General features: G+C 42.5%; 33 protein-coding genes (2 of these 33 running past the window's edge). 21 read left to right on the top strand and 12 right to left on the bottom strand.

Annotated features, from left to right (window positions below; genetic code table 11):
- The 3 genes from M2419_RS13935 to M2419_RS13925 form a co-directional block, all read left to right on the top strand.
- Positions 1-411, top strand: partial view of a TonB-dependent receptor gene (locus M2419_RS13935; RefSeq protein WP_153847993.1) — the final stretch only. 2,685 nt of this gene lie to the left of the window's left edge; only the last 411 of its 3,096 coding nucleotides appear in the window; its start codon lies off the left edge, out of view; the stop codon is at positions 409-411.
- Positions 412-445: 34 nt separating this feature from the next.
- Positions 446-2,056 (top strand): RagB/SusD family nutrient uptake outer membrane protein, encoded by a 1,611-nt coding sequence (locus M2419_RS13930; RefSeq protein WP_227550325.1) that lies wholly within the window; start codon positions 446-448, stop codon positions 2,054-2,056.
- Positions 2,057-2,129: 73 nt separating this feature from the next.
- A complete protein-coding gene (locus M2419_RS13925; protein WP_259255270.1) occupies positions 2,130-3,464 on the top strand; it encodes a sulfatase-like hydrolase/transferase in 1,335 nt (444 codons plus the stop codon).
- Between the two features lie 84 nt (positions 3,465-3,548).
- Here M2419_RS13925 and bglX read toward each other — a convergent pair whose 3' ends face one another.
- The 5 genes from bglX to M2419_RS13900 all read right to left on the bottom strand — a co-directional run bounded on the left by bglX (position 3,549) and on the right by M2419_RS13900 (position 15,156).
- Positions 3,549-5,825 (bottom strand): beta-glucosidase BglX, encoded by a 2,277-nt coding sequence (gene bglX, locus M2419_RS13920; RefSeq protein ID WP_259255269.1) that lies wholly within the window; start codon positions 5,823-5,825, stop codon positions 3,549-3,551.
- 164 nt (positions 5,826-5,989) lie between these two features.
- Entirely contained in the window at positions 5,990-7,375 is a 1,386-nt protein-coding gene (locus M2419_RS13915) for a glucoamylase family protein (protein ID WP_159728853.1), read from the bottom strand.
- 76 nt (positions 7,376-7,451) lie between these two features.
- A complete protein-coding gene (locus M2419_RS13910) occupies positions 7,452-8,882 on the bottom strand; it encodes a RagB/SusD family nutrient uptake outer membrane protein (RefSeq protein ID WP_159728851.1) in 1,431 nt (476 codons plus the stop codon).
- 20 nt (positions 8,883-8,902) lie between these two features.
- Positions 8,903-12,004, bottom strand: a complete 3,102-nt coding sequence (locus tag M2419_RS13905) for a TonB-dependent receptor (RefSeq protein ID WP_259255268.1) — start codon at positions 12,002-12,004, stop codon at positions 8,903-8,905.
- A gap of 266 nt (positions 12,005-12,270) precedes the next feature.
- Entirely contained in the window at positions 12,271-15,156 is a 2,886-nt protein-coding gene (locus M2419_RS13900) for a triple tyrosine motif-containing protein (RefSeq protein ID WP_259255267.1), read from the bottom strand.
- Between the two features lie 327 nt (positions 15,157-15,483).
- On the opposite strand from M2419_RS13900, the gene M2419_RS13895 reads away from it, so the two are divergent.
- From M2419_RS13895 to M2419_RS13860, 8 genes are all read left to right on the top strand, one after another.
- Positions 15,484-18,573: a TonB-dependent receptor gene (locus M2419_RS13895; protein ID WP_259255266.1), complete on the top strand. Its 3,090-nt coding sequence runs from the start codon at positions 15,484-15,486 to the stop codon at positions 18,571-18,573.
- Between the two features lie 27 nt (positions 18,574-18,600).
- Positions 18,601-20,169: a RagB/SusD family nutrient uptake outer membrane protein gene (locus tag M2419_RS13890; RefSeq protein WP_159728845.1), complete on the top strand. Its 1,569-nt coding sequence runs from the start codon at positions 18,601-18,603 to the stop codon at positions 20,167-20,169.
- A 25-nt stretch (positions 20,170-20,194) separates the two neighbouring features.
- Positions 20,195-21,640: an alpha-L-fucosidase gene (locus M2419_RS13885; RefSeq protein ID WP_310441868.1), complete on the top strand. Its 1,446-nt coding sequence runs from the start codon at positions 20,195-20,197 to the stop codon at positions 21,638-21,640.
- 35 nt (positions 21,641-21,675) lie between these two features.
- Complete coding sequence (locus M2419_RS13880) at positions 21,676-24,147, top strand: glycoside hydrolase family 2 TIM barrel-domain containing protein (RefSeq protein WP_159728843.1); 2,472 nt, start codon at positions 21,676-21,678, stop codon at positions 24,145-24,147.
- Positions 24,148-24,153: 6 nt separating this feature from the next.
- Positions 24,154-26,724 (top strand): glycoside hydrolase family 95 protein, encoded by a 2,571-nt coding sequence (locus tag M2419_RS13875; RefSeq protein ID WP_259255265.1) that lies wholly within the window; start codon positions 24,154-24,156, stop codon positions 26,722-26,724.
- A 17-nt stretch (positions 26,725-26,741) separates the two neighbouring features.
- Positions 26,742-27,929 (top strand): alginate lyase family protein, encoded by a 1,188-nt coding sequence (locus M2419_RS13870; protein ID WP_259255264.1) that lies wholly within the window; start codon positions 26,742-26,744, stop codon positions 27,927-27,929.
- Positions 27,930-27,988: 59 nt separating this feature from the next.
- Positions 27,989-30,688, top strand: coding sequence for a glycoside hydrolase family 88 protein (locus M2419_RS27390; RefSeq protein ID WP_310441863.1), 2,700 nt, complete (start codon positions 27,989-27,991; stop codon positions 30,686-30,688).
- 62 nt (positions 30,689-30,750) lie between these two features.
- Complete coding sequence (locus tag M2419_RS13860; protein WP_259255263.1) at positions 30,751-34,926, top strand: two-component regulator propeller domain-containing protein; 4,176 nt, start codon at positions 30,751-30,753, stop codon at positions 34,924-34,926.
- Positions 34,927-35,189: 263 nt separating this feature from the next.
- Here the strand turns inward: M2419_RS13860 and M2419_RS13855 are convergent, their stop codons facing one another.
- From M2419_RS13855 to M2419_RS13830, 6 genes are all read right to left on the bottom strand, one after another.
- Complete coding sequence (locus M2419_RS13855; protein ID WP_159728833.1) at positions 35,190-36,383, bottom strand: MFS transporter; 1,194 nt, start codon at positions 36,381-36,383, stop codon at positions 35,190-35,192.
- A gap of 146 nt (positions 36,384-36,529) precedes the next feature.
- The gene (locus M2419_RS13850) at positions 36,530-37,438 is read right to left on the bottom strand and encodes an AraC family transcriptional regulator (protein ID WP_159728831.1); all 909 of its coding nucleotides are present in this window, start codon (positions 37,436-37,438) and stop codon (positions 36,530-36,532) included.
- A 172-nt stretch (positions 37,439-37,610) separates the two neighbouring features.
- Positions 37,611-38,672, bottom strand: a complete 1,062-nt coding sequence (locus M2419_RS13845) for a dihydrodipicolinate synthase family protein (RefSeq protein ID WP_159728829.1) — start codon at positions 38,670-38,672, stop codon at positions 37,611-37,613.
- Positions 38,672-39,694 carry an NAD(P)-dependent oxidoreductase gene (locus M2419_RS13840; RefSeq protein ID WP_088160970.1) on the bottom strand — a complete coding sequence of 341 codons (1,023 nt, stop codon included), beginning with the start codon at positions 39,692-39,694 and terminating at the stop codon, positions 38,672-38,674. Before M2419_RS13840 ends, M2419_RS13845 begins: the two co-directional genes overlap by 1 nt.
- A 7-nt stretch (positions 39,695-39,701) precedes the next feature.
- On the bottom strand, positions 39,702-40,934 hold the full coding sequence (locus M2419_RS13835; protein WP_153848009.1) for an Nramp family divalent metal transporter: 1,233 nt from the start codon (positions 40,932-40,934) through the stop codon (positions 39,702-39,704).
- A 5-nt stretch (positions 40,935-40,939) separates the two neighbouring features.
- Positions 40,940-42,460: a PQQ-dependent sugar dehydrogenase gene (locus M2419_RS13830; protein ID WP_259255262.1), complete on the bottom strand. Its 1,521-nt coding sequence runs from the start codon at positions 42,458-42,460 to the stop codon at positions 40,940-40,942.
- A 376-nt stretch (positions 42,461-42,836) separates the two neighbouring features.
- Here M2419_RS13830 and M2419_RS13825 point away from each other — a divergent pair, with 376 nt between their 5' ends.
- Genes M2419_RS13825 through M2419_RS13800 form a run of 6 tightly spaced genes read left to right on the top strand, consistent with a single transcriptional unit; the run spans position 42,837 to position 52,646 of the window.
- Positions 42,837-46,022, top strand: a complete 3,186-nt coding sequence (locus M2419_RS13825; protein WP_259255261.1) for a TonB-dependent receptor — start codon at positions 42,837-42,839, stop codon at positions 46,020-46,022.
- Between the two features lie 11 nt (positions 46,023-46,033).
- Entirely contained in the window at positions 46,034-47,866 is a 1,833-nt protein-coding gene (locus M2419_RS13820; RefSeq protein ID WP_153848012.1) for a RagB/SusD family nutrient uptake outer membrane protein, read from the top strand.
- 25 nt (positions 47,867-47,891) lie between these two features.
- Positions 47,892-48,287 carry a hypothetical protein gene (locus M2419_RS13815; protein WP_046676362.1) on the top strand — a complete coding sequence of 132 codons (396 nt, stop codon included), beginning with the start codon at positions 47,892-47,894 and terminating at the stop codon, positions 48,285-48,287.
- A gap of 8 nt (positions 48,288-48,295) precedes the next feature.
- Positions 48,296-49,288 (top strand): DUF4466 family protein, encoded by a 993-nt coding sequence (locus M2419_RS13810; RefSeq protein WP_153848013.1) that lies wholly within the window; start codon positions 48,296-48,298, stop codon positions 49,286-49,288.
- A 4-nt stretch (positions 49,289-49,292) separates the two neighbouring features.
- Positions 49,293-51,941, top strand: coding sequence for a hypothetical protein (locus tag M2419_RS13805; RefSeq protein WP_259255260.1), 2,649 nt, complete (start codon positions 49,293-49,295; stop codon positions 51,939-51,941).
- Between the two features lie 45 nt (positions 51,942-51,986).
- Positions 51,987-52,646, top strand: coding sequence for a GntR family transcriptional regulator (locus M2419_RS13800; protein ID WP_227550329.1), 660 nt, complete (start codon positions 51,987-51,989; stop codon positions 52,644-52,646).
- A gap of 33 nt (positions 52,647-52,679) precedes the next feature.
- Here M2419_RS13800 and M2419_RS13795 read toward each other — a convergent pair whose 3' ends face one another.
- Entirely contained in the window at positions 52,680-53,477 is a 798-nt protein-coding gene (locus M2419_RS13795; RefSeq protein ID WP_153848015.1) for an SMP-30/gluconolactonase/LRE family protein, read from the bottom strand.
- Between the two features lie 160 nt (positions 53,478-53,637).
- Between M2419_RS13795 and M2419_RS13790 the strand changes: the two genes are divergently transcribed.
- The 4 genes in view from M2419_RS13790 to M2419_RS13775 are tightly spaced (at most 16 nt apart) and all read left to right on the top strand, a layout consistent with a single transcriptional unit that may run on beyond the window.
- Entirely contained in the window at positions 53,638-54,960 is a 1,323-nt protein-coding gene (locus M2419_RS13790; protein ID WP_153847381.1) for an aspartate aminotransferase family protein, read from the top strand.
- A 9-nt stretch (positions 54,961-54,969) separates the two neighbouring features.
- Entirely contained in the window at positions 54,970-56,148 is a 1,179-nt protein-coding gene (gene dgoD, locus M2419_RS13785; RefSeq protein ID WP_075991901.1) for a galactonate dehydratase, read from the top strand.
- Positions 56,149-56,164: 16 nt separating this feature from the next.
- On the top strand, positions 56,165-56,932 hold the full coding sequence (locus tag M2419_RS13780; RefSeq protein ID WP_259255259.1) for an SDR family NAD(P)-dependent oxidoreductase: 768 nt from the start codon (positions 56,165-56,167) through the stop codon (positions 56,930-56,932).
- A gap of 3 nt (positions 56,933-56,935) precedes the next feature.
- Positions 56,936-57,671: the 5' portion of a hypothetical protein gene (locus tag M2419_RS13775; RefSeq protein WP_153847383.1), read on the top strand. 656 nt of this gene lie beyond the right edge of the window; only the first 736 of its 1,392 coding nucleotides appear in the window; its start codon is at positions 56,936-56,938; its stop codon lies off the right edge, out of view.

The raw sequence follows: 57,671 nt of genomic DNA, 5'->3' as shown, positions 1-57,671 counted from the left end.
CAAGGGGCGGCGAAAGTCGATACGCGATTGTCAGGTGCTTTGGCGGAGATGGGAAATCAGGAAGGGTTTACACATGAAATATTTACAGGCAATTATTGGACACCGACACATACCGATGCACGCTTTCCGCGTGTGGTCAAATATGATTTGCGTAATGTCGCAACGTCGGACCGTTTAGTGGTCAATGGTTCTTATCTGCGTTTGAAAAATATACAGGTTGGGTATACAATACCCCTAAATGCAATCGGAAAGACAGCAATCAACAAACTACGGGTATACCTATCCGCGACAAATTTATGGACAATTTCAAAATTGAACGAATGGAATTTGGATCCCGAAGCGGAATCTGGTCGAGCAGTATATTATCCGCAAACTGGACTTTATACACTGGGAGTGAATTTGACCCTGTAGTGTGATTGTTACTATACTATTTAATTGAGAACTCATGAATTTTTACAAATATCTATATCAAAAAGGAAACTGGATTTTCAGTTTCGGACTGTTTTCGCTTATGCTGATGGGCTGTGATAAGAATCTGTTGGATGCCGTACCAACTGATCGTCTGTCAGAAAATATATTTTGGAAGAGCCAAGCCGATGCGGAGCTTGCTGTAAATGCGCTCTACAATGATCTTGATGGAGCGGAAATCTTCTATTCAGATGCATTGACGGACATAGCGCATGTCAATCAGCCTTTCGCTGTGGATGCGTATATTGAGCTTGGTACTTATGACGCTTCAAGCTCCCGATTGTACAATATCTGGAGTAGTGCCTATAAAGGAATCGGTGCGGCCAATTACTTTTTGGCGAATGTTGGTAAAATCGAGGGCAGCCGGGATGAAGCACTAATCGCCAGATTTATCGGCGAAGCTCGTGTGTTAAGAGCCTATCAATATATCAAATTGGCCTATTTATTTGGCGGCGTACCTTTGGTAAAAGCGCCGCTGACCCTGGAAGAGGGAAGGGTGGTACAACGCGCTGACCTTAAAGAAATTTACGATTTTATTGACACCGAATTGGAACTGGCTGCGGCAAGTTTGCCTGAAAGCTATTCCAGTAACGATATCGGGCGCATAACCCGTTGGGCCGCATTGGGCCTGAAAGCACGGTCAGATTTATATGCAGGACGATTTGCAGCAGCAGCAAAAGCCGCAAAAACGATTATCGATAGCAAACGATTTGAGCTTTACCCCCTGTATGCAAATCTGTTTACGTATGCGGCTGAAAATAACAAAGAGGTGCTGTTGGATAAGCAATTTCTGGAAAATATATACACGCAAAGTGTTTTTAACCTCTTAGCCCCCTATAGCCAGCAAAATGGGCAGAGTACCTATGTGCCTACCAAAGCTTTGGTAGATAGTTACGAGACTTCCAGTGGGTTGGTAATTACGGATGCCAATAGTGGTTACGATCCCAAAAATCCCAATAAAAATCGCGACCCGCGGCTTGCTTTTTCAATTTTTTTGGATGGCGATCCGCTTCCCAATGGAGCTATTTTTCATCCGGCACCCAATAGTGGGACTGCTGATGCTGTGGGGAGTACCTATATTGCTTCCACAACAGGTTTCAATATAAAGAAATATATCGATAAAAAGGATTTGGCAAACCCCTCAAAAAGTGGGTTGAATATCATGCTACTGCGTTATGCCGAGATATTATTGACCTATGCTGAAGCAAAGATTGAGCTTGGCGAAATTGATGGCAGTGTTTACGATGCCATCAACCAAATTAGAAATTCACGCACTGATGTAAAACTTCCTATAATAAGTAATCAAGTAAATCAAGAGCAACTCCGCCAGTTGGTTCGTCGCGAGCGTACGGTTGAACTGGCATTTGAGGGTTTGCATCTCGCGGATATAAGACGATGGAAAACGGCCGAAAAGGTTGTTCCTGGTAAAGTGTATGGCATCACGTATCAAAATAATAACGGAGAGGCAGTTGTCGTTGAAGCAGCCTCCGAAAGCCGTGTTTTTGATTCTAAAAAGCATTATCTCTGGCCCATTCCACAACGGGAAATTAACCTCAATCCGAATCTAAAACAGAATCCAAATTGGTAAAATTTGTTATCTTGTGACACGATTCCAATTAACTCATACAAATATGATGCGATACACTAAACTTATGACCTCTATGGCTTTATTTTTACTGGTGGCTTTTGCCAATGCCCAGCAAAAAAAGCCTAATATTATCTTGATTCTGACCGATGATCTTGGTTATAGCGACATTGGTTGTTATGGAAGTCCGAATATCTCAACCCCTTTTTTGGACTCGATCGCAAGTAAGGGCGTGAGAGCAACAAATTTTATGGTTTCTACGCCCTCGTGTACACCGTCAAGAGCTTCTTTATTAACCGGAAGATATGCTTCCCTTTATAATCTTCCTGCACCGATCGGTCCAGGCTCCAATTTAGGCTTGCCTGACGATGAGGAAACGATTGCCGAATTATTAAAAAAGGTAGGCTATAGAACTGCGTTAATCGGGAAATGGCATTTAGGGGATAAACAGACTTACCATCATCCTAATCAACAAGGCTTCGATTCTTTTTATGGCATGCTGTATAGCCATGATTATCGCGATCCTTATGTAAAAACAGACTCTGTCATTAAGATCTTTAGGAATCGGAAACCCGAAGTCGTTGCGCCCGATGATTCGGACCTGAGCTCACTTTATCACAAAGAAACAGTGAAGTTTATAGAAGATCAAGATAAAGATCATCCGTTCTTTTTGTACTATGCGCACAATTTTCCGCATCTTCCTTTGGCGTTTGCCAACAAAAAGAACCGATTTGCAGATCAGCAAAATGCAGGCCCACTTGGTGCGGTGATGCAGGAGTTGGATCATAATTTTTCGGAGCTCTGGAAAGCGGTTGAGCGAAAAGGCCTCGCTGATAATACCATTTTGATTTTTTCAAGTGATAATGGCCCTTGGATATCTTATCCATCGCGGATGTCTGACGATCATGCCACAAAAAATTGGCATGTGGGTACTGCAGGTGTCTTCAAAGGTTCGAAAGCCGAAACAACAGAAGGTGGTGTCCGCGTACCTTTCATTGTATATGGCAAAGGCTATGCCCAAGAAGGAAAAGTTATTCGACAGGCAATAAGCAACTTGGATGTGTTACCTACTATCGCCAAATGGACTGGTGCATCATTACCGAAGAAATCGATTGATGGCCAAGCTATCGATTCTTTGTTGAATGGGAAATCGGAAGATTTAAAAACAGCACACAGACCGATTTTTTTGGTGAATTATGGACATGTTGAGGCTGTTCGGTCAGGTGACTGGAAGTATAGGCGGATAGCAGCCGGAGTCAATCAAATTTCGGGCAAACCCTATGATGCTATTGAAGAATTACATAACATTGCCTGGGATCCGAGTGAAAGAACCAATATTTTAAAGGATTATCCAGAAAAAGCGGCGGAATTGCGCGTATTGTTTGAAAGCTTTGATGGGAATATGAAATAGGTAGACATAACGACAGCCTAACATAAACAAGGCGGCCCTTATTTCCTAAGGGCCGCCTTGTTTTTTTATACAGATTCAATAGATTTAAAGCAATTCAAATTCTTTTTCTTTTACATCGCGACTGTTCGGACCAATATAGACTTTGAAATTCCCTGGTTCGGCAACATAATTGAGGTTGTTGTCGAAGAATTTAAGATCGTCTACTTTGATATTAAAGTTTACGGTTTTTTGTTCTCCTTTTTTGAGGAATATTTTTTGAAACCCTTTTAATTCTTTTACGGGGCGAGTAACAGAGCCAACTAAGTCCTGGATATAGAGTTGCACCGCTTCTTCCGCATCATAATTTCCGGTATTACTGATGTCGACACTTGCTTGAAGAGTGCCTTTTTCATCGATTGTGTTGCGGTCAAGACGAATATCACCGTAGGTAAAAGTCGTATAACTTAATCCATAACCAAAAGGGTAGAGCGGGGAATTGCTTACATCCAGGTAATTTGATTTGAATTTTTCAAAATCACCCGAGTTTCCATAAGGTCTACCCGTGTTTTTGTGTGCATAATAGATCGGAATCTGACCAACATTGCGTGGGAAGGTGGCCGTAATCTTACCTGAAGGAACGACGTCCCCAAATAAAACATCGGCTACTGCTTTTCCTGTTTCCGTTCCACCAAACCAAACGTTTAATATCGCGGGCACGTGAGCGTCTTCCCAGGTGAGCGTTAGCGGCCTACCTGTAAACAATACCAGTACAACTGGTTTTCCTGTTGCTAATAGTGCTTTTAACAGATTTTGTTGATTTTTCGGAATATCCAGTTCTGAGCGACTGGAGCTTTCACCTGACATTTCAGACGCTTCACCAAGTGCGGCCACAACGACGTCGGATTGTTGGGCAACTTTCAGGGCATCTGCAATGATCTCTTCTTCTTTTCGGGAATCGCGTGCTATGGTGCGGCCGAACATGGTTGCGTGGTTTTGGTAAATCGGATCCTCCAACAGATTACTTCCGAGATGGGTAAGTATATTTACTTTATTGCCTAACACGACCTTCATTCCCTCCACTAAAGAGGCTGTTTTGTCCAATTCAGCACTGACACTCCAGGTTCCGGGCATATTTGGACCTGAATTGGCTAATGGGCCAATGACAGCAACTGTTCCTGTTTTTTTTAATGGAAGCACTTGGTTTTCGTTTTTCAACAAAACAAATGACTTTGCTGCAATTTCTCTGGCTTTGGCATGATTGGCAGCCGATCCGATCACAGTTTTTGCACGTTTTTCGTCACAATAGCGATAAGGGTCGTCAAATAAGCCTAATTTATACTTGGCTTCCAAAACAAAACGGCAAGCCCTGTCAATATCCGCAATTTTGACTCTTCCAGCATCCAAAGATTTTTTTAGCGTCGTCAGAAATCCTTCACCGACCATATCCATATCAACGCCAGCATTCAGGCTTAAAGCAGAGACCTGCTGGAGATCACCAAGACCGTGTGCCGTTAATTCGTTTACAGCAGTGTAATCGGTTACGACCAATCCTTTAAAGCCCCATTGCTTGCGTAAGACATCAGTCATTAACCATTTGTTTGCCGAGGCAGGGACTCCATTGATATCGTTAAAAGAAGTCATAATACTTCCCGCTCCAGCATCTAAAGCCGCTTTGTAAGGTGGTAAGTATTCATTGTACATGCGATGGAGGCTCATATCGGTGCTGTTGTAGTCACGGCCACCTTCAGCGGCACCATATAAGGCGAAATGTTTGACACAGGCTATCATGGTGTTGTGTGCTGCCAGGTTATCCCCTTGGAAGCCATGGACGATGGCTTCGGCAACCCGAGAGCTTAGATAGGTATCTTCACCTGCACCTTCGGAAATACGGCCCCAGCGTGGATCGCGCGAGATATCTACCATGGGCGAAAATGCCCAATTAATTCCATCGGCGGTCGCTTCTTCGGCTGCTATACGTGCAGATTGTTGAATCAAGTTCATGTCCCAGGTAGCGGCAAGACCTAAAGGAATTGGGAACACCGTACGATACCCGTGAATAACATCCATCCCAAAAATGATGGGTATTTTTAACCGGGATTGCTTGATCGCTATTTCCTGTGTTTTGCGGATTTTCGCAGGTGTACTCATGCTGAAAATCCCACCGATTTGACCATTTTTAATTTTCGCTTCTACACCGGTGGATACTGTGGTTCCAGTTGTCGCTTCACCACCGGTTACCAAGTTAAGTTGACCAATCTTTTCGTCGACAGTCATCTTAGCCATAAGCTGATCAATGAACGTGTCCATTTTCTGATTGGATTGCGCTGGACTTGTATGCCAGGCGAGCAATGCAAGAAGGAAAGTACTTACTACTTTTTTCATCGTATTATTTTTTTGTGCGCATGGATTTTGCTTCCCTCGCTACATGGTAAGTTTATATAAAGCGCTCAAGATGACTCTTGAACCTCTTTGATGGGATGTCCTGTTGTTTTCGTGGAAGGAACCATTCTCAACGTGTGACGGATTGAAAATGATTCCACAGACCACTATTTTAAATAAGGACTTGTAAAACCGAGTTTCTTTAGCCCTTGTTGAATTTCTGGGGCCTGCATAAATAGCTCCCAGATTTTACCTGTTCTATAGTTTTCGATCATGACAATAATAGGCCCCTGATCGATGGCTAGATAACGTTGTGGATACCAATTTGCCGTTTCACTGTAGGCATCATAGTAGCCATATTTACCCCAGACTTTATTGCCGAGTTGTTTGTCTAGGTATTGTGCAAACTGAATGCTTTCATGTGGGGTGTAAGGCATGGATGACAAAGCTGCTGTCGGCGAGATCACGCCAGGGTCGTTGTCTGGGTGATGTGCATCGTAGCCGTTGATGGAATAGCTGGCCGTCCAGCCCCAGCCTTTATCCGAACCATAACCTTTATAACCTTTTGGGTTCAGATCTGCATAGGCCAAATTTATCTTGGCATGGTTGCTTGTCGCTTCCCAATAATCTGCATATTGGTCTTTTAATCCTTTGGGACTCAATCCTAAATAGGAGTAATGTTCCCAGAATAGCGGGCCCACTTCACCTTCTTTGGCATTGTGCTTCAGCACGAGCGGAATATCGTATTTTTTAGCGGAACTTTTAATGGCCCCAGATCTTGCCCAGCCCTCATGATACACTTGGGGGGCAATAGGGTAAGTAGGAGAGGAGGCTGCTAAAATATAGGTAATAAGACATTCGTCGTATCCTCTGACGGGATGATTTTGCTGGAAGTTAAATTTTGGACTCCAATGCCAATAAATAACATTTTGTCCATTTGTGTAATGATTCCAATTGATTTCTTTCCATAGTTTATCTGCCTTTTGAGAAACCAAATGGGCGGAATCACCTTTATCTTTTAGATATTCCCGAATGGCGATTAGGCCTTGGGCTAAGAATGCAGTTTCAACAATGTCGCCGCCATTATCTTTTTCACTGAAGGGTTTCGCTGTACCCAGTTCTCCATCGTACCAATGTGCCCAGGCTCCTTTAAACCGTTCGATTTTGCCTAGATAATCCATGATGTGATCCAGCTTTTGAACACCTTGTTCCTGACTGATAAACCCACGTTCCATGGCGACAATCATACCCATGAGCCCGAAGCCACTACCACCTATGGTCACGACATTGCGATCATTTTGCGGATAAACACCATCCATATGGATGCGTTCCCTGGCGAGACCGGAAGTAGGTTCGGCACCTTCCCAAAAATATTGAAATGTATGTTGCTGAATAGTTGTTAATAGCGAATCTTCATTGATTTTGCTTCCATCGGTTGAATCAATCTTTGAGGGACTGTCTGGACTGCTATTAGTAGCGTTTTGGCACGAACTGCTGAGAATAAGCGCCAAAGCGATACCGCTAAGTGCTGGATATGCTATTCGTTTTCTCATGGATATGTTGTTTAATTCTTGAAAAAATGTTCAAACGACCATAGGTCGTTTGAACGGAGTTATTTTGTATAAATGATTACCAACCGGTATTTTGAGGCATTTCTGGCGTTTGGATACGTTGATTCTCCGGAATTGGAAAAAGCATCATTTTATCCTGGAACGTTTTTCCATTGGCTGCCATGGCAGTTTTTCCCTGTTTTGTACGAATTAAATCAAACCAACGGTCGTGCTCAAAAGCTAATTCAAGGCGTCTTTCTTTCCAGATCAACTGACGGAGCTGTGCTTGGTCGGTTGTCGTTACATTGGCTAATTTTACGCGTGTCCGTACCATATTCAATGCATTCAGCGCTTCGTTGCTATTGCCAGCCTCATTAGCAGCTTCGGCCAGGATAAGATAAATTTCACCCAGACGGAGGTAACGTACGTTCTTATCACCATCTGCAGCTCCTCCATTTGCAGACGAATACGCTTTTTCATTGTACATGGGATTTTCTACACCATTGTCAATAAGACGGCCATCGTACAGGGTTTCACCCCTGAAAATAATCGTTGCATCGCGACGGATATTGTCTTTTTCGGCATTGAAGGCATCCAATAAGTTTTGACTTGGGATATTAAAACCCCAGCCTAAGTTGACCGCTCCTCCACGAGGTGCCTGTACTTGACTATATTGTTGGATACCATGTGCGATAGAGGTACCCCTTGCTTGAAATTCAAATAATGATTCGGGGCCATTTTCCCCCGCTAAACGCCAAATTGTTGCGTAATCCGGTTCGAGACTGTATCCTCCAGATGTGATGACAGTTTTCGCCATATCAGCAGCTTGTTGCCATTTGCTTTGATACAAATAGACTTTTGACATTAATCCTTGTGCAGCACCTTTGGTTGCTCTACCTAAATCTTTTGCAGCATAAGCAGATTTGAGTGGAAGATTGTCGATAGCAAATTGTAAATCAGCTTCAATATAAGCGTAAACTTCAGCTGCGGGTTCTCTTTTTATTAAATCACGTTCTTGAATAGGAACATCGCCCCATCCACGCACAAGATAGAAGTAGTTCAATGCACGTAGAAAACGGGCTTCGGCAATCAATCTGTTTTTATAAGCTTCGTCTGTCAATCCAAATTTTTCTGTGTATGCAATAGCTTGCGTAGCCCGCCCAATAGATTTATACCAACGTGTCCACATGGAAAGAAAGGAACCTGTTGTTGAAGTGTAAGTCAACTCGTCTAAACTTAGTTTATCACCACCGGCATCTGTAGCTGAGCTACCTTTATCCGCATTATCGGAAATCATGTCCGTGATACCGATGTAAGAGAAAGAATAATCCCAATCAGTAAACATTCCATATACACCATTGACAAATTGCTCGGGTGTGTAGATTTCTTCACTGTCTTCGGCTTCAACATATTCTTTAGAAGGTACATCTAAGAAGTTGTTGTCTTTACAGCCTTGCAATGCAATGCCCCCACTAAGAAGAATTGCTATATAAAGTTTGTTAATTTTCATTGTCTTCAAAACTAAGGTGATTAAAATTGCATGTTAAGTCCAAATAAGAAATTACGTGTCGTTGGATAAGCTGAAAGCTCAATACCAGAAGTTAAATTTGGACTACCGTCGCCTGCAAGTTCAGGAGAGAAACCACTATAATTCGTAAATATAAATGGATTCTGTGCAGTAACATATAATCTTAGTTTAGATCTCGAGCTATATAAGTTGTTGAAAGTGTATCCTACGGTGATATTATTGATACGGAAATAAGCGCCCGATTCAAGGAAATAACTGGAAGCCCAATATGCTCTTTCTGCACCAGGATGCTCATTGGTTGAACCTGCGCCAGTCCAGCGATTTTCAAAAGTTGACAACGCGATATTCTCACCCGCATTGGAACGAACACTATTTAAACCATTGTAAACCTTATTGCCTGCAACACCATATCCGGAGACATTAAAATCAATAGCTTTGTAATTAACACCAACATTGATACCATATGTTGAAGTCGGTAAAAATGATCCAAAGAAAACCTTGTCGCGGGAATCGATGACACCATCTTCATTTTGATCCTTGTACTTCAGATAGCCAGGTTTTGCAGCGCCAAACGATGGGTAATTTTTTACATCTTCAGCGTCTTGGAAGACACCATTTGCTTCAAACATCCACCAGCCATAGATCGGTTGTCCGACACGAAGTTGTTTGGTAATCTCCCCATTATTTAAACTACCTCCAGTAGCACGGTCATAGGCAGGAACCACTTCTGTTACTTTGTTTTTGTTGTAGGCATAATTGACGCCAACGGTATAACTGAATTCAGGATTAATGCTTTTGTTCCAATTTAAAGCTACTTCAACTCCTTGATTCAGCACTTTGGCACCATGCGCATAGAAATTTTTCTCTGAAGGAGAAGTGTAAGTTGGCGTTACATCAAGAATAGTATTGGTATTTAGCTTATGATAGTAGTCAATGGATCCTGAAAGCTGATTGTTTAGAAACGCAAAGTCTACGCCAGCGCCTGTTTCTCTGGTTACTTCCCAGGTTAGATTCACGGCAGGAGTACCATAAGCACTACCATAGACCATATTCTGTTCAGGACCGAAAACGTAGTTGTAATTTGAACTTTCTGGATTTGTTAAAATTGTGGATACATTTAACGGGATATCTTGGTTACCTAATTTACCCCAGTTTCCGCGCACTTTCAATAAATTAATCCAGCTGGCATCTTTCATAAAGCTTTCGTTGGTTACCGTCCAGCCCAATCCAACGGAAGGGAAAGTACCCCAATATTTTCCTGTATTACGGAATACGCTTGATCCGTCACGGCGCAAGGTAGCCGTTAAGTAGTATTTGCTATCGTAATTGTATTGTAGTCGACCAAAATAAGACGCTAATGCCCTTGGTGTGTAATAGGTTTGTAAAGAGACAATACCATAATCATTAGTGCCCTTGGCTAAGTTAATATTCCAATACTGCTCTTGTTCAGGCACATTATAGCCAGTTTGGCTATTCATGCTATTAATGTCGTATTTCTCACGTGACATCCCCACAACCGCCTCAATATGATGCTTGTCAAAATTCTTGTTGAAGGTCAAGAAATTCTCGATAGACCAACGGAATTGTTCCAAATTTTCATATTTCAGACTATTGTCTACATAGTCAAGGGCTTTTGGATTGTTTTCCTTTAATTTGATGAAATCAGATTCATTCAATAACGTATTTGCATTTAACCATTGATCTTTTACATTATTAAAAATCCGTTGTTTCGAATAAAATTTATTCCCGCCAATACGCGAATTGATTTTCAGATAATCCGTAATCTTGAATTCTCCCTCAAAACTTCCCTGTAGACGGAGCGTATTTGTTCTTTCATTTTGACGTAAAACCTCATACACTGGATTTCCAATTGAATTTAAGTTTCCGATGGCTTGCCCAGGAGCTGCCTCAATACCGGCAACACCAGTTGTTGTATTTACACGACCTAAACCGTAACGGCCATTATCAAACATCACGGGAGCCAGCGGTGACTGACGATAAGCCGTGGTGAAAGCACTATAGGGCTTGGGGGTTGCGTTTGTTAATGTAAGATTTAAATTTTGGCTGAACTTTAGGCGATTGTTTAAAAATTTATATACGTTGTTATTGCGTATGGTATTTCTTACAAATTTGGAGCCATCAAGAATACCATTTTCGGTATAATTGTTTGCTGATACGAAGTAATCAACTTTCTCAGTTCCGCCAGAAATATTAACGGAATTATTAAATACAGAACCTGTATTTAATAATTCGTCATACCAATCTGTATTATATTTTTGATTCTCTGCTAAACGGTACGATCCATTGGTCGAGGTTAGGTATTCATTGGCAAATGTTCTAAACTGATCAGCATTTGCCATTTTCACACGATTGAGGACATTTTTTATGCCTGCAAAGCTTTCATAATTGATGTTTGTCGTCCCCGTTTTACCTTTCTTCGTGGTCACGATAATAACACCATTTGCAGCCCGAAGACCGTAAATAGATGCAGAGGATGCATCCTTCAAAACATCCATAGATTCAATATCTGATGGGTTGATATTATTAATATCTGTTTGTGCAATTCCGTCGACAATATAGAGTGGATTCCGTCCTGATAATGCCGTTCCTAAGCCCCTGATAATTACATTTGGTGAGGAACCGGGTGCTTCATTTGCAATAATATTGATACCTGCAGCTTTACCTTGGATGGATTGCATTGCCGACATAGCAGGTTGCTTTGTGATATCGGATGATTTCAAGGAGCTGATCGATCCTGTCAGATCCGCTTTCTTTTGTGTACCATAACCGATAACCACAACCTCTTCCAATGCTTGATTTTGATTTTCTAGGAATACATTGAGTTGCGTTTGATTACCAATGTATACGGTTTGTGTGCGATAACCCAGAAAGTTAAAGACCAATGAGTCGGTAGGAGAGGCGTTGATTTGAAATTTCCCCGTTGCGTCGGTTTTTGTAGATACTGCTTTCCCTTTGATACTAATGGTGACGCCAGGCATGGAGATCATGCTTGTGCCATCTTTGACCACTCCTTGTACCGAAGTTTGTCCATAGGCAACCGATACGACCATGGATGTCAAAAATAATGCGGATAGATTCCTCATATCGTTAATTTTTGGTGTTTGTTTAAAATACAGTTGGTTATTTCCCTGAGGCAAATATGTTGATGTAGTACAACTTTGCCAAAGTTTAACATTTTCACATCACTACTACATGAAATTTCAGCTTGCTCAGTCTACCTTTTATTTTATTTTATATTTTTGATAGTCAGTTTTTTAGATTGTTTTTTTTAACGAAATAACACGAGCTTTAGTGTGTTTTATACACTAAAGCTCGTGTGTGGTAATGATGTAGTGTCTGTGATGAGAATTTAACGTTCCATCAGGAATTCAGAGAGGTTTTTGTCTGTTGGAATGCCCAACTTTTTGCGTAATCGATAGCGTCTAATCTCGACACCGCGTGTACTAATGTTAAGTAATGAGGCAATTTCCTTACTCGACATATTGAGCCTTAAGTAGGCGCATAGTTTAAGATCATTGGGGACTAGATCAGGAAACTCTTGTTTCAATTTCTTGAAAAAATTCTCATGTGATTCGTTAAAGCTTCTTTCAAAAATATGCCAGTCACGATCGTCATTATGGGCATCATCGATGAGCTTGTTTATTTTTTTCAATTCATCCGAACTTAGTTTGTTGCCATCTGCATCTTTAAGTTGTTTGAGCTCGTCGTGTAAATTGTTCAACATCTCATTTTTGTAAACGATATTGAGTGCCGCATTGGCCAGTTCTTTATTTTTTAATTGAAGCTGATCTTCTAATTGCTGGTTTTTAAGTTTGATCCAGTCCTTTTCCTTTTGCTCGGTTTCGCGTTCCAAGGCAATCTTTTTCTCTTCTAACCATTTTCGCCGTATTTGAAACTGACGCTTACGCTCCCGCTGAAGACTAAATATATATGCTAAATAGATGAGCGTTATCAGGACTAGTGTATAAAATACCTTTGCCCACCAAGAAAGGTACCATGGATACCGAATAGTAAAGGAAAAAGCTTGAATTTCCGAAACCAAGCCCATATTGTCCTTCGCCCTTATTTTAATTTGAAATTTTCCATAAGGTAGATTCGTGAAATCTTGATAGGCAGTTTCACTCCATTCGGACCAATTGTCCGAGTAACCTTCGAGATAATATTGGTATTGAATCGGTGATGACGAATAAAATGGACTTGAAAAGCTAATTCTAAGATTATTGTCAGATGATGATAGTTTAAACGCTGAATCTGGAATAATAGCCTGTCCTGTTGTCAAGTTGATGAGTTGCGCTATTTGTGGAAGTGGCAACCTATATTTTTGTGATTTATCGGAATGACGATAGATCGCAAATCCATCATCTAAACCGATGAGATAGTATTGGTTTTCAATAGGGAGGATGTTTTCATAGTTATTCATCATTCGATCCTGTAAGGGACTGAGCAGATTGGAGTCAATATGAAGTTTGCCCTTACTGTCAAAATCTACTTTAGCAATTTTTGTCTTCTGAATAAACCAGTAGCTGTTTGTATTGATCGGTATGACCTTATTTGAATTTTTATAGGTGCCTAATGCTGTGTTTAATTCATCGGCATAGCTGAATCTTTTTACAATATTGTCGAATTGGAGAAATCCGCTGTCCGTCGCAAATACAAGATTATTTTCTAATGTGTAAATCCCCGTAAATTGCCTCTTTGAAGCGATACTGTCCTGTTTGGAGGAAAATAAAATATTTGCCTGTTGGAAATTCGCATCAAATCCGAGTAGTTGTATCTGTCCCCAATCGCCAATCCAAAAGGTATGGTTATCTTTTTGCGCCAAAAATCGAACTGGTTCTTTAACGCCCGCGAATTGCTGGACGAACTGAAGGTGTATACCATCGAAGCTAAATTTCGATAGGCCCGTATAGTTGCCTTGAAGAATATTTTTTGTTCCAAAAATAGGCTTGAATATCCAGCCGCCAGTGATCTGTGAAATCTTCTCGAGTCGCCCATTAACCAATTTGAAGGTTCCATCATTATGTCCACAAATCAACTCATCACCAAATAGCGCTAATGTCCAAACCTGACCGTTTGAATTGGGAATCTGGGAGAAATTCAATGAATTGTAATTGGTCAATCCTTTCCATTCACTTGAAAATAATCCCTTATTCGTTCCAAGATAGATTTTCCCCTGATAGATAATTGATGTATAAACCGTACCAATTTTTCCGACAAAATCTGTGTAAAATGATAATGGAGAATTGATTTCAATGCGGTCTATACCATTATCCAGTCCCACCCAGATATTCTTCTGATTGTCCTTGACAATACTAAGTACAGTATTGTTTTGGAGACCATTGTTTTTATTGATATGCTGAATGACCTGGCCATTTTTATTGATGACAATAACACCGTTTTGGATGGTGCCAAAAGCATATTGTCCGTCATAGAGGTATAAGCCATTGTTTATCTGTGATTGGCTCAAGAGCTGGTTTGCCGGAACAGACCAGGGTAAGATGGAACCATCGGCTTTCATCAGGTAAAGGCCATTCCGCGAGGTGGCAATAAGCGAGGTCGTTGCGTCGAAAGGTAAGATAGCAAGTACATTTTTGTCTTTCAAGACGTCTTTTCCTTTTACAGGGATTAATTTATCCTGTTTAAATTCATGCAGACCACTTGGCAGCTGTTCGAAAAATAGCATGTTATTGAGCTGATGTGGAAATAAAAAAGGTTCACCTTTAGCCGTTAGTTGCCGTATACGATTGTTTTCCCAAATATAGGATTTGGAAAATGTATGAAAAAATACCCGTTGGTTCTCAACAATGATTTTCCAGATTTCTTCGTTTGGAAAATAGGTCTTGTCCTGCACAAGTTTAGAGAGACTGTGATAGGTCAAGTTTCCGAAAGGTTTGGAAGTCCAATAGCCAAATTCACCTCTTCCACCTGTGTAAATCTTTCCGTCTTTACCTATTGCAACACTTCGGACTGTTGAGTGATTTGGTAGTGGAAAGATACGCCAGTATTGTCCGTCAAATTGTAACAGCCCCTCGGTATTTGCACTATAAATGCGACCATCTTTATCGACTGCCAAAGACCAGTTCTGATTTCCAGCCTTGTATTGGTCTTTTTTGTATTGTTTTACAAAAGGTGTTCCTGTAGGTATGATTGTCTGGCAATAGCCAGGGTGCATTAAAAAAAATAAAATGCTGCAAAACCAAAAGATATAGACGTTACTATATTTTTTTGTTGTCATCGACTCCCTCACTTTAAACTGATTTTGGGGACAATATATCGATTTTATCGCAGAATTGATAATCTCCCTCGTCGTACGGAGCGCTGGTAGCTCCGGCAGATCTCCATCTTATTTTGGAGCTGAACCGACGGATTGATGGAAGAAAAATTAGAAGAAGCCAGGAGCTTTATTTTTATTTTTTTTAAAAAACCATTTAATCGTGTTGAAAATCAGGAATGAAGCTATTTATTCCACCTATTTGAACAAAAAATACTCCTTTTGCTGTGAACGATTTTTGATATTTGAGTTCATTTACTTCGTTAAATAACCAAATAAACCAAAACAACTATGATAACACCGATAACCAAAACGGTAGGGAAGGGGTTACTTTTATTTTCATTGATGAGCATGTCTGCACCGGTGGTGCTTGCCCAATCGCAAATAAAGATATCCGGAAAAGTAAGCTCCTCAACAGGCGAGCCTCTTGTGGGGGTTACAGTACAGATAAAGGGGGTGAAAAACGGCACTGTAACCGATGGGGCCGGCAATTATCAGATTCTTGCGCGAGATATTGATGTCCTGATATTTTCGCTGGTAGGCAAAGAGAAGGCCGAAGTCCAGGTCAATAAGAAAGATCACATTAATCTCGTTCTCCAGGAGTCCAGTAGTCTGATTGACGAAGTGGTTGTTGTAGGCTATGGTACCCAGAAAAAAAGTAATTTAACCGGTGCTGTTGCTGCTGTCGATGGAAAGGTGCTTAACAAACGTATCGCTACAAATCCAACGCAATTACTTCAAGGTCGCATGCCCGGACTTCGTGTTACCCAAGGATCAGGAGAAGCAGGGAATGAAAATGTGAATCTCCAGGTTCGCGGATTGGGGTCGTATGGGGCTTCTTCTGCGCCATTGGTTATCGTAGATGGTATCCCCGGGAGTTTGGAAAATTTAAATCCTCAAGCAATCGAGAATATCACCTTATTGAAAGATGCTGCCTCAGCCGCTATCTATGGGGCAAGAGCAGCAAATGGTGTTATTCTGGTAACGACAAAACAGGGTAAAGCTGGAAAAACACAACTGAGCTACGATTACAATGTCGGAATTACCAAAGCCTCAGCTCTTCCAGACCTCGTGTATAATTCCGTTGATTACATGAACCTATATAATCAGGCAAATAAAAACTCCGGTGTCACAAATCCAAATGCTTCTTTTAGCCAGGAGATGATTGATGCCTACAAAAATGCAACAGATAAAAAATTATATCCCGATTTTAACTGGTTGGATGCTGTCTTTGGAACAGTCCCGGTACAGACGCACAATTTAAGCTTAAGCGGTGGTGCCGGAGGAACAAATTACAACGTCATACTGGGCTACGTCAATCAGCCTGATATTATGATCGGGACTTCTTTTAAAAAGTATAATCTACAGCTTAACCTAGGCTCTAAAATCAATGAACGGATAAGTTTTGGTTCAAGCATTACCTTGAATTATGGCGATCGGAAATACCCTAGAAATGGTAGTGAAGATCAGTTTTTGTCTACCATTAGTCAATCACCACTTTATGGACCTGTATTACCAGATGGTAGTGGTCGTTATACGTCCAGGGCATATCCTTTTCAGTCCCCAAATAAAAACCCTGTTGCAGTTGCTGAAAATGCATTTACAAGACTGAACAATTATTTTATGCAAGGCAATATTTTTTTAAATGTGAAAATATTGGATGGGCTGGATTGGAAGACTAGCGGCGGATTGACGTATGGCTTTACAAAAAACTATACCAACAAACCTGTGATTAATCAATACATGTGGTTCGCCAAACCCGATGACCTACCCGCCAGACAGCTTGATGTAGGTGGTCAAGGATTAGAAGTAACGGACGACAACAATGTGTACCCGGTGGGCTATACACAACTGACTTACGATAAGTCTTTTGGAAATCATAACATGAAAGTGCTGGCAGGAACCCAGGCAGAATATAATAAAACACAAAAATTGTTCGGAAGTAGGTTGCAGTTTCCCAACAATGATTTGCTTGAGCTTGATGGTGGCGGAGCCGGTCAACAGTCTAATAACGGTGTAACCAATGAATGGTCATTAAGGTCTTACTATGGTCGATTAAACTACGACTACAAAGGCAAGTATCTACTCGAAGGTAATGCACGTTATGATGCGTCTTCACGTTTCCCTGAAAATAGAAAATGGGCATTTTTCCCTTCAATATCCGGAGGTTGGAAAGTTTCGGATGAGACCTTTTATGGGCCGAAATTGAAGACGGTCGTTAATGAACTAAAATTAAGAGCCTCCATTGGAACACTGGGTAATCAGAATATTGGTAACTACCCTTATCAGATTGTTTACAATTCTTCTTTTGCTTATCCTTTTGATGAAACACTCCAACAGGGGGCTCGCCAGGTAGCCATGGCGAATGACCGGATCAAATGGGAGAGTACCAAAGTCCTGGATTTCGGTGTGGACTTCGGGCTATGGAACAACAAATTGACCGCTTCTTTCGATTGGTATAACAAAGTAACATCAGATATTTTATCTGCATCTACGGCTTTCCCTTCTTATATTGGGCTGACTGCACCGACCGTAAATTATGGTGAATTGCGTAACAGAGGTATAGAGCTCGGTCTTCAGTACCGTGATAAAATTGGAGAGGTATCGCTGACCCTCAATGGAAATATTCAGGCCAATCGCAATAAGGTGATGAAATATGGAGCCGAACATATCTCGGGCAATACCATTATCCGGGAAGGTTTACCTTATGGTAGTTTTTATCTTTTGGAGAACACGGGGATATTCCGTTCGAAGGAAGAGGTGGCAGCCTCTCCGGTGCAACAGATTCCAGCACAACCAGGTTATCTGAAATTTGCCGACGTAAATGGCGATAAAGTTGTGGACAATAATGATCGTATTGTCGTGCCGGGCGCTTATCCAGATTTCGATTATTCCTTTAATGCGACGGCTGTATGGAAGAATTTTGATTTTACAGCCTTTTTCTTCGGTTCTCAGGGACAAAAAATATTTGTAAGTGAGTGGGGAATAGTCCCTTTCAGGCAAGGTGGTACATTCACCCGCGACTGGATGGACGCTTGGACTCCAGAAAACCCCAATGCATCGCTTCCAATAGTTGGTGCTGAAAATACCCCTGCTGCAAATAATGTACGGACCGCATCGACTTTCTTTTTAAAAGATGGATCGTTCCTGCGTCTTAAAAATATTCAGGTAGGCTATTCTATTCCACAGAGCACCTTGTCCAAAGCTGGTATTTCTGGCCTTCGCATCTATTTTGCGGCGGATAACCTGGTCACATTCTCCAAGTTCCCCGGTTTAGATCCCGAACGCGGCGTTTCATCAAGCGGTGGTGCAACATCAGGGCGTTATGTGACTCATCCTCAGAATAAAGTATTCGCATTTGGAGCGAGCATCACATTCTAATCTAGTGGTAACTAAAAAAAATTAAAGATGAAAAATAGCGTAAAAAAAACATATCTATACCTAAGCTTAGCTGCCCTAGCTTCACTAGGCAGTTGTACAAAAGATTTTTTAAATAAAAATCCAACGGATAAAATTTCGGAATCAACCTTCTGGAAAACGCAGACTGATGCTGATTTGGCACTATCGGGCTGTTATGAATTTCTTTGCCGAGGATACAATTCGACGTCTTCATCCAATGCACGCGGTGGTTGGGGGGGAGCAAGTATGTTTTGGGATGGGCTTTCAGACGATGCCTTTGTGTCCAGTACCTCCAATAACTTCAATATTATTTCGCGATCCGGAATCTCCTCGACAACCGGCGGAATGCAATCTGAGGGGTATGAGATTTCGTATCAGGCCATTGCGGCATGTAATAAATTGATTGCCAATATTGACCGCATTACAAGCATGAGCCAGCAGGACCGTGACCGATATAAAGCAGAGGCCCGTTTTATCCGCGCCCATTACTACTTTTTGTTGACCAATCTGTACGGTGATGTGCCATTGACTTTAGAGCCTCTGGGTATGGACGATGCGAGTATTCGGCTGGGTAGAACACCTAAAACCAACGTTATCGAAGCGATTTTAGCAGATTTAGATTACGCGAGTGAAAAACTGCCAAATACAGGATATAAGGGACACGCTGTGAGGGGAGCTGCATTAGGCTACAAAACAAAGGTATTATTGACTTCAAAAAAATGGGCCGAGGCAGCTGCAACAGCGAAGATTGTTATGGATGAAAACAAGTTTTCGATCTATCAGGGTGGTTATCGCGATCTGTTCCGAAAACCTGGACAAAATAATAATCCCGAAATCATGTTCTCCGCTCGATTTTTACCCCCCAATATGTATAGCCCAGCAGATATGATGTATTCTTATCTGAAGACAATACAACCGTTGGGGTATCTGGTGGATTCTTATTATGCCATCGATGGAAAAGATATTAAGGAATCGACGGTTTACGATGCTAAAAATCCTTACGAAAATAGAGATCCACGGTTGAAGTCGACAATTATGTACCGCGGTGTATGGCGAGGTACCACAGCATCTTCTGCTTTTGATCCGGTTGCCGAGGGAGTTTTGGGTGGTTTTTTACCGCGAAAGTATATCAACGAATCGAAATGGCCAACAAGTTACGCGACACAAAGCGATCAGGATTGGGTATTCTTACGCTATGCAGATATTTTATTGATGTACGCAGAAGCGAAAAATGAAAGTGCAGGGCCTGATCAGACAGCCGTAGACGCATTGAATAAGGTAAGATCCAGGGCTGATGTGAAAATGCCGCTCGTACAGTTTAGCGGTTCCTTGACAAAAAATGAATTCCGCGATATTATCCGTCATGAACGGAGGATTGAATTGGCTTTGGAAGGTCAACGTTATTTTGACTTGAAACGCTGGGGGATGATTAAAGAGGTGATGGATAAAACCAAGGATCCAGATGGAGCTCCACGATTATTTATGGCAAGAGATACCCTATGGCCTGTGCCTCAATCTGAGGTAGATATGGCCAAAAGTTTAGGTAATGACAATTTTAAACAAACCCCAGGTTTCTAAATTAAGAACTGTGAAAAATTAAGGTATGAAAGCTCTATATAAAATGTTGCTGGCACTTATCCTCATCATGGGAATGAGTAAGGGATTATTGTATGCGCAAGTAAACCGCTTGCCCGATAGTGTGCGCATGAAATGGTGGGAGGAAGCCCGGTTTGGCATGTTTATCCATTGGGGAGTATATGCGCAGTTTGGCGGCGTTTATAAGGGGCACGAACAGGCACGTGGTGGAGCAGAATGGATTATGAACCGCTCTAAAATTCCAGTTGATGAATATCAGGCGATGGCAAAGCAATTTAACCCCACGCAGTATAATGCAGACGAATGGGTACGCATGGCGAAAGATGCCGGGATGAAATACTTGATTATCACGGCCAAACACCACGATGGTTTTGCGCTCTTTGAAACAAAAGCGAGTAAGTGGAATATGGTGGACGCGACGCCCTACGGTAAAGATGTTTTGAAACCTTTGGCCGAAGCCTGCCGAAAATATGGCCTGAAACTTGGCTTTTATTACTCACAGGCACAGGATTGGAATAACCCTGGTGGATCGGCTGCTCGTAAATTAATGCGAGAAGGCTGGCCTAATCCAGATTCAACCCGTATAGATGACTACACACTAGCACATCATGGCCATTGGGATCCCAAACAAGAAACAGCGAGTTTTAGTGACTATATCAAAAATGTATCTGTACCTCAGGTCAAAGAATTGTTGAGTAACTATGGGGATATTGCTGTGCTATGGTGGGATACACCAACCAATATGACCGACGAAGCCGCAAATATGCTTCAGGAGCAATTGGCATTACAACCCAATATTATCACAAATGATCGATTGAAACGGCCTAATTTTCCCGGCGATACCAAAACGCCGGAGCAAAAAATTCCAGATTGGAGTGAACTCGAAGGTAAACATTGGGAAACTTGTATGACCATGAATGGCACTTGGGGCTACCGCACATCCGATCATAAATGGAAATCCGCCGAAACCTTGATCCGCAATCTCGTTGATATTGCTTCCAAAGGTGGAAATTACCTGTTGAACGTTGGTCCAAAACCCGATGGATCCTTTCCACAGGAGAGTATAGAACGTTTGGCTGTAATTGGCAAATGGATGAAAGCCAATAGTGAAGCAGTCTACACGACCAAGAGTAGTCCTTTACAGCCATTTGAATGGGGGAGATGTACCATGAAGGAAGATGGAAAGCGGACTTATTTGTATGTCTCTGTATTTGACTGGCCAAAAAATGGCCTAGTCGAACTTCCGATTGAAAATAAAGTTTTAAAAGCTAGTCTTTTAGCCAATAATCAAGTGTTAAAGGTAAAATCGAATTCCAATGGTATTCAGATTGGCGTACCTGAGCAGGCCATTGATCCTGTTGCTACGGTGATTAAGATCGAAGTAGCAGGAAAATTTAAGCGCGAAAAAGGGCCCGGAGCAAAGAACATGAAAACTGGAGCTTTGGACGAGTAAGGCCGAAGATGAAAAGCAGATACTAAAATAGCATAATGAAGAAAAGTAGATTGAATAGAATAGTTGCGTTGTTGTTGACTTTTGGAGTTGCTCAGCTCCACGCTCAGGAAGTTAAGCGGATTGATCAAGGCTGGGATTTCTTAAAGAGCGATCTGGGAGGAATCTGGGAAGCTGTAAGACCGGTGGGTACCGGTAATCCTGAGTCTGTTCCACTTTGGGAGCAGATAAATCTGCCGCACTGTTATAATGCGCTGGACGCTGTTGATCCAGCTATAAATTATTATCAGGGGCCAAGCTGGTATAGAAAATCGCTGGAGATCGATAATCCCTATTTAAATGGTCACACCCTTCTTCATTTTGAAGGAGCCGGACAAAAGACAGCTGTTTATATCCATACGATTAAAGTTGGGGAGCACGTTGGCGGATACGACGAATGGACTGTGGACATTACAGATGCGGTTGAAAAGTTTAAAGAAACAGCTGCTTTTAAAAAACAGTTTAAGGGCAAAATACCGCTTTCAATTCGTGTGGATAATTCGCGTGATCTCGAAATGATCCCTTCTGATCTGTCTGATTTTAACGTCTATGGAGGTATTTACAGACATCTAAACCTGAAATATGTTCCACAGACAGCTTTGGAGCGTGTGTTTGTTGAGGCGTCAGTAGGGGGCGATGGTAAGCAGGGAGTGGTCAACGTTCGCGGACGGTTGATGCCATTTTCGGCTCAGACAAATTTTGAAGTCGAAACGCAGCTCTATGACCCTGCTGGAAAAATCGTGCAAACCCAGCAACCACAGGTTAATAAGGGAGCATTAAATCTTGAATTTGGACAATTCCTAGTCAAGAAGCCACAGCTTTGGAGTCCTGATCAACCGGCTTTATACCGTTTAGTTACGACAATCAAAAGCAATGGACAAGTATTTAAAGAAGAGAGTGTCTTTGGCTTTAGACATGTAGCGTTTAAAGAAAAAGGTCCTTTTCTGCTGAATGGGAAAAGGCTTTTGCTTCGCGGTACCCATCGTCATGAAGACCATGCCGGCGTTGCTGCAGCAATGACTGACGATCAGATCCTGCAAGAGATGACCCTGATGAAAGATATGGGGGTAAACTTTATACGCTTGGGACATTATCAGCAGAGTCGTAAAGTGCTTGAGGCCTGTGATAGTCTGGGCATTTTGGTTTGGGAAGAGATTCCATGGTGCAGAGGTGGATTAGGTGGAGAGGTCTATCAACTTCAGGGAAAACGGATGTTAACCAATATGATTGAACAGCATTATAATCATCCATCGGTTATTATCTGGGGGCTTGGTAATGAAAATGATTGGCCTGGTGATTTTACGGAGTTTGATCAGGCGAAGATAAGGGCTTATATGAGTGAACTCAATGGTTTAGCCCATCAATTGGACCCGAGCCGGAAAACAGCGATACGACGTTGTGATTTCTGTAAAGATATTGTTGATGTTTATTCACCCTCCATTTGGGCGGGTTGGTATAGAGGTGTTTATACCGACTATAAAACAGCGTCCGAAGAAGAAATGAAAAAGGTAAAACATTTCCTTCATGTAGAGTGGGGCGGGGATAGTCATGCAAGACGACATGCAGAAGACCCTGATCGCGCTTTAGCTAAAATCAAAGGTGATGGCACAACGGATGAACGGGCAGGCGATGCGTCGCTCATTGGTGGTGCAGCACGGGTTTCTAAGGATGGCGATTGGAGTGAAAGCTACATCTGTAATCTCATCGATTGGCACTTAAAGGAACAAGAAACAATGCCTTGGCTCACAGGAACAGCCTATTGGCCATTTAAAGATTTCTCAACTCCGGTACGGCCAGACAATCCTGTTCCTTATGTCAATCAGAAGGGTGTTGTTGAACGGGATTTTACCAAAAAAGAATCTTACTACGTATTCCAGTCGTATTGGACCGCGAAGCCAATGCTGCATATTTATGGCCATACTTGGCCGATTCGTTGGGGTGAAAAAGAGGAGTCGAAAATGATAAAGGTGTATTCCAATGCCAGTGAGGTTGAGCTTTTTGTCAATGGAGAAAGTCAAGGATTAAAGAAAAGGAATAGCCAAGATTTTCCAGCGGCAGGTTTGCGCTGGATGGTAAAACTGAACGAAGGGAACAATCAGATTAAAGCTGTTGCGAAAAACGGACGGGAAATTCTAGTGGATGAAATTGAACAACAATATCAGACAAAAAAGTGGGGTAAACCTGCCAAATTACTTGTCGAACAGATTGCTGCGGAAGGCGAAGTAATCACTGTGCAAGCCCAAATTGTGGATGATACCAATACCCCCTGTCTCGATGCAAAGGATTGGATCTATTTTGGTTCAACCGGCGATGGTCAGTTGATCGTCGATCAAGGCACTTCTACGGGGTCGAAAAAAGTACAGGCCTATAATGGTCGTGCATTGATTAAACTTCGACTGCCTTCGGGGAGAGCAGTGGTATCGGGCCGGATGGAAGGATCAAAGAGTACCTTGTTAACGATAGAAAAATAACACAAGATGTTAAAAGCAACGAATCATTTGAACTTCTTTTTACTGCTCGGCCTCCTGGGGGCGATTGCTCCATGCAGTGCACAAAGCAATTCGCCGCAGCTGAAGCTTTGGTATAATCAGCCGGCTACACTGTGGGAAGAAGCACTGCCGCTTGGAAATGGCACAACAGGAGCGATGGTCTTTGGAGGGCTAAGTAAAGATCGGTTTCAAATTAACGATAATACGCTGTGGTCGGGTGAACCCGATGCTGGCAATAATCCAAACGGCCCGCAGGTCTTACCTCAGGTGCGCCAAGCCATCTTTGCTGGAAAATATGAAGACGCAGCAGTTCTTTGGAAGAAAATGCAAGGACCTTATTCTGCTCGGTATCTACCTATGGGCGATTTATGGTTGGATTTTCATCAGGACGAAAAAAAGGTCAAAGATTATAAACGGGAGCTGGATCTTGAACGAGCGATCAATCAGGTGAGCTATTCGTATCAAGGTGTTCGATACCAAAGGGAAAGTTTTGTCAGCTTTCCGGATAAAGCATTGGTGGTTCGATTGAAAGCGGACAAGAAAAAATCAATTACCTTGGATCTTTCCTTGACCAGTAAGCTCCGATATAGCATTTTGATCCAAGGGGATAATCAACTGACGCTTCAGGGAAAGGCGCCGAGTTTTGTCGCCAATAGGGATTATGAACCCCAACAGGTGGTGTACGATAGTGTTGGCGGAAAAGGGATGACCTTTGCGATACAGGTCAGTGTAAAAACTACCGGTGGTGTGGTAAAAAAAGAACAGGATAAACTTAAAATTATAGGCGCTGATGAGGTGATTTTATTTTTGACAGAAGCGACAAGCTTTAACGGTTTTGATAAGTCTCCGAGTCAGGAAGGTAAAGATGCCACACTGCTCGCAAAAAACCGGATGAATACTGTCTCCAAAAAGAATTTTCACACCTTACTTGCAAACCATCAAAGGGATTATCAAACGCTCTTCAATCGTGTAGCCTTTAAGCTGACCGGTACTTCTGCTCACGATAAATTATCTACAGACCAGCGTGTCATGCAGTTTTCCAAAGGACCGGCCGATTTGGGACTTCTGACGCTGTATTATCATTTTGGACGCTACTTGTTGATTGCCAGTTCCAGACAAGGAGGAAGGCCTGCAAATTTACAGGGGATCTGGAATGATCATGTGCAGCCACCCTGGGGAAGTAATTACACAACCAATATCAATACAGAAATGAATTATTGGCTTGCGGAAAATACCAATCTTGCGGAATGTCATCAGCCTTTGTTTGATTTTATGGATGAGCTGGCGATCAACGGGGCTAAAACAGCATCGATAAATTATCATATCGATAAGGGCTGGGTTGTGCATCATAACTCCGATCTATGGGCCAAAACCTCCCCTCCGGGCGGATATGATTGGGATCCCAAAGGAATGCCACGCTGGTCGGCATGGCCTATGTCAGGTGCCTGGTTGAGCACACATTTATGGGAACACTATCGTTTTACGGGTGACAAAACTTTCTTGAAGGAGAAGGCTTACCCATTGATGAAAGGGGCGGCCCAATTTATGTTGCAATGGCTGATTGCAGATCCCGGAAATAAATATCTCGTGACCAATCCTTCCACTTCACCTGAAAATACAATTAAAATAGCAGGTAAAGAATATCAATTGACCATGGCCTCTACCATGGATATGGCGATCATTCGTGAGCTTTTTACAGCTGTTATTCGTTCATGTACGATATTGGGTGTTGATCCTGAATTTAAATCGGCTCTAGAAGGAGCGAAGGAAAAGCTTTATCCCTATCAGGTTGGCCAATACGGACAATTGCAAGAGTGGTTTAAAGATTGGGATGACCCAAAAGATCAGCATCGGCATATTTCCCACTTATTTGGTTTATACCCGGGCAATCAGATCAGCCTTGCGGAAAACAAGGCTTTGGCTGCGGCCGCTAAGCGTTCATTGCTCTTAAGGGGCGATGTCAGTACCGGCTGGTCGATGGCCTGGAAGACAAATTGGTGGGCGAGGCTTCAGGATGGAAATCATGCCTATAAAATCCTCAAGGATGCCTTAAATTTTATCGATCCTAAATTGGATCGTGCTCAGATGAGCGGTGGTGGAGCCTATCCGAATTTATTTGACGCACACCCACCTTTTCAAATTGACGGTAATTTTGGTGCTACGGCCGGAATGACTGAAATGTTGCTGCAAAGTCACGATGGAGCTGTTCATTTATTGCCGGCTCTACCTGATGAATGGTCTGCTGGGACGATTAAAGGAATTAAGGCCAGGGGAAACTTTACCGTAGACATTGCCTGGAAAAATAACGTATTGACCGAAGCAATGATCGTATCCAATATTGGAGGTGTTTGTCGTTTGCGTACACCTTTACCCGTTAAAGTTGTCGGCATCGAATCAAATCAGGCAGTTGTCACTGACAACACGCTATTATATAAACCGGAACAACTATCGTATACGATCGCTGATCCATCCAAATTGCCGTCGTTAGCAGCTACGAAAACATTCGAAGTTCAATTTGAGACCATAAAAGGGAAGCAGTACCGTATTGTTCCGCTATAAATCAAAATCCAGGAAAAATGAAATCTAAATCAATTGTTCGCATCATGGGCTGTCTTCTTGGGATCGCAATTTCCCCCTTATTTTTGAAGGCAAAAATTAAGGAAGGTGTTTTTGAGCAGGAGATCATCCAGACGCTGCGTCCTGTTATCCTAAAGCAGTCCAAATGGGCGATGAAGCAGAAACCATTGACTGTGACAGCATATAGCGCGGGCCGGAGTGCCGGGGGTATTCATGATTTTTATTCTGAAGGCGATTATTGGTGGCCCGATCCCAAAGATCCAGCTGCGCCCTATATCCAACGGGATGGGATGACTAATCCGGCCAATTTCGTTGAACATCGTAAAGCAATGATCCGCTTTAGCCGAATCGTGGGTGCACTGGCCTCAGCATATCGTTTGAATCCGGATAAAAAATATGTACAACAGGCACTTCGTCATTTAAAGGCTTGGTTCGTTGATGCAGAAACGATGATGAATCCGAATCTTCTTTATGCACAGGCTATACAAGGGCGTTTTACAGGGCGAGGAATAGGCATTATTGATACCATTCATCTGATGGAAGTTGCACAGGGCGTAAAGATATTTGAAAACGACCCCAATTTTCCACAGGCAGCCAAGGATGCCATTCATCGCTGGTTTGCGGCCTATTTACGCTGGCTTACAACGCATCAATATGGAATCGATGAAATGAATGCCGCCAACAACCATGGTACATGTTGGGTGATGCAGGTAGCCGCATTTTCGAGTTTAGTGCAAGACACTGTATTACTCAATACATGTGCATATCGTTATGCGCATGTGCTATTGCCGAATCAAATGGAGGCTAATGGTAGCTTCCCGAGAGAATTACAGCGGACAAAACCTTATGGATACGCGTTGTTTAATCTGGATGCGATGACCATGATCTGCCAGATTTTGTCCAAGACCAATACCCCCCTTTGGCAGTATACATTGTCTGATGGGCGGACCATAAAAACGGGGATTGATTTTATGGTCCCCTATATTGCAGCTAAAGAAAAATGGCCTTATCAGAAAGATGTCATGTATTGGGATCAATGGCCAATTGCACATCCGGCACTTGTCTTTTCGGCAGTGGCTTTCCAGAATAAAGACTATCTGCAGCTTTGGGAAAAGCTTGATCATGCACCCGAACAAGAAGAGGTTATTCGAAATTTACCCATTCGCAACCCAATTATATGGCTTTGATTTTCCTAGCCCCCTTATAAAATAACTTAACCGTTTCACCTTAAAAACCTACAGATAACATGAATGTTAATGCTACGTCTTTGCGAAGATATACCCTCTTTTTGCGCTTTCGAAATTTAAAAAGGCCATCCATTGCCAAAGTACTATTTTTGACTGGAATTTTGTGCGCTTTTCAACATGTTGAGGCACAGAGTACAAAGCAGCTGCAAAAAGCTTGGGGGCTTGCAGATCAACAAGCTCAGCTACTTTATAAAGAATTGCAGCTCTTGAAAAAAAGTGATTCATCCTTGGTATCGCCACGTACGCTTTCCTCAGATAACGAATTGGTTGCCGTGAAAAGGGGGGACTGGACCAGTGGCTTTTTTCCTGGAGTCCTGTGGTATCTCTACGAAAAATCGGGAAAACAAAAATGGAGAGATCTTGCTTCAGAAACGACAAGGTCGATAGAAGCGGAGCAATTTAATGGAAAGACCCATGATATGGGCTTTAAGATCTACTGTAGTGTAGGAAACGGTTATCGGTTAACCGCAAATCCACAATACCGGGAGGTGCTTGTTCAGGCAGCCAAAACGCTGGCAACCCGCTTCAATCCGACAGTCGGCTGTATACGTTCGTGGGATCACAATAGCCACCGCTGGGATTTTCCGGTCATCATCGATAATATGCTCAACCTAGAATTGCTGTTTGAAGCAACCAAACTTACGGGAGATTCTACTTATTATCATATTGCGGTGAGCCACGCCAATACAACGCTAAAAAATCATTTTAGGCCAGATTACAGCACCTATCATGTGATAGACTATAATCCGAAAACAGGAGCTGTGCAGCATAAAAACACCCATCAGGGCTTAAGTGATGAATCCACATGGTCGCGGGGAGAGGCCTGGGCACTGTATGGTTATACGATGTGTTACAGAGAAACAGGAGATCCGAAATATCTGCAGCAAGCCGAAAAAGTTGCGCAGTGGCTGTTTGCACATCCCAATATGCCGAAAGACTTGATCCCTTACTGGGATTTCGATGCGCCTAATATTCCAAATGAACCAAGGGATGTGTCGGCAGCGACAGTCATAGCGTCGGGGCTATTGGAATTAAGCACGTATAGCAACCAAGGGAAAGATTATCGTGCAAAAGCACAGACCATATTGGCGAACCTGATAGATAATTACATGTCGCCGCCAAATAAAAGTAAAGGTTTTATATTATTACACAGTACAGGATCGAAACCTTCCAATACTGAAGTGGATAAACCCTTGAGTTATGCCGATTATTACTTTTTGGAAGCACTGCATCGGCAAGAAGATCTACAGTCCGGAAAAGTTCAATCGGATATGGTCCGGAAAAATCCAGCGGGACAACTGATCTATTTTCCAGATGAACAGGGAAACGTAATCCCCGACTTTAGCCATGTGGGCTATCATCAAGGTGATCAAAAGTTGCCCAATGTTCCTGTTGTGATTACTGTAAAACCCAGCGTAAATGGCGATGATCAACAAATTATACAACAAGCCATCGATGCTGTATCTGCAAAACCACTTGATAAAAACGGTTTTAGAGGTGCTGTTTTGTTAAAAAAAGGTCTGTACAATATACCTGGAAGCCTGGAAATTCATGCCAGCGGTGTCGTGTTGAGAGGGGAGGGTGATGCAATAGGGCAAACCTTGCTTAAAGCCACAGGCCAGCACCAACGCAGCTTATTGAAGATTTCAGGTACAGGCAGCTATACCTTGGACCAGGCTAGAAAACAGTTTGTCAAGGATGGATATGGACCTGTAGGGGCTAAATATGTCCTAATCGATCATGCGAAGGAAAGGAAAGTAGGCGAGCAGGTACTGCTCTCGTATGAGATGAACGACGCCTGGATTGAAGCGCTTCGAATGAACCAAATTGAAAAAAGAGAAGGGACGAAACAATGGACAGCGCGGGAATATAAGCTAAATTTTGAACGTACTATTTTGGCCATTAAAGGTGACTCTGTATTTTTTGATAATCCCTTGGTGATGGCGATTGATCCGAGGTATGGAAAAGTGGCTGTCATTCCTTACACCTTTGACGGACGTATAAGTGAAGTTGGAATCGAAAATATACGTTTCGAATCTGATTTTGTAAGTGATGAGGACGAAAATCACGGTTGGATTGCAATTGATATGGATAAAATAGCGAACGGTTGGGTGCGCAATATCACCGCGCGTTATTTTGGTTATGCAGCGGTGAGCCTTGGCGCTTTTGCCAAACAGATTACAGTAATGAAGTCGCGGTGTCTGGATGGAAAATCTCAAATTACAGGTGGCCGAAGGTATTCATTCAATAATGACGGTCAGCTTAATTTATTTAAAGAACTTTATACCACGGAAGGACGCCATGATTACGTAACAGGGGCTAGGACCCTCGGTCCAAACGTTTTTAGCCTTTCTAGCGCGGAGCGAACACATGCGGATATCGGTCCACATCATCGATGGGCTGTTGGAACCTTATACGATCAAATCGTAACGGATGGTGAAATTAATGTTCAGGACCGGGGTAACTGGGGAAGTGGACACGGCTGGGCTGGGGTGACACAAGTCTTATGGAATTGTACGGTCAAAAGTGCTGCAGTACAACAGCCCTGGGCTTCCGGACAAAATTTTGCCATAGGAGTAAAGGGAGAAAAAGTTGCTGGAAGATTGAAAAATAGAAATGCTGGTTACTGGGAAAATCAAAACAGAATAATGTCGATCGGCTCACTTTATGAGCAACAATTAAAAGATCGATTAAAGTGATTCTTGTTCGTATTTATTCAATGGAATGATTATTTTTATCATCCATTTCAATTATATACCTTATGATGCCATTACGTGTTTTTATGCGCTGTTTTTGCTGTGCGTTAGCTTTAATTTCTGTTTTGCGTGCGCAGGAAAAAAACTATCGTTTTTTACACTTGGATGTCAACGAAGGTTTGTCTCAAGGCAGCGTTTTCGCTATAGCCCAAGATCATTTGGGTTTTATGTGGATCGGTACCCGTGATGGCTTAAATAAATACGACGCCCGAAAGTTTACGATTTATCGCAGTAATCCGCAAGATAGCCTTTCTTTAGAGCACAACTTTATTCAAGCGATTACGGAAGATAACAAAAGGCGGCTTTGGATAGGGACAATGACAGGTCTGAATTTATACAATCGAGAATCAGACAATTTTATCCGTATACCATTACCTACGGTAGAGAGTAGCAGTGGGAAAATGGATGTCAACGTTCACCAGATTTTTCAGGATTCCAACGGCAAGATTTGGATTGCGACAAATATAGGCTTGTACAAGATTAAAGAGGGCCGGCATCCTGAAGCGGAGTTGGTCTTCAATGAGATTACCGTTGAAAGAAGCCAGGGAAAAGAGTACTATCGTAATTTTCGAACCATGTATGAGGATCGCAGAAAGCGATTATGGTTTTGTACTGATGATGCCATTGTACTCATGCAAGCCGCATCGAAAGATGGAAATAGCTTAAAGGTGCTACGGACTTACTTTAAAGAGAAATCGGCAGATAATAAGGTTAATCAACGGTTTCAGGCGGTTTTGGAAGTTAGTCCAGGTATATTTTGGGTAGGTACGAAATATAATGGTATTCGGATTATCAATGAGAATACAGGCGAAATATCCTCGTTAACCGAAGAGGGCAATCATTCAGGTTTGGCCAGTCAAGATGTGCGGTCCTTAAAAAAAACAGATGATGGAAAGATTTGGATTGGAACATTCAATGGCCTATACGTTTATCAAAACGGAAAATTGCTTTTTATCCAGGCAGACGACGGAAATCCCAATAGCTTAAGCAATAATTCCATTCGCCCTATATTTCAAGATAAGCGGGGGTCTATTTGGATTGGGACCTACTTTGGAGGGGTCAATATCTATGACAAGGATATTCCTAATTTTCAGAATTTCACCCATCAATCTAAGCGCAATAGCTTAAGTTACAATGTGGTGAGTGCATTTGTTGAAAATGCTATGGGAGAACTTATGATTGGAACTGAGGGGGGAGGACTGAATTATTTTAATCGGCATACGAATTCGTTTTTTAGTGAACGTCACGATAAAAATAACCTGAATGGATTAAGTCATAATAATGTGAAGTCTATCTGTTTGGATAGGGAAGGGAATTTATGGGTAGGTACTTATGATGGCGGGTTGAATTTAAGGCGAAAGGGGCAGCAAGGCTATGAACATTTTCGTTTCGATCCCAATGTAAGTAACGGCCTGGCAAATAATAACGTGTATGCGATCTTAGAGGATCGCAATGGTGATATTTGGATTGGCACGTTCGGCGGAGGGCTACAGGTACTTCGTAAAAACCAGAAAGCAGGAACTTTCCAGACATTTGATGTTGCCAGAAAGCAGTTGATTTCCAATATGGTGCGCACTTTACTAGAGGATTCAAAAGGTAATCTATGGATTGGTACTTCCAATGGTTTAAATCTAAAATTAGCAGGGACCGATAAATTTGTTTCCTTTCTAAATGACAAGAAAGATTCCCTTTCAATTAGCGGAAATGATATTGTGAGTATCCATGAAGATCGAAAAGGACAGATTTGGATCGGCACCTATATGGGCGGGCTGAATCGCTATCTTCCGGAGAAGAAAGCGTTCAAAAGGTTTAATGAGCGAAACGGATTGCCGATCAACAATGTTTTTGCTATTCTAAGTGATCTGAAAAACAAATTGTGGTTGAGCACAAATACAGGGATTTCTTGTTTCGATCCCCTATCTGGTCATGTACGAACCTATACGAAGATCGATGGTCTTCCCGGTAACGAATATATTCAAAATGCAGCAGCAATGTTGCGGGACGGAAAACTTGCCTTTGGAAGTTTCTCAGGCTTCACCTTATTTAATCCGGATAGTTTAAGTGTCAATAATTACATTCCCCCCATTCAGTTTACGGAGTTGAAATTATTCAATAAAACAGTTCTCCCGGGCCTCGATGGTGTTATTCCTAAAGATATATCCATGATGGATGAATTGATTCTTGATCACAATCAAAATGTTTTTAGTTTGGAATTCAGTGTATTGAATTATGTTCATCCGGAGAAAAATCAATATGCTTATTATCTAAAAGGCTTTGACCAAGACTGGAATTATGTGAGCAATCCCGTGGCTACTTATACCAATTTAGACCCTGGCACTTACGAGCTTTGGGTAAAGGGAGCCAACAACGACGGGGTATGGAACGAAAAGGCAACGGTTTTGAAGATTAAAGTGCTGCCAGCGCCATGGAGGACATGGTGGGCTTATTGCGGCTATTTTCTTCTTTTTGCTGCTGCCAGTTTTTTGGTTATCCGATTTTTCCACGGTAGAAACAAACTGAAACAAGACCTTTTGATTCGGCAAATAGATTCGGAAAAACAGGAGGAGCTTCATGAAGCAAAACTGAATTTCTTTACCAATATCTCCCATGAATTCCGTACGCCATTGTCATTAATTATTGGGCCGTTAAATCAATTAAAAGACGATCGCTCGCTTTCAGCATATGCACAGGAGCACCTCGGTTATGCAACAAGAAATGCGGATCGCTTGATGAATCTGGTTAATCAGCTGCTTGATTTCAGAAAACATGAAGGCGGAAAGATGAAATTGTTTTGCCAAAAGGTTCATGTCGCTACATATTTGGAAAACATTCGCCAGAATTTTTACTTTATTGCCGAGAAAAATAATATTCAGTTTTTCCTGGATAATAAGGTAAGTCCTGATTATGTTGCAGGTCTAGATCCGGAGCAATTTGAAAAAGTCCTTGTCAATTTGATTTATAATGCGTTTAAATTTACGGACAAGGGGGGTAAAATAAAGATACAGGTTGAGCTAGAAGGGGAAGGCGAGTTGGAGAAATTGCTTGTTTCCGTTTGGGATTCCGGGCGTGGGATCCCACCAAAAGATATACCTTTCGTATTTGAACAATTTTATCAGGCCAATGCAAAAGGCCTGTCGGCTACCAGTGGCGGAATAGGTTTGGCACTTTGTCGTTCGATCATACATCTGCACGGCGGAAAACTCACTGTTGAAAGTAATATGGCCCAGGAGCCGGCAGACTTCAATACAGTATTTCGGATCAGCCTGCCCCAGGGGGATGTCCGTATCGAAGAACTCATGGTTTTAGACGGTACTGCAGCGACGGTATGCTCAGACGCAACAGATGCCAATATGCCACATGTGGATGCTATAAAAACAGAAATTGAGCCTTCTGCAGCGGATGAAGATAAGCCAATCATACTTGTTGCCGAGGACAATGTGGAGCTCCGCTGTTTTCTATGTGAAAACTTACGAAAAAAATATATTGTTTTAGAAGCTAATGATGGTATTGAGGCACTGGAATTGGTGCAAGCAAGACAGCCCGATATTATCATTTCAGATGTAACGATGCCCAACTGCGATGGAATCACACTTTTGCAGCAGATTAAAAATGATAGTAGTTCAAATCATATTCCTGTGATTCTTTTGACAGCCCGTACAGCCGATCCTTATATCACAGAGGCGTTTGAAATCGGTACAGATGATTACATTACCAAGCCCTTCAGTATGCCACATCTCATTCAGAAAATTTCAAACATCATACAGACGCGGAAACGATTGGAGGAAAAATTTGTACAGAATTATCTTCTTGGAGCACAGGGAACAGATCTGCCCGAAAGAACTCGTTTCTTGGATCAGGTATTGAAGGTTGTCGAAGAAAATCTGGGCTGTGAAGATTTTGGGGTGCAGGATCTTACAAAAGCCATCGGCGTGAGCCGCTCTGTTTTGTACCGCAAGATTAAGCAGCAAACGGGACTGAATTTGGTTGAATTTATTAATATGGTACGTCTTAAGAAAGCAGCCTATATTTTGGTGAACGATACTGGTTTGAGTATCAGCGAGGTGGCTTATCAGGTTGGGTTCAATGATCCAAAATATTTTAGCAAAACATTTAAGAAATTCTATAAGGAGAGTCCACGTACCTATGTTGAAAAATTCGGTATCAAGGAAAGCAGCAATTAAGAAAAATAAGCGAAGGTCTCCACGATTTGGTAAGCATCAGCAGCCCTAAAAGCAGCCCGAAGGTTTTTTTGGAGGCAAAAAAAAAGGTTTTCAAACGGGGAGAATGAAAACCTTCAATAACCAATTATAAACCTAAATTATGATGCAACAAATATAGTTGTTTTTAATACTATTTTAAAAATAATTCACCTTTTAAGCTTTATTTTGTAGTTGGTCAGCTACAGGCTGTTGTTACCCTGTCGCTGGAAGAACCGGAGCATAGCTTATACGCTTTTGACCAGCTTACGAATAACGTATAAAATGGTCAATCCCAACAGCGCAAATATGCCATAACCTAATCCAATCTGAAACTGCGAAGAAGGATTTACCAAGCTTACGGTGATGTAACTGAGTGAAGAGGTAAGGAGGTAGGTAATTCCGCCAACTAATCCACCGGCGATACCTGCCGACAATGGAAACCTGCCTAAACAGTAGCTGAAATAATTGTTAAAAATAAACCCTGCAGTACAATGTACGGCAAATGCGAAAAATGTTAATGTATATAGGTTTGACAGGTAAGGTGAAACGATCAGCATACATATAATCAGGCTGATCTGAATAAAATTGGCGATTCTCAACTTTGGAACCAAGGCTCTTTTAATAAGGGCTTTACCAATAAAACCACCACACATCCAAGCTAAGCCCATAATAAGTGAGGTGTAACCGGTTGTAATCGCACTATATCCCAATTGATGTTCAATAAAAAAAGGACCGCTGAGATTGTAGAACATGACGAGACCGTAGGAGATGCCACACATGATTATACCGAACGTAAAATCATTGCTTTTAAGCATCATTTTAAATTCGCCGATCAGGTAGTTGATATGGAGTGGTTTTTTCTGTTTGATTGTTTCGCCAGAAAAGATCAGTTCAAGGATGAAAAGTACGGCACTGTAAACGGCCAGAACCATAAAGTTAGAACGCCAACCAAATTGTGTTTGGAGGTAGCCGCCAATAAAAGGAGCGACAATCGGCCCGATCGACCAGACGATGGTCATAATGCTGAGGTAGTGTTTGCGCTGCTCACCTTCATAGACATCCACAAAATAGGCTCGTTTTGATATGACCACAAATGCCGATAAAATTCCCTGAAGTATACGCATCAGGTAAATAACCCAAATATCTTGCGTGCTTGCTGTGATCCAGAAACTGACAATGAAAAGGAAAAGAGATATGAGGTTGATGCGATATCTTCCCCAAGCGTCAACTAATGCTCCTGTAAAGAACTGAGCAACACCATAGCTGATTAGAAAAAGCGAAAGTGTTAACTGGATTTTGCTTTCGTTCAAGCCAAGCTCCTGGGCCATTTGTGGCATCGACGGAAGATAAATATCGGTGGCAAGTCCTGTAATCGGAACAAGTGCAAATGCTAGTATCGTCGGGATAAAAGATTGCTGTGGTTTAGTGTTTTTTTCCATCCTGTAATTTTTTAAATTTCCCGTCTCTATGGACGTTCATGCTGCCAGCCACTTTTTTCTCTTTGGCCCTGTAAATATGATGTCGACAAAAGTAGCTTCATTGCCTGTTTTGAAAGATATAGAATTCAAACAAATTATTATGAAAATCAAACAGGCTTATTGCGAAAGGCTAAAGGGGGTACACCAGCATGTTTTTTGAAATAATTACTGAAGTTCGCCGGTTCTTCAAAACCTAAGGCATAAGCGATTTCATTGATATTCCAGCTGCTATGGTGAAGGAGTGCCTTTGCTTCCTGTGTGATACGCAGTGCGATGAGTTCTTGCGTGGTTTTTCCTGTATTTTGTTTCAAAGCCCTGTTTAGCGAATTGACATGGATGTTGAGCTGTTGCGCGTAATCCGTTGCATTTTTAAAACGAAGTAAATTTTCGGTGTCAATCGGAAATTGGCGTTCCAATAGTTCTAGGAAAAGATGGGAAATACGCTGATTTGCGTTTTGGTAAGGTGATATACCCTCATTTGGCGCTAGTTTTAACGTTTCTAAAACGAGCAACTGTAACTGATTCCGGATAATTTCATATTTGAACGAAAAATCAGATCGTAGTTCCGTATTCATACGCTGAAAAATGTGATCGAAAAGATGGACCTGCTCATTAGTTAAGAAATAGACTGGGCTACCACTTGGGTTGAAAAAATGACTTTCGAGAATGTTATGGTTATAATGTTTGTCTTCCTGAATGAATTTTTGTGTAAAAAGACAGAACCATCCCTTTTGATCCGGATTGTCTGTTTCCCAAGAGTAGGGGACGAGTGGACTTGAAAATACAAGTGCGGGACGGTCAATAGGGATCCATTGATCGCCATAGTGCAATTGACCCTGGCCGATCATGAGGGATATTTTGAAGTAATCTTTTCTATTGTAAGGTGATTTTAACGGACAATGCTCACGTGAAAATAAGTTAAAATGAGAAATTTGTTCGGGCGAGGAGCCAATTGGGTAATTGGATTCTCGAAATACCCGTTGATAGAAATCAATAATATTTTCGGAAGTTGTCATGATGCAAAGTTATAAAAATCAAACATTTCATGTTGGATACTGTTTCTCTTAGTCGGTCATTGATTCGTAAAATATGAATTGGAACAAAAAGAAAGGTCCCATCACGTCGTTAGCTATGACTAGCCCGGGTGATGAGACCTTATAAAAGGAAGCGACTATAAGGAAGCGACTATTAGGATCTCGATTTTAAAAATTCCTTGACAAATTCATCGTCGTTTAAGTCTGGATAGTCTTTATATACACGATCAATTTCTTCTTGCTGTCCGATGGATAGATTTTCGTCGGGGTTTAGACACCAGATGCCTTTCATCAGACCTTGTCTGCGGAGCACCTCATGTAAGCCTGGTATACAGCCATGGAATGCATTTGCTGGGTCAAAAAAAGCTGCATTACTGTCTGTTACAGCAATCGCTTTGCTCAGGAGATGACTCGCATGGAGGTTGTTGGGGTCCTGTTTGTATGTTTTTATTTCCTGAAGGAGTTCAACAGCTTTTGCCGTCCAAACAGCCCAGTGGCCTAATAGTCCGCCTTTAAATTCTATGGCGACATTTTCTCCAGCTACGGGGAAATTATACACGCTCATCAGATCGTTGACAATATTGTCATCATTGCCCGTGTACATAGCAATTTGATCTCGCCGGCTGGAGTTGGCTATAGCACGCATAACGTCTAATGTCTGGTAGCGGTTGAACGACGCACATTTGATAGCGACGACGTTGTCGATTTCGGCAAACTGCTGCCAAAAGGAATAGGAGAAAATACGGCCACCAACGGCGGGTTGAAGATAGAACCCAAAGACAGGAATAATGGCTGCTATTGCTCTGACTCGATCTAATATGGCATTTTCAGTCCAGCTCTGCAGGCCGCCCATACTCAAAAGTCCGATATCATAACCGTATTTAAGTGCAGTCGTTGCCTCCTGTTCAGCTTGTTCTGTGGCACCGCAGATGCCTGCAATTTTGATAAATGGTCGTTGGAGTTCCGCTTTCTCGACTTCTTCGCTAGCCCATCTCAATACGGTTTCAAAAAGGTTGATCTCGGGGTCACGGATTTCAAATTGGGTTGAATGTACAGCTACGGCGATTCCACCGGCTCCACTGGCTATGTAATATTGAGTCAGGAGCCGTTGATGTGCCTCGTCAATGCTGCGGTCCTCATGTAAGGCAAGGGGGTGTGCCGGAATTACCGTCCCTTCCCAAAGCAACTGTTGTAATTTGTTGTCTAAAGTTTTCATTAGAATTTTCCTTTTCGTTCTTGAAAATGCGTGTCCTTATTCCATAGTTCGCCGCCTTGGGTCAACCATTTGGCTGTAATGTCTATCGCTTCGCGTATGGTTGTTTTCGGATAGCCAAATAAACGATGGCATTCGGACGCATTGTTTAGCAAAGCGGTTCCGGCGGGTTCATTTACAAATATCGGCCTTGTGTTGAAATGCTCAGCAAAACGCTCTGCGATCCATCGTGTAGAAAGGATTTCCGGTCCCGTGACATTCAGTATTTTGGCTGGAGACTGACAGTGCAGTAATGATCTTAAGGCAATTTCGTTGGCATCTCCCTGCCAGATGACGTTGACGTTTTCGGTTGTCAAATCTATCGGGAGCTGCCCTTTGACCGATTTGGCAATTTCTACTAGCACACCGTAGCGAAAATCCACCGCATAATTCAATCGGTAGATCAGGGTAGGTGTACCGTTTTTCTTCGAAAAATACTCGAATATACGCTCTCTCCCCAAACAGGATTGCGCGTATTCGCCGACAGGCTCCGGAGTTCTTTCCTCAGAAACGCCGGCATTGCTTATCGGTACAAATGGAAGTACGTTACCCGAAGAAAAAGCAACAATGTTGGAATCTTGAAAATGAGAAGCCACCATTCCGGGAAGATAGGTATTCATCGCCCAGGTAAAATCTTCATTTCCTGTGGTGCCGAATTTATGTCCTGCGAGGTAAATGACATTCGGAACCTGCGGGATCTTTTTGAGTTCTTCCTCATTCAGTAGGTCACAGGCGATTGTCTTTATGCCTAGATCCTCCAGTTCCTGTTGAAGTTCCTTGGTTGAAAAACGCGAAACACCAATGACCTTTTTGTCTATTCCTGCAGCTTGAATAGCCCGCATGGCTAGTTTTGCCATGCTTGGCCCCATTTTTCCGCCAATACCTAGGAAAAGGATATCGCCTTGTATCTTTTTTATATCTTCAATTAGATCTAATGATGGTGCAAGCAGCTGCTGTTCCAATTCCGCTAAATTGTTATGGTCCATGTCTGAATTATTTGATTAAATTATAGAGATTACTAAAAGCAAGAAAAACGAGTAATATAAGTCCGAGTATAGCCCATAATCGCGTTAAGGGGCTGTTTCTGAGCGCGCCCATAATTTCTTTGTCGTTTGCGATCAGAAAGAGGATAATACCAATAAAGGGAACTAAAAAAATGGTGATGCTTTGCGCAAAAACAATAAGCTCCAAGGGAAGATTTCCGAAGATAAGCGCGATGGCAGATCCAAAAATCATGACCAAAGAAATAAACAGTTTCACTTTAGGGTGATTGAGATCGTTGCCGAAGCCAAAGGTGTCGCCCAGTAACGAACCGCCTAATACGGCATTGCCGATCAAGGAGGAAAAGGATGCACCGAAGAGACCGATAAAAAAGAGATGTGAAGCATAGGTTCCCAAAAGCGGTTCCAGTGCACGGCCCATCTCAGCGGCAGAATTTAACTTGATCCCTTGGGGGTGGAGCGTATTTGCGGCACAGACCATAACGGCTGCACTCATGATGCCAAGAATAATAATGCCTATTCGGCTACCGATTATCTGTCGTTCTGTACGCTGTTTGTTGGCCGATAATTTTCTTCTTGATTGAACAAGATAACTTTGATAAAAGGCACCCACAATTGAAAAGCAAGAAGCCGTAAAAGCAATTATTAAGCCCACTGATGAAGGTGGGATGCTGGGAATAAAGCCTAAGAAAAAGTCCTGTGCAGGTGTCTTTATCATAATGGCTGTGGAAAGAAAAGCAAATAACATCAGGATGATAAGTCCAAGCATAAGCTTTTCCAATAGCGCATAAAAAGACTTGAAGAACAACAGTAGGATGCCGATCACATTAAAAACGATGATCCATATTTTGGGGTTTGTGCCTGTCGCTTCTGAAACGGAAATGGAGACACCTGTCGCATTTCCCGATTGAAAGCAGGTTGCAACGAGGAAGATTCCGAGGCCAATGATGATGGACGTTGTTTTACCAAATTTCTGGCGAATTAAAACAAGTAACGATTCGTCTCTCGCGATACCGATACGTGCCGACATATTGGTGAAAACCATCATAAAAAAGATCGCGACGACGACAACCCATAATAGAGAGAAGCCATAATCTGCACCCATTTTTGATGTGATGGTCATTTTGCTGGGCCCGAAAACCAGGGCGGCGGTAATGATGCCGGGACCCAAGATGGATAGCCAACTTTTCAATAAAGAGGGTTTTGGCTCGAGTTTATTTTCCATGAGATTTATCGTAATGAGGTTAAATGCTGTTGGTTGATTTTAGGGGCAGAATTTCCAAAGTGTGTGCGGATATAATTGCTGATTTCAATGACCTCTTCATTTTTCAGGAATGAAAAAGATGGCATTGCACTTTCGTATTTGACGTTGTTTATTGTTTTGTCTTTCAGTCCATGGAGGATAACCTGCAATAGAGGTGCTGGGTCGCCTTTGACAAGAGATGAATTGGCTAATGGGGGAAAGGTATTTGTAAGTCCCTTTCCATCTGCTTTATGACAAGATGCGCAATAGGCTTCATATAATGCCTGACCACTTTTGGCAGGGGAGTTGGCCGTGTTGGCTGCAAGGGGTTTAATCATTGGTGCAGAGGCTTTATCGGTAATACGGAGACGATAGATCACATCGTCATCGGGTTTTGGAAACCCCTTTTGCGGATTCCAGTCACGGTTGCTTGAACAGAAATAAATGTCTCCATTGGGTAAGGTCAATACGGATCTTAGCCGGCCAAGTTGATCTTTGAATAGGATCTTCTCATCGACGATCTGTTGACCATTGGCGGATAATTTTAGGATACGTAAAGACTGATTTTTTAAAGTCGCGAGCAATAGACTATGTTGCCATTCAGGGATAACATTGGAACTGTAATACGCCATACCGGATGGTGCAACGACTGGAGTCCACGATTTAATGGGCTCCTGTCTTGGGGAGTTTTTGGCAATAGCTTTTTCCTTTTCCGTGTCAATCATACCTTCGATCTGCGGCCAGCCATAATTTTTTAGGGGTTGGATCAGGTTAATTTCATCCTCGATTGCATCGCCATGTTCGGACGTGTAAATTAAGCCTTTTGCATCATGGGTAAGTCCCTGCATGTTCCGAAATCCCCATGCATAGACATAGCTGTTTGCAATTGGATTGTCTTTTGGGATGCTCCCATCGAGATTGAGGCGTAAGATTTTGCCATTTAATGAGGTGCTGTCTTGCGCAAAGGTATCACTTGCTGCATCTCCTGTAGCCCAATACACTTTTTTGTCTATCGAAACAATAACTCTGGAACCGTTATGTCCGGTGTTTCCAGGGATCTGTAAAAGCAATTTTGGGTTTGACAACTTTCCTGCCGTATTATAATCGTAACGATATAAGTTGGAGAAAATGAGACTGTCCTTTTTGCTGGTGTAAGAAAGGTAAAGATAGGCCTGTTGCTGTTCGGGTTGATACAGCGCCATTCCCAATAGTCCCAACGTGCGCTGGTGGTAAACGTCGGTGAGGCTGTCCACCAAAGTAACAGCTTTTGTTTTTGTATCCAGTCTTCGTATACTTCCTCCGATTTCAGAAAACAGAATGGCATCGTTGATCCGGTCATATTGTAAATCCCATGGCACATGGAGTTTTGTAGCTTCTTTTGATAGCGATAGTATGCTGTGCTCCAGTTGGATGTTATTTATTGGCTTACTTTCTCTTTCCGTCTCGGAAGAACAGGAGGATAGTAGCGGGATCAGCGATACAAGCCAAATATAGGTTTGTTTTTTCATATAGGATCTACGGTTATTCCTTTGATTTATTTGGTTAGTCAAATGTAGTTGAATAAAAATAAATATACAAAAAATAAGTAAAATTGTATACAAAAATATTTTATCAGCCTAGGCTAAATACGATTTAGTTTATAATTACACAGCTAAAAGAGCGGTGTTGTGGAATTGTCACGAACTTGTTAGCCAGCCTATTTTTGTAAAAAAGTAAAAAAAATATTGAATTGTATACAAAAAATATATATTATTGTATTCACTATGATAGCGATGGAAATACAATTTAGACCATATTAGGGTCGAGCGTTATGTTTCCTGAAAAAATACCAATAAACTAAAGAGCTTATAAATCATTTATTTAACCACTTTAACCTGAGTATTCATGATACTAAAGCAGATTAAAATCCGGGATGTAATAAACAGGAGTTGCCTTTTGGTGGGGCTACCTTTTATTTCGATGGCTGCATTGGCAAATGTACCTTCTTCCCTTAACAATGGAAAGATTCCGATCTCGGATGTTTTAAACCCTTCGTCGGGTTTAGCTAAATTTCAGCAGCAGCTTGTCGGGCAGGTGCTGGACGCCAAAGGGCAGCCACTGTCCGGTGTAGAAGTGCGTAACCTTAAAAATGCAACTGTTACCGTTACGGATCAAGAAGGTCGTTTTAAATTAACGGGTTCCGTTTCAGATCAGATTCAATTTCGGTTAATCGGTTTTAATACAAAAGTGGTGTCGGGGAAAGATGTGCAGGCTTTGGTGCTTGATACGAGCGAAAATGCACTGGATGAGGTTGTTGTGGTGGGGTATGGTAAGCAGAAAAAAGGCAATTTGACCGGTGCTGTGGCCAGTGTCAATTTTGATCAATCGACCTCGAGTCGGGGTCTTTCCAATGCCTCGCAGGCATTGCAAGGTGTTATTCCTGGTTTGGCCGTAAGTCAAAACTCCGGAATGGCCGGAAATAATGCAGCGGATCTTTTGATCCGGGGATTGGGGACGGTCAACAGTGCTGGACCGCTGATCGTGGTCGATGGAATGCCCGATGTCAATATGAACCGTGTGAATGTGAATGATATTGAAAGTGTGACCGTACTAAAAGATGCTTCTTCGGCTGCAGTATACGGTTCCAGAGCGGCCAATGGGGTTGTATTGATTACGACAAAGTCTGGTAAAAGAAACAGTAGGACGGCTATTTCCTTTAGTGCCAACAAATCGCTGGTGAAACCTACCCGCTCTTTTGATTTTGTCAATAATTATGCGAAAGCAATGACGGCTACTCAAAGGGCGCAGGCCTATAATACGGCCGCATCTGCATTCAATTTTAAGAATGGAACCATCGACGAATGGTTGGCTTTAAGTATGATCGACCCGAGATTATATCCAAGTACCGATTGGTGGGATGTTATTCTCCGTAATGGTCAAAGTGGGAATTATAATGTTTCCATTAATGGGGGGACTGAAAATAATAATTACTATTTGTCTGTCGGTATGCTGGATGAGAAGGGGATACAGATCAATAATGATTTTAAACGTTATAATGCTGCATTTAATTTCGAAACCAAAGTAACCAGTACCATCGGTGTCGGAGTGCGGTTTTCTGGTAACTGGTCTGACTATCGTTATAACTACGAAGACGGTATGACTGCCAACTCGACAAGTGGGATGGATTTGTTTACCTCGCCAGCAGGTATATTGCCTTATGATCCTATTACCGGTTTTTATGGCGGAGCAATGTCTTACAATGAAAGTCCGCAGGCCAATAATATTTATGCAGATTACATGACGCGCAACCAAAACCACATGAATCAAAAGCAGGCTTTGGTGAATGGTTATTTAAACTGGAAGCCATTTAAAGGATTTGAGGCTAAAGTGGATTATGCCCTAAATTATGATACGCGTTTTCAATGGAAGGCAGATATGCCTACAAAATTATATAACATCCGGACAGGATTGTCTATCCGGGATCTTGTGCCGACAAATGATGGGATATATAATACAGATCGGAACAATTACAAAACCCAGCTGAACTTCAAATTGAGTTACGATCATAAGTTTGGCACTAACCATGATTTTTCAGCTTTGGCTGTGTATTCGGAAGAATATTGGAATAATCGTGTTTTAGCAGGCAGTCGCTTAGACCGTTTGCATCCTAGTTTACATGAAATCGATGGCGCTTCTGAAGATGTGCAAAATGTGTCGGGATCATCATCGGCAGAAGGTTTGCGTTCTTATATTGGACGATTAAATTATACAGCCTTCGGAAAGTATATGTTTGAAGGGAACTTCCGGGTAGATGGTTCTTCACGTTTCTTGCCGGGCGATCAATATGGTTTTTTCCCGTCTGCGGCAGTGGGATGGCGGATTTCAGACGAGGTATTTATGTCGGCATTTAAGGAAAAGATCAGGATGAGTTCGGCGAAATTTAGAGCTTCTTATGGTTCATTGGGAAATAATAGTGGTGTAGGATTGTATGAGCAGAAGCAATCTTTGGTCTCTAGTCCTTATTATTTGATTGACAATAGTACAGGAACAGGGTCTGTTGTCAAAGGGTTGATCAATAAGAAACTGATCAACTATGACCTTACCTGGGAAAAGACACGTGTGTTTAATTTGGGTTTGGATCTTGGATTCTTTAAAAATAAACTGACTGCGGAGCTGGATTATTACGAAAGAAAGACGATCGGTATGAACAGGCCTTCGGATGTATCTATGCATCTGACGGGTTTATTCACTGCCCCCCGACGTAATATTGGTGATATGATGAATAAAGGGCTTGAAGCAAATGTTACCTGGAATGACCGAAAGGGAGATGTGGGTTACATGCTGAACTTTAATGTTGGGTATAACAAGAACAAGCTGCTGTCTTGGAATGAGCAGTTGCAAAGAGGTTCGGTATTTATTGATATGCCTTATAATTTTATCTATGCTTTCGAATCGTTAGGCATTGCTCAGTCTTGGCAGGATGTCTATAATGCTGTTCCTCAGGGCGCTTCTCCGGGAGATATTTTGTTGAAAGATGTCAATGGTGATGGCAAATTGGACGCGAATGACCGTGTGGCATATCCAGCTTATCAATTGGGTAGACCAAAGGTGAATTACGGATTCAGAGGTTCGGTGGACTATAAAGGTTTTGATTTCTCTTTCCTGTTGCAGGCTGCCACAGGAAGAAAGGAATTTTGGATGAACAAAGCGAATTCGAACTTTTTAGGAACGGCAAATCAGGCTATTACTGAGGACCAGTGGAATAATATGTGGAGCCTGGACAATCGCGATGCTGATTATCCTAAGTTACTTCCAAGTACATTAGGATCAACGAGCCCGAATGCGTATTTGAGCACATTTTGGCTGCAAAATATGTCTTATTTAAGGGTGAAAAATCTGCAGCTTGGCTATACTTTTAAGAAAGAATTACTGATGAAGCTGGGTATCCAGAAGTTACGTGTATTTGGTTCGGTAGATAATTTAGCGGTATTGACGAGCTTTAAAGGCTTAGATCCGGAGAAAAGTACCTATACCAATGATGCCTATCCGATGACGAAGAGTTTTGTGGTTGGACTGAATGTAGACTTATAATATTTGAACTTATGAAATCGATATATAACATATTGTTTATTTCTTCTTTGCTGCTTCTTGGTTTGTCCGCGTGTCGCAAAGATTTGTTGAATCAGAATCCAACAACAACGCCAAGCTCCGAAACGTTCTGGGTGGACGAAAATGACGCGCTTGCTGCGTTAATGGCGAACTATTCCATATTTAGGCCTTGTTTTGATCGCGACTATCATTTTGATGGACATGGAGATTACCTTAAAATGTACAATACTGGTGCGGCGCCTATTTCATTAACGGTCAATAGTCCGATGAATTATGGCTCCGGTGCATCGGCAATGTATAGAGCATTGTATGGATCTATATTCAGTTCTAACTTTGTGATCGAAAATACCAATGCGCGTTTGTTGCCCGTAGCAAAAACTGATGCTGTAAAACAAACCCTGGAAACTATCGTGGCGGAGGCCAAGTTGTTGCGCGCCATTGCATACTTTAGATTGATTTCCCTATGGGGTGATGTGCCTTATTTTTATAAATCGGCGCCAGCTCCCATAGAGGCTGATACGGTGCGGAGAATGCCTATTGGACAGCTGAAAGATTCTATTATGGCCGATTTGAACTATGCAGTGGACAAATTGCCCAACAAGGGGTCTGCAATTGGTCGTGCCGGTAAGCCTGCTGCATTGGCCTTTCGTGGTAAGTTTCAATTGTACTGGGGGTCGTGGAAGAAAAATGGATGGCCTGAATTGGATGGATTTGTACAATCTGCTGCAGAGGCTAAAACGGCATATACTGCGGCCGCTGCGGATTTTAAACGTGTAATCAATGATTTTGGAATCAAAATGTTTAGAAATGGTGATCCAGGTCAATGGGGTGAATTGGGGAAGGCTGATGTGCTCCCAAATTATTACTATATGTTTATACCTTCTACGGGCAACTTGAGCCAAGATGAGGAAATGGTCATGGTGCTTACCCACGGCGGTGTGGGAACAAAACAAAGTGAGGAGTACCAACGTGTATGGACGGGGCCATTGGTGTCTTTAGGACAGAATCAAGCGATTCCGCGCTATGAATTGGCCGACCGTTACCAATCTACCATTACAGGAGATTTCTTACCAAAGATGGTTCAGCTAGATCCGGTTAAAAATCCTGCAGCACGTACTACGGCAAATTCAGCGGTGAACCCTGAGTCGTACCGTAATCGCGATTATCGCATGAAAGCGACTTTGTTGTGGGATTACGAATTGATTATGAGTATGAGCCCTACGGAGACCACAGGTTATATTCCCTTTGTCTACAAAACTTGGGGAGCTGCGGTGACGGTTAACGGCGTCTCCTATAAAACTTCCTTTACCGATAATACCACAAATCTCTCGGGATTGCAATCGCGTAAATTTGTGCGCAATTATGGTGGCGTGGCGCGTAGTGATGGAAATTACAATTGGCCTTTGATGCGCATTGCTGACGTATACCTGATGTATGCTGAAGCAACCAATGAGATCGGTGGTCCACAGGCGGATGCAATTGATTTGGTTAATAAGGTTAGGCGTCGTGGTAACCTACCTGCGCTTGCTGGAGCTAAAACCTCTTCTCGTGATGCATTTTTTGATGCTATAGAGCAGGAAAGAATTGTTGAGTTGTTTGGCGAAGGGCAGCGTGCGTTTGACTTGAGGAGATGGCGTAAACTGGAAACAGTGTTTGGTAAACCTTATGGTGACGGAAAATGGTTCCAGGATAGTTTTGGAAATAATTGGGAACGCTTTTTCTTCAATGAGTCTGAATTGACTTATCAAAAGTGTTATATCTATCAAATTCCGGAAACAGAACGTTCGCGGAATCCGAATTTAACACAAAATATACCTTGGAAATAATATGGTAACACTTGACTGTAATAAAATGAAATATACATTATTTTTAATCGGTATGCTGTTCGTTAGCTTGTCCGGTTGTAAGGATGATTATCCAATGGATGAGGATGGTTTGTTGATCACGACCAGGTCGGAATGTTATGTCAGTAGTTTTGAACTGTTGGGCGCCGATTTTCAGACGGTACGGACAAAAGCTGCGTTGGTGGATACCGTTGAGCAAACCATAAAAGTGGAGGTGCTCTTTGGTACGGATTTGAAAAATCTATACCCACAGTTTTCATTGGTCACCGATGCGGTGTTAGATCCTAAGATTTTAGGAAAACAAGATTTTTCCAATTTGGATACGCCACGTGAATGGACTGTCGTGTCTGGAAATAGAAAGGTTCGTAAGACGTATAAAGTTTATTTGACAGTACAAAAATAAGTAAGCTGATGAAAACAAATTATTTAAAAATAGGGCTGTTGTCCATCGGATTTGGGCTCTTGTTGTTAGGTTCTTGTAAAGAAGAAGCTTATGAAATTCCAACAGCAAAAGATGGTTTGCAAAACGATATTATTAAGCGCTCTTTAGGGCCAAATGTGGTTGGGGCTACCATAGATTTTGCTTATGCTGCGGCGATTTTGCCAGATCAGGGGAAACTTACATCAATTTCTGTAGAAGCCAGTATTGCGGGCGATGAAGGTACCGTGCTTGAAAACAAATCGTACTACACCAGTAGTACAGGTGCAGATGTGGGTGTTGTTGTTGGCGACCCTGCTACAGTAAATGGGAATAACATGGAGGTGAAATTTACAAAAGATACCTCCGCTTCAACGTTGCGTTATAGCTACAAAATACCGGCAGCAGCAAAAGGTAAATCGGTCACTTTTACGTTCAGGGCGAGGTCCAGTAATGGGCAGGAAATTGCCTTGAAGACCGAAGCTTATGCGATTCGTAATATGGATATGGCTTTGGACTTGATCGGGAAAGACGGCGCGGCCTGCTTTTTTTCTGTGGCCGACCTAAAATGGTATACTGCTACCGAAGCGGCAGCAAACCCGGATAAGATTGATTTGGTCTATCTGTACCGGGCATTGCCAACGGTGACTTATGCACATTCTTTGGTTGCTCCCACGGCGGATGCCAGTTATTTGCCGAGCTTCACCTTACCTGTGGGACTGACAAATAAAACGAAGATCGTGAAGGCTTGGACGGTGCGCGATCAACAGTTGGCGCGATTGCAATACAGTGTATTTGTGGACGATGTGGATTTGAAAGATAAATCGTTCGTAGATGCTCCAGATTTTGCGATTAATTTAAAAGCTGAATCAGGAATATGGCTGCAAACGGCTGATGGTAAATACAATGCTTATGTATTTGTCAATAGCGTAAATAATACTACAAAAGAAATGAAGATCAGTGTAAAAAGGTTGCAAGTAAAATAAAGATATGGGTGCAAGGATATGGCTAAAAGTTAAAGGTACTTTTCTGGGGATCGCTTTTATGGCGACCCTTGGAACGTCCTATGGGCAGCAGGCAAAGGTTACTTCGATAAAAGGAAATGGACAGCGCCTGCAGGTGCAGGTGGATGTTCCGACGGCTGGTGTCTATACCTTGGTTTCTGAAGGTGAGGTTACCGATTTGGATAAAATCAAGGCTGTAGATAAAACAGGTATGATGACGCTGTATGCAATGATTGATGTTCGCGCTGCACGATCGACCAAACGGATCGTATTTGACAGCTTTAAAGGTGCGAAGCAAGATCTTGGTAAATTTTATTTTGAGAAAGGGAAGCAGACGGTCGGTATGCAATTGCCAGCTTATTTTAAGATTAAAGCTGTTTCGATCAATGCCTTTGTGCCTCCGGTTGCGCCAGCTGCAGCAGAAAATTATAAACCAAAGATTGTTCCTCCTGCAGGTCACCCGAGGCTATGGGTTAACAAAGAATCATTGCCGGTCGTTAAGGGGCGGTTGGAAGAAGCGGAGCATCTGGAAGCTTGGGGGAAAGTGAAAACACTTGCGCAACAACCTGTTCAATTTATTTTTGATCCGAATAAGGAAATGTTTTACGATGAAAAGCTCGAGCGTGCTATTGAATCAAAAGCGTTTTATTACCTCATGTCCGGTGACGAAAAAATAGGCAGGGAGGCGGTAAGGCTGGCAGATCAATACTTGACAATGTTGGAGTTCGGGAATGTTTCCTATGGTGATATTACACGTGAGTTGGGACGTGCAATTTACACGGGTGCACTGGTGTATGACTGGTGCTACGCAATATTGGATGTACACGTTAAGACCAGTCTGCATAAAAATATGATGCGTCTGGCTCAAGATATGGAAATTGGCTGGCCTCCCTTTTTTGGTATTGAAAGTATTATCAATGGGCATGGGAATGAGGCACAGGTGTCGCGCGATCTGCTGGCAATGAGTATTGCTTTATATGACGAGGATCCTGTACCTTACAAGTATACTTCGTATTCTATTTTGGAAGAATTGGTGCCCATGCGCAAGTTTGAGTATCAGTCTCCGCGCCATAATCAAGGTGTTGATTACGGTGGCTATCGTTTTGGGTGGGAAATGCATGGAGCCTGGTTGTATTATCGCATGCTCGGTTATCCGGTTTTTGACGATAATATCAAGAATATGCCCTATTATTGGCTGTATATGCGCACGCCTGACGGAAAAATGTTACGCGACGGCGATATGTTCAATGTAAAGTACAACAGCAGTGCTGATTTTTATTGGAAAAATCCACAGACCATGCTGCTTTGTTACGCCTATTCAGGCAATCCGGTAATTAAGGCTGAGTTTTTCAAGCAGGGCGGTTTGCCCGACAATCCAATCTTGTTTCTCCTCTTGGATGATCCAAAATTGAAGCCTGATTTTGACCGTGAGAAAATGCCGTTGACGAAAGATTTTGGACCTATTTTAGGGTCTATGGTTGCCCGGACAGGCTGGAGCGAAGAGAACGGAAGTTCCGATGTGGTTGCAGAAATTAAGGGGGGCGGTTATCATTTCGGCAATCATCAGCATGCCGATGCAGGTGCACTGCAGATTTATCATCATGGTATTCAGGTTGGTGATCTTGGTCTGTATCTTTCGTATGGTTCCCCTTATGATTTTAACTTTAATAAGCGGTCGGTTGCACACAGTATGCTGTTGGTGCGTGATCCTGCGGAACCGCTTTTATTCAGGACCAAAACAAACGATGGTGGGACTCGGTTTAGTCAGCGTTTTCCACGCACGGTGGACGAGGTGTTAAATGATTCCTGGTACCATACCGGAGAGATCAGGGCATCCGCATTTGGTAACGATCCCATTCAGCCGGGCTATAGCTATTTCAATATGGATCTAACGGCGGCATATACTGCTAAAGTAAAATCCTATGCAAAAAGTTTCCTGTTCTTGAATTTGAAGAGAAAGGATGTGCCTGCTGTCATTGTCTTATTGGATGAGCTTAAGACTAATGATAAGAAATTCGAACCCTATTGGCAGATCAATACGCTTGAAAAGCCTGTACCAAGTGAAACAGGTTTTGTGTTGACCAGTAAATTTAAAAACGCAGCCGGTTCTACTTATGTTGATTTGCTGAAGCCACAGTTAAAAGAGTGTGCGGTGAAATTGTATTCGGGTGATTCGACTGCTTTTGTTTTTGGTGATCTTTATCAGGTCAAGTCTCCATGGCCAGAGGCTAGGGGAACACGGATTATGATTTCACCCAAGCAGGAAAGTGATCAGGCTAGTTACGCTTCGGTTTTTCAGATGACGGAGAGTGGTTCTTCAAAATTACCGGTGTATTCAGAGGAAAAAGCAAATTATTATTTGATCAGAGTGGCTGATCGTTTACTGGTGGTGGCCAAACCAAATCAATATCTTGATGAGCCCATTGAATTTGTGGTGCCGGGAGATCAACAGTATGAAGTTGTTGTGGTCGGTTTGAAAGATGGTTTCTGGAATATGAAAAGTTCATTAAAAAATAGTAGCTTTAATATAAATGTCCTGAAAGGGAATCATACAACCAGTTGGAAATCTAAAGCCGAAACTATTTATTTGTCGCCGGGAAGACAGTATGGAGCCCAAGAGGGAAAGATTAATTAAAGAATACATTGTTTAAATTTTTTTAATGATTTTGTATTCTTATTTTTGCATAAAATTGTATACAATATGAAAGAGGATTCGCTTGCCTATAAAGTTTATTTAGAAGTACGTAAGAAAATTTTGTCCAGTCAGCTGTCTGGCGGGGCAAGATTGGTGGAGAGTGCTTGGGCGGATAAGATGGCGGTGAGTAGAGTGGCTGTTCGTGAGGCTTTTATGCGTTTAGCAGGGGAGAGTCTGGTTGAGTTTGGTGAAAAAGGTGGCTGCTTTGTGAAGAAAATGACGGTCGAAGATGTGAAGGATATTCGTGAGCTGCGTGAGCTGTTGGAGATAGGCGCATTAAAGATTCTGTTTTCAAAGAAAAGTAAAGAGCTTATCGAAGATTTGGAACTGATCTGCAACGATTTTTCCGACATGGTCAGTAAAGGCTATTATGGTGGCGCTTGCGAGGCGGATGTTCGTTTTCATGAGCGGATTATTGAGGGAACTTGCAATTCAAGGTTGATTTCTATTTACAAGAATAGTAACATCCCCTTATTCCATATGAAACTCGGGGCTATTATGGGGCAGATGGAAGATTACCTGGATACGGAGAAGGAGCATCGCGCTATTGTTGATGCACTGAAAGCGGATGACTGGAATAAAGCTTATACCACCTTGGTTCATCATTTGGATCGGGGCGAGCAAGAGGCGTTGGAACTGGTTTAATATTTTTTTGGATTTTTATAGCGGGTCTATTGTTTACAATAGACCCTTTTTTGTGCTGTCCGACTGCAACAATTGCCCTTTTTCAGCTTCTGTAATCATTAGTCCCTGAATGCCTTTTGGGTCTAAAGCACAATTCGTTGGATTCTTCCCCGGCGTAGGTATTTTCTCGGTCGTCTTGTTTTTGGTATCAATGGATAGGATATGTTGCGATCCATAAATCGCTGCAAAAAGATAATTGTCGTGCGTGAGGGCTATGCCGTCCGGGCCGATACTACCGCCTGTTTCTGTGAATTTTTCGATGTTTTCCACCTGTTGTGTCAAGCTGTTCCAGTGCATTTTCCAGATCCATTTTGTGCCTGTTTCAGCGACAAAAAGCGTACGGTTGTCTGCTGCAAAGGCCAATCCGTTTGGGTAAAAAAGGCCTGTGTGGATCTTCGTAAGCGCACCATGTTTATGTAGACAGCAGATGTAGCCTGTGCCATCTTCCAGGTCATTTCCCGGGCAGGAGAATAGTAGGTTCCCTTCGGTATCAAAACATAAGTCGTTGGGCATTTTTAATGGCTTTCCTGCGATTTCCGTGACTATTGTCGTACAGGTTTTGTCGAAGGGATCGTAGCAACGGATGCTGTTTTGTTGTGAGTCGCAAAACCATATTATGCCATTTTTATCGATTGCAATTCCGTTGGGATGTCCATTCACAGCTATTCTGCTATACTGATTGTCTTTGTAATAGATCAAGTTTCCTGCTTCTTTCTCCACAAGCCATAGGCCACCCTCCCGGTCGAAAGCGGGGCCTTCTGGAAAAAGAAGTCCTTCAATGAGAATGTTCATTTTTAAATATTTTAAAATTTATTTTAAATGTATACAAAAATATTGTAATTTGGTATACATAAAATAAGATGTATTTAAATACAATTTATTGATGACTGCAACATGTGTGGCGGTGATCGTCCAATTATAACAATAACAAATAGCAAAACTTTTAATAGGCATGCAAGAAAATGAAAAATCAGCCGCGATACTGCGGGAGAATGCAAGATGGATACCTGGTGGAGTGGTATCGTTAAATCGGAAGTCAGATCCGAATATCTGCTTCGTCAAAGGGAATGGTAGTTTGGTCGAAGATATTGATGGGAAAAGCTACATAGATTATCAGGCTGGATTTGCAGCATCCTTTCTGGGGCATAATGATCCTGACGTGAACGCCGCAGTGTTACAGACATTGCAGGAACAGCAGGTATTGATGGGGGCTGGGCCAACGCTACTGGAAGGTGAGTTTGCGGAGCTTTTTTGTCAGTCTGTTCCTTCGGTGGAGAGCGTTCAGATTACAACTACAGGGTCGGAAGCGACTTATCATGCGATCCGTATTGCCCGTGCAGTAACAGGGCGTGATCATGTGATTGTTATGCAGGGGGGCTACAATGGCTGGCATAACGATGTGGCCTGCAATGTGATCAGTCAACGTGCAGATGTTGGCTCATATCAAAGTCCGGGGGAATATCCATTCGATTCATTAAGTGCTGGCATTCCCAAAAATCACAGCGATTTAGTACACATTGTCAACTACAACGATTTGGAAAGTGTGCTGTATGTGGTTCAAAAATATGATGTTGCCTGCATTTTGTTGGAACCTATTCTTCAGAATATCGGTATTGTAAAGCCAAAGGAAGGTTACCTGGAAGGCTTACGCAAGATGGCGGACGAGCATGGATTTCTGTTGATCTTTGATGAAGTGAAAACTGGATTTAGACATGCGCTGGGCGGCTATCAGTCGATCTGTGGTATTCAGCCGGATCTTTCAACTTTCGGAAAGGCGGTTGCAAACGGCTACCCATTGGGTGTTATTGCAGGAAAGAAAAAATATATGGATTACTTTGTAGATCCTGATAAGTCGAAGCGGGTGATGATTGCCGGTACTTTTAATGCTTTTCCATTAACGACTGCAGCGGCAATTGCGACATTGAAAAAATTAGGCAGCTCCGAGCATCGAGTTTATGAGCACGTAGAAGCACTGGGTGCGCGTTTGGAACAGGGATATAACGAAATATTTCCTAAATTAGGCGTACCATTTTATGTCGCACGTCAAGGATCTGCCTTCTGTACATATTTTATGGACCATGCGCCAGTCAATTTTCATGATATTTTGGATAACCACAACTTTGAACTGGATACCCAATATCGTAAAAAGCTTATTAAAGAAGGGATTTTCAATTTCCCGGCACCAATTAAACAAGGAAGTATCTCCTTTGCGCATACGGAGGATGATATAGACAGAACGTTGGAGGCAACTGAACGCGTAATAAAAAGTTTGTAAACCCTAACTATGAAAATAACCGCTATTGAAACCTTTGTGTGCCATGCGCGCATGCGAAATTGGATTTTTGTCAAAATTATTACCGATCAGCCCGGACTTTGGGGCTGGGGCGAAGCCACCTTGGAATGGCATACGCAAAGTGTGGTCGGAGCAATCAAAGATATTTCTCAATTGTTGATCGGTGAAGATCCGCGTCGTATTGAATACCTGTGGCAGATGATGTATAGACAACACTTCTGGCATGGAAACGGGATCGTTCGTGGCACGGCCATCAGTGGTATCGACATCGCCTTATGGGATATTCTAGGTAAAATTCACAATGTCCCTTGTCACGAGTTGTGGGGAGGCCGTGTGCGTGATTATATCCGTTTGTATTGTCATTTAGGTGGAGGTCGCATGGAAGATTTTTATGAGACTGCTCCGGATGATGCCAAGCGATTTGGTGATCTTGCACTGAAAGCTGTTGACGAGGGTTTTACCGCTTTTAAATCGATGGCTGTCCCAGAGACAATGTCTTTGGAAGGTCTTCGTCCAATTAAATATGCTGAAGCTTGCGTGAAGGCGATGCGTGACGCTGTTGGCGACGATATTGATATTATGGTGGATTGCCATGCGCGGCCAAGCCCACGTATGGGGATGCAATTTGCGAAAGCATTGGAGCCTTACGGCCTGTATTTCTTTGAAGAGCCATGCTGGCCAGAGACCATGGAAGATATTGCCTTGATTCAACGGGCAGTGACGACACCTATTGCTTCAGGCGAACGTTTGATCGGAGTGCATGCATTTCGGGATATGCTCGAGAAGCGGGCAGTGAGTGTGATTCAACCTGATATTACCCATTGTGGCGGTCTCTCTGAAGCGCGTAAGATCGCAGCTTTGGCTGATGCTTACCGTGTATCTATGGCGCCACATAACCCTCAGGGACCTGTGAGTACGGCCGCCTCCATTGAGCTGGGATTTGCAACACCATCCTATATTATTTGCGAAAGTGTGCATAAGGACGTTGAATGGCGCCAGGACGTGGTTACCGAAGGGTTTACAGTTCAAGAGAAAGGGCGGATTGTTCTGCCGAATAAGCGTGCTGGTTTGGGTATTGAAATCAATGAAGAAGAGGTAAAGAAGCATCCTTTTCAACAGGAAATATTGCAGCGAACCTTCTATAAAGACGGTAGTGTAGGGGATTGGTAGTCTAAAAATAGCGATAATGGAGGAATATAAGAATAAAGTCGTATTGATCAGTGGGGGACTTGGTGATATCGGAAGGGCTATGGCTGAAGCATTTTTGACCCAGCAGGCAATTGTATGCATCTCGGATCGGTTTGAACCACAGGCGGCGAGAGAGCGATGGTCCTTGTTGGATGACGCTGGAGCGCGTCTGTTTTATGATCAGGTCGATGTAGCGGATGCCAGGCAGGTGGACGCCTGGGTGAAACGCATAAGGCAGGAGTTGGGCGCAATATCCATCTGTATCGCGAATGCCGCATGTGTCACTATTAAAGATTTCAGCACGTTAAGCAACGAGGAATGGAAGAATGAAATGGCCGTTAATCTCGACGGTTCATTCTTCCTGGCGAATGCCTGTGCAAAGTCATTTGTGGAGACTGAGCTTGCGGGCTCGATCATTTTTATGGGTAGCTGGGCTGCACATGCCGTACATCAAAATTTACCAGCCTATAGTGTCTCTAAGGCGGGCTTGCGTATGCTTTGTCAGGCCATGGCTCTTGAATATGCATCACACGGAATTCGTGTCAACGAAATTGCACCAGGCTATGTCAATGCCGGGTTGAGCAAAGTGGTCTGGTCATCAAACGCCGAACTTCAAATGAAAGCAAAGGCTGTGGTGCCACTTGGCCAGATTATAGAAGCTGAAGAGGTTGCTAAACAGGTGCTATGGATCTGTTCGGACAATTGTAAACATATGACTGGTACCGCAATTGTGATGGATGGTGGACTGTCTTTGATTAGACCTTAACGTATGCAACAGAAAGACCTCTTGAAAGAAACGACGGGTAGTTTGTACGGAAGATTTGGACTTAGCCAATGTGATATTACTCCACCGATCGGCATCTATTCCCGTAATTGGGGGGCAGCTGCATTTGACCGGGCAACCGCTGTTCATCAACCTTTGATGATGCATTGTCTATATATGCAATCCTGCGATGGCTTGCCAGCAATCCTGCTAACAGCTGATTTAGGCTGGTGGAAAAATGCCGCTGATGAACAAAATTTGCGATTAGCATTGCTCAGTCATTTTAATCTGGCTGAATCGCAGCTGATTTTTGCGCTATCGCATACCCATGCGGGGCCTAGTATCTGTTCGACAGATGCTGCGGAACCTGGAGGTGAACTGATTTTGCCTTACCTTGAATTCCTCAAACAGCAGGCGATATCTTGTGTTGAAATGGCACAAAATGGGCTATTTAAGGGAAGTCTAACCTGGAACTATGGTGTATGCGATTTGGCCAGCAACCGCGATCTGGAAGTGGATTCTCATTATCTGATTGGTTACAATCCATTGAAAGAAGCAGATACAACCTTGTTGGTCGGACGGTTGTATGATGAAACTGAAAGCTTAAAAGCGGTTATTTGTAATTATGCCTGCCACCCAACCAGCTTTGCTCACGAGAACGATCTGCTCTCGCCCGATTTTGTCGGCGAAATGCGAAATACAGTAGAGCGCTCGTTATCCGTGCCTTGTCTTTTTTTACAGG

It is taken from the genome of Sphingobacterium sp. BIGb0116 (assembly GCF_024808035.1).
Taxonomy (GTDB): domain Bacteria; phylum Bacteroidota; class Bacteroidia; order Sphingobacteriales; family Sphingobacteriaceae; genus Sphingobacterium; species Sphingobacterium paramultivorum.
Note: the sequence above shows the minus strand (reverse complement) of the source record. Positions and strands in the feature narration are given on the sequence as shown.

Bases quoted from the DNA above. Each gene is read 5' to 3' on its own strand.
- M2419_RS13835 (WP_153848009.1), bottom strand. From the start codon at position 40,934: ATGGAAAATAAACTCGAGCCAAAACCCTCTTTATTGAAAAGTTGGCTA.
- M2419_RS13855 (WP_159728833.1), bottom strand. From the start codon at position 36,383: ATGGAAAAAAACACTAAACCACAGCAATCTTTTATCCCGACGATACTA.
- M2419_RS13810 (WP_153848013.1), top strand. From the start codon at position 48,296: ATGAAAACAAATTATTTAAAAATAGGGCTGTTGTCCATCGGATTTGGG.
- M2419_RS13905 (WP_259255268.1), bottom strand. From the start codon at position 12,004: ATGAGGAATCTATCCGCATTATTTTTGACATCCATGGTCGTATCGGTT.
- M2419_RS13875 (WP_259255265.1), top strand. From the start codon at position 24,154: ATGTTAAAAGCAACGAATCATTTGAACTTCTTTTTACTGCTCGGCCTC.
- M2419_RS13780 (WP_259255259.1), top strand. From the start codon at position 56,165: ATGGAGGAATATAAGAATAAAGTCGTATTGATCAGTGGGGGACTTGGT.
- M2419_RS13845 (WP_159728829.1), bottom strand. From the start codon at position 38,672: ATGAAAACTTTAGACAACAAATTACAACAGTTGCTTTGGGAAGGGACG.
- M2419_RS13860 (WP_259255263.1), top strand. From the start codon at position 30,751: ATGATGCCATTACGTGTTTTTATGCGCTGTTTTTGCTGTGCGTTAGCT.
- M2419_RS13870 (WP_259255264.1), top strand. From the start codon at position 26,742: ATGAAATCTAAATCAATTGTTCGCATCATGGGCTGTCTTCTTGGGATC.
- M2419_RS13850 (WP_159728831.1), bottom strand. From the start codon at position 37,438: ATGACAACTTCCGAAAATATTATTGATTTCTATCAACGGGTATTTCGA.
- M2419_RS13830 (WP_259255262.1), bottom strand. From the start codon at position 42,460: ATGAAAAAACAAACCTATATTTGGCTTGTATCGCTGATCCCGCTACTA.
- M2419_RS13885 (WP_310441868.1), top strand. From the start codon at position 20,195: ATGAAAGCTCTATATAAAATGTTGCTGGCACTTATCCTCATCATGGGA.
- M2419_RS13900 (WP_259255267.1), bottom strand. From the start codon at position 15,156: ATGACAACAAAAAAATATAGTAACGTCTATATCTTTTGGTTTTGCAGC.
- M2419_RS13910 (WP_159728851.1), bottom strand. From the start codon at position 8,882: ATGAAAATTAACAAACTTTATATAGCAATTCTTCTTAGTGGGGGCATT.
- bglX (WP_259255269.1), bottom strand. From the start codon at position 5,825: ATGAAAAAAGTAGTAAGTACTTTCCTTCTTGCATTGCTCGCCTGGCAT.
- M2419_RS13895 (WP_259255266.1), top strand. From the start codon at position 15,484: ATGATAACACCGATAACCAAAACGGTAGGGAAGGGGTTACTTTTATTT.
- M2419_RS13805 (WP_259255260.1), top strand. From the start codon at position 49,293: ATGGGTGCAAGGATATGGCTAAAAGTTAAAGGTACTTTTCTGGGGATC.
- M2419_RS13880 (WP_159728843.1), top strand. From the start codon at position 21,676: ATGAAGAAAAGTAGATTGAATAGAATAGTTGCGTTGTTGTTGACTTTT.
- M2419_RS13795 (WP_153848015.1), bottom strand. From the start codon at position 53,477: ATGAACATTCTCATTGAAGGACTTCTTTTTCCAGAAGGCCCCGCTTTC.
- M2419_RS13840 (WP_088160970.1), bottom strand. From the start codon at position 39,694: ATGGACCATAACAATTTAGCGGAATTGGAACAGCAGCTGCTTGCACCA.
- M2419_RS13925 (WP_259255270.1), top strand. From the start codon at position 2,130: ATGGCTTTATTTTTACTGGTGGCTTTTGCCAATGCCCAGCAAAAAAAG.
- M2419_RS13825 (WP_259255261.1), top strand. From the start codon at position 42,837: ATGATACTAAAGCAGATTAAAATCCGGGATGTAATAAACAGGAGTTGC.
- M2419_RS13820 (WP_153848012.1), top strand. From the start codon at position 46,034: ATGAAATCGATATATAACATATTGTTTATTTCTTCTTTGCTGCTTCTT.
- M2419_RS13890 (WP_159728845.1), top strand. From the start codon at position 18,601: ATGAAAAATAGCGTAAAAAAAACATATCTATACCTAAGCTTAGCTGCC.
- M2419_RS13815 (WP_046676362.1), top strand. From the start codon at position 47,892: ATGAAATATACATTATTTTTAATCGGTATGCTGTTCGTTAGCTTGTCC.
- dgoD (WP_075991901.1), top strand. From the start codon at position 54,970: ATGAAAATAACCGCTATTGAAACCTTTGTGTGCCATGCGCGCATGCGA.
- M2419_RS13915 (WP_159728853.1), bottom strand. From the start codon at position 7,375: ATGAGAAAACGAATAGCATATCCAGCACTTAGCGGTATCGCTTTGGCG.
- M2419_RS13930 (WP_227550325.1), top strand. From the start codon at position 446: ATGAATTTTTACAAATATCTATATCAAAAAGGAAACTGGATTTTCAGT.
- M2419_RS27390 (WP_310441863.1), top strand. From the start codon at position 27,989: ATGAATGTTAATGCTACGTCTTTGCGAAGATATACCCTCTTTTTGCGC.
- M2419_RS13790 (WP_153847381.1), top strand. From the start codon at position 53,638: ATGCAAGAAAATGAAAAATCAGCCGCGATACTGCGGGAGAATGCAAGA.